We start from the raw sequence: 42,989 nt of genomic DNA, 5'->3' as shown, positions 1-42,989 counted from the left end.
AGAGCCGTATTTTCCTCACGCGAAGCCCGGTCTCCGATATCTCGCTGCCTCTCGTGGGCATGGAGGTGAAAATAGGAGACAGGTCTCCTCGGAGGGCGATGCGGAGTCGACGCCGGTCTCGGCGCCGGGGCGGGGATGGGGGACGAAGCGGACGCGGGCGCCCGGCGGCAGCTGGGCCGCCAGGCTGAGGTCCGCGCGGGCCACGACGCCGATCACCGGGTAGCCGCCGGTGACCGGATGGTCGGAGAGGAACAGGACGGGCTCACCCGAGGGCGGCACCTGCAGCGCGCCGCGCACGGCGCCCTCGGACTTCAGCTCGCCCTCGCGCACGCGCTCGAGCGGCGCGCCGCCGTCGGGGGCCGTGAGGCGCACGCCGATCCGGTCGGTCTGCTGGCTCACGTCCCAGTCCTGCGTGAAGAGGCGCTCCAGGCCCGCCTCCCCGAACCAGTCGTCGCGGGGGCCGGGGACCACGCGCAGCACGGCCACCTGGCCGGGCGCGGGCATGGGGCGCAGCGAGGTCTCCGGGTCCCCCACCATCACGACGCCGGCCTCCTCCGAGGCGGGGGCGCCGGCGGCGGTCGGGCTCGCGGCCGAGGCGCCGGCGGCGCCCCTCGCATCCGGGCCGACACGGCGGGCGAGGCGGTCCCCCGCCGTCAGCGGGGCGGGGCCGAGACCGGACAGGGTGTCGGTCGAGCGGCTGCCGAGCACGGGCGGCACGTCGAGCCCGCCCCGGAGGCCCACGTACACGCGCAGGCCGCCGACCGGCTCGTCCACCGTCAGCGTCTGGCCGTCCAGCACGACGAACGGGCTGCGGGCGGGCACCCGGCGCGCGGCGCCGTCGGCCGCGGTGATCGTCCCGCCGGCCTCGGCGCCGGCCAGGGCCATCACCTGGTGGCCGTGCGCGGTGAGGGTGAGGCCGCCCAGGACGGTCTCCAGCACCGCCTCACGTGAGCGGTTGCCCACGAGCCGGTTCGCCTGGCGTGCCGCGTCCCGGTCGGCCGCGCCGGACGCGACGACGCCGAGGTCGCCCAGGCCCGGGCGGCCCAGGTCCTGGACCAGGGTCAGGAGCCCCGGGTCCACGACGGTGACGCCGCGGCGGCCGGCCACGGACGGGAGGCCGGCCGCGGCGTCGGCGGGCGGGGTGGCGTCGACCGCCGCGTCCGTGCCGGAGGTGACGGACGCCGTCGGGCGCACGGGGACGTAGCGGACACGGTCGCCGGGCTGCAGCAGGGCGGGCTGCTCGCGGCCGAGGTCCCACAGGGCCGCGGTGGTGTGCCCGAGGAGCTGCCAGCCGCCGGGCGAGGTGCGCGGGTAGACGGCGGAGAAGGCCCCGGCGACGGCGACGGCGCCCGCGGGGACGGCCGTGCGGGGCGAGCTGCGACGGGGCGCCTCGAACGGGGCCGCCTCGGAGGCGCAGTACATGAACCCCGGCGCGAAGCCGCCGAACGCGGCGAACCAGTCGGCCTCGCTGTGGGCCCGGATGACGCCGTCGACGCCGAGCCCGGTGAGCCGGCCGACCTCGGCGAGGTCCTCACCGTCGTAGACCACGGGGATCTCGACGACGCGGCCCCCCGTCAGCTCACCGGCGTCCGGGGTGACGGTGCTGACCCGCGGTGCGGCGTGCTCGGCGGCGGCCTGCGAGGTGAGGGTCACCAGGACGGTCGCGGCGGCGGCCATGACCTGGCGCTGGCCGCGCTCCGGGTGGGCCGTGAGGTGGGCGTGGACGGCCATGACGTCCTCGAGCGAGGCGCACTCGACGAGGAAGCCCTGCGTGCCGACCCAGCGGATCGCGCGGGCCGGCGGTGTGGCGGCGGGGTGACGTGGGGCGCTCATGCGAAGGCCTTGATGGACACGCCCGCGCCCTCGAGCGCGCGGCGCACGGCCGCGGCCATGGCCACGGCGCCGGGCGTGTCGCCGTGCAGGCAGATGCTCTCGGCGTCGACGCGCACGTCCGTGCCGTCCACCGCCGCGACGACGCCCTCGGTGGCCAGGCGCACCATGCGGGCGGCGACGGCGTCCTCGTCGTGGAGGACCGCGCCGGGCTCGCGGCGGGAGACCAGCGTGCCGTCCGGGTTGTAGCCGCGGTCAGCGAAGGCCTCGGCGACGCCGCGCAGCCCCGCGGCGGCGGCCTTGTCCAGGGCGACGGAGCCGGGCAGGAGCAGCAGCGGGAGGTCGGAGCCGAACGCCTTGACGCCGTCGACGACGGCCTGGGCGTGCGCCTCGTGACGGACGATCGTGTTGTAGAGGGCACCGTGCGGCTTCACGTAGCGGACCCGGCCGCCGGCCGCGCGGGCGAGCGCGTCGAGGGCGCCGATCTGGTAGAGGACGTCGTCGGCCAGCTCGGTGGGCGTGCAGTCCAGGAAGCGGCGGCCGAAGCCGGCGAGGTCGCGGTAGCCCACGTGCGCGCCGATCGTGACGCCTGCGGCGACCGCGTCACGGCAGGTCTGGGCGATCCCCGAGGGATCGCCCGCGTGGAAGCCGCACGCGACGTTGGCGGAGGAGACGGAGGGCATGATGGCGGCGTCGTCCCCCATCGTCCACGAGCCGAAGGACTCGCCGACGTCGGAGTTCAGGTCGATCTGCGGCGCGTGAGACACAGTGCAGTCCTCTCGGATCGGGCCCGGCTGAGGTGCCGGTCACACAATCTTGAGGCATGAGGGGGGATTGTTCAACAATCCCCGGCGCGCCTCCCTGGCGCCCACCCGCACCGCATGCCAACGCGGGTTGAGTTGTCGCGGGTGTCCCAGCCCGGGACCCGCGACAACTCAACCCGCGTTGCGGACCGGGCCGAGCGGCCTCACCGCAGCGGCGTGTGCTCCGGGTCCACGCGCTCGCCCTCGCGCACGGGCCCGGGTGCGGTGCCGCCGCCCCACGGGTCCCCGCCGAACGCCTCACGCCCGTGCTCGCTCAGCCAGCTCGCCAGCTCCGGGCCGGCGGGCACGATGCCCGTCGGGTTGATGTCCTCGTGCACCACGTAGTAGTGCTCCTTGATCTGCACGAAGTCGATCGTGTCGCCGAAGCCCGGGGTCTGGAACAGGTCGCGCGCGTAGCCCCACAGCGCCGGCATCTCGGTCAGCTTGTTCCGGTTGCACTTGAAGTGCCCGTGGTACACGGGGTCGAACCGCACCAGCGTGGTGAACAGCCGTACGTCGGCCTCGGTGATCCGCTCCCCCATCAGGAAGCGGCGCGTCGTCAGGCGCTCCTCGAGCCAGTCCATCGCGGTCCACAGCCGCTCGTACGCGGCGTCGTACGCCTCCTGCGAGCCCGCGAAGCCGCACCGGTACACGCCGTTGTTCACTTCGGTGAACACGCGCTCGATCACCTCGAACATCTCGTCCCGCTCCGGCCCGGCGTCGGGGATCAGCTGCGGGGCGCCGTCGCGGTGGAACGCGGTCCACTCCGTCGAGAGGTCGAGGGTGATCTGCGGGTAGTCGTTGGTCACGACGCCGCCCGTCGGCACGTCCACGATCGCCGGCACCGTGATGCCCCGCGGGTAGTCGGGGAACCGCGTGAGGTAGTTCTCCTGGATCCGCTCGGTGCCGAGCACGGGGTCCTTCCCGCCGGCGTCGAGGTCGAAGGTCCAGGAGCGCTCGTCGTGGGTCGGCCCCGGGGTGCCCAGCGAGATCGCGTCCTCCAGGCCGAGCAGGCGCCGCACGATGATCGTCCGGTTCGCCCACGGGCATGCCCGCGCCGCCACGAGCCGGTAGCGGCCCGCCTCAACGGGCCACGCCTCGGCCCCCTCGGTGAGCCCGCCGCCCACGCGGCCGACCGTGGACGGCTCGGCCACGGGCAGGACCCGCACGGCCTCCGGGTCCGCCACGATCCGGTCCGCGATGTAGTTCGTGTCCCGCGTGAACTCCGCCCCGGACTGCACGTAGTTGCCCTTGAGGCCCGCGCGCGTGTCGATGGTGCCGCGGTCCGCGGCCTGGCCGGTCTGCTGGTTCTCCATACACTCGAGCCTATGACGACGACCACCGCCACGCCCGGCTCCACGCCCGCCCCGCTGGTGCGCTGCGTGACCGCCCAGAACCCCTCCCCGATGACCCTCGCCGGCACCAACACGTACGTGGTCGCCGCACCGGACTCGGACGCGGCCGTCGTGGTGGACCCGGGCCCGGAGGACGACGTCGCCGCCCACCTCGAGCGCGTCCGCGCGGCGGCCGAGGGGCGCCGGATCGCGCTCATCCTGGTGACGCACCGGCACGCCGACCACACCGGCGGGGTGGACGCGTTCCACGCGGCCACGGGCGCCCCCGTGCGCGCCGCGGACCCGGACTGGTGCCGCGGCGGGGCCGCCGTCCTGACGCCGGACGAGCGGATCGACGCCGCCGGCACCCCGATGCTGGCGTGGCACACCCCGGGCCACACCTCGGACTCCTACTCGTTCGCCGTCCCGGACGCGGGCGCGCACGGGGCGGTCATCACGGGCGACACCATCCTCGGCTCGGGCACCACCATGCTCGACCACCCGGATGGCACCCTCACCGACTACCTGGCCAGCCTGCGCCGCCTCGAGGCGGCGGGCCCGCTCACGGTGCTGCCCGCGCACGGGCCCGTGCCGGAGCCGCTCGACGTCGTCGCCCGCGACTACCGGCACCACCGCGAGGGCCGCCTGGAGCAGATCCGCGCCGCCCTGGCCGCGCTGCCCGAGACCGAGGCGGCGACGATCACGCCCGAGGACCTGGCCCCGCGCATCTACCCCGGCCTCACCGGCACCGTGGCCCGCGTGGCCGTCCAGACGGTGGCCGCGCACCTGCGCCACCTGCGCGAGGACTGAGCCCCTCCGCCGAGGGCCCGGCCCGCACTACGCTGACCTGAGACCCGTCCCTCGACCCAGCGGAGGCACCCCATGACCATCCTCGTCGGCTACGCCCCCTCGAAGGCCGCGGACGCCGCTCTGGACACCGCCCTGGACATCGCCCGCTCCACCGGCGAGCGCGTGGTGGTGGTCAACGCGGGCCCCGGCGGCGAGCACCGCACCAAGTCCCTGGTCACGGAGGAGCAGCAGCGCGGCGTGCAGGCCCGGTTGGACGCCTCCGGCGTGACGGCCGAGTTCCGCCAGTACGCACGCGGCCGGTCCACGGTGGAGGAGATGAAGGACGTGGCCGCGGAGCTGGACCCGTCCATCGTGGTCATCGGCGTGCGCCGCCGCGGCGGCTTCGGCCGGTTCGTCATGGGTTCGGTCTCGGACGAGCTGCTGCAGGAGATCGATCAGCCCGTGCTGTGCGTGAAGGAGTACCGGCAGTACGGGGACCATACGCCCGAGGCCGTGAGCCACGTGGCCGAGACGGACCCGGCCGCTCACGGCCTGCCCGCGTCCGAGCCGATGGCCGAGCGGCGCCGGCTCACGCCCGTCGATCCCGAGGGCTCGACGCTCGAGCGCTGAGCGCTCCCGCCGGGCCTCAGTCCTCGTCGTCCTGACGGCGGCGCGTGACGGCGTCGTCGAGGAGGCCGTCCGTGTGGGAGCCGGCGCCGCTGCGCCGCCCGGCCTCGTCCGCCGCCGCGGCCTCCGCCGCCTGCTTGGCCTGCTGCGCGCGCCGCTCGGCGAACGCCTCCTCGCCCGGGCCGGCGAGTTCGCGGTTGCGCTGCACCGCCGTCATCGAGCCGGTGTACAGGCCGGAGTGGTCACCCACGCGGGTCAGCGGTGTGGTGAGGGTGTCCGGGCGTGGATCGGCGCCGTCGACGCGCGGCAGCGGCGCGGTGCGCGGGCGCGGCTCGCGGGCCGCCACCCCGGAGTCGTCCCGGCCCGGCTCGCCCGTCCGGTCGCCACCGCGGGCCTCCGCGTCGGAACCGTCGGAGGCGGGCGCCGCGTCGTCGTGGGCGGGGTGCCGGTCCACCATGCGCTGCACCACGATGCCCTCGGGGTGCTCGTGGCGCAGGAAGGCCACGAGGTCCTCGCGCACGAGGCAGCGCAGGTCCCAGAGGTCGCCGGAGTTGCGGGCGGAGACCACGGCGCGGATGCGCACGACGCCGCCGGTCGCGTCGGTCACCTGCAGCGCGTGCTCGCGCCCGTCCCACAGGTCCGTGGACTCGAGCAGCTGGGTGAGTCGTGCGCGCAGCGCGTCCATGGGCACGCGCCAGTCCACGTCCAGCTCCACGACGCCGGAGACCTCGGCGCCCACCCGCGTCCAGTTCTCGAACGGCTGGGTGGTGAAGTGCGAGGACGGGTAGACCATGCGGCGGCCGTCCCAGAGCTTGAGCACCACGTTGGACAGGGTGATCTCCTCGACGGTGCCGAACACGCCCTCCGTGTCCACCACGTCGCCCACCCGGATCGCGTCCGTGAAGGCGAGCTGGAATCCGGCGAACACGTTGGTCAGCGTGGACTGCACGGCCAGGCCGGCGATCACCGAGATCACGCCGGCGGAGGCGAGCAGGCCGGCCCCGAGCGAGCGCACCTCGGGCACCCCCAGCAGGACCACGGCGACGGCCACCACCACGATCACCGCGTTGAGGATGCGCCGGATCAGGATGGTCTGCGTGCGGATGCGTCGCTCGCGGCGGTGCTCGACGCCGGTCTCCTGGTAGCGGCCGAGGATCCCCTCCTCGATCACGCCGACCAGGCGCCACGCAGCCCACGCGCCCGCCGCGGCCACGGCGATGAGCAAGAGGAACGACGCCGGCCGGTACCAGGTCTGCTCCTCGGCCATGACCCCGAGCCAGATCCGGGAGGCCAGCAGGCCGGCGGCGACGGCGGCCGGCAGGCTCAGCCGGGCGGCGCCGTGCTGGAACGCGGGGCGGCGCACGAGCACGACGCGCGCCACCTGCAGGGCCAGGTACACGACCGCCGCGCCGATCGCGAACGCCATCAGCACGGTCAGCAGCGTCCCCCATTCCACGCCGAAGGCCCGGGTGGTGGCGGCCGCCCCGTCCTGGATGTCCCCCTCCACCCCGGACGGCACGGTCTCGCCCGCCAGGAGGCGGTCCAGGGCGGTCAGCAGGGGCGGGGTCGCGAGGGCGGGCAGGACGGGGAGGACCATGACGACAGTCTGACACCCGCCCCCCGACGCACCCCGGAGAAGAGCACAATGGAGCCTGACCGTCCGCGCGGTCCGGGCCCGGCCGTCGTCGTGCCCCGTCCCGCCGGCCCGCCACCGCCCCTCTGGAGGAATCCGTGCTCTCCGTCACCGACCTGCGCCCGCTCGACACCGCCACCGCGGACCTGTCCCGCATCATCCCGCGAGCGAACGTGGACGTGTCCTCCGTGGTGCCGGTGGTCGCCCCGATCATCGAGCAGGTCCGCCACGGCGGCGAGCAGACCCTGCTGGAGCTGGCTGAGCGGTTCGACGGCGTCCGCCCGCCGGCCCTGCGCGTGCCCGCGGAGGCGCTCGAGGCCGCCCTGGCCGGGCTCGACCCGCGGGTGCGCGCCGCCCTGGAGGAGTCGATCCGCCGGGCCCGGCTCGTGCACGACGCCCAGCACCCCCAGGACTCCACGGTCGAGCTCGGCGAGGGCGCCGTCGTGGAGAACCACTGGATCCCCGTGGGCCGCGTGGGCCTGTACGTGCCCGGCGGCCGCGCCGTGTACCCCTCCTCGGTGGTGATGAACGTGGTGCCCGCGCAGGCCGCCGGCGTGGGGAGCCTCGCGGTGACCTCACCCCCGCAGCGGGACCACGGCGGCCTGCCCCACCCCACCGTGCTCGCCGCGTGTGCGCTGCTGGGCGTGGACGAGGTCTACGCGGCCGGCGGCGCCCAGGCCGTGGCCATGCTGGCGCACGGCGTCCAGGACGACGACGGCGGGTGGCTCTGCGCGCCCGTCGACCTGGTGACGGGGCCCGGCAACGTGTACGTGGCCGCCGCCAAGCGCGCGCTCCAGGGCGTGATCGGCGTGGACGCCGAGGCCGGGCCGAGCGAGATCGCCGTGATCGCGGACGGCACCGCCCGCGCCGACTGGGTGGCCGCGGACCTGATCAGCCAGTCCGAGCACGACCCGCTGGCCGCCTCCGTGCTCATCACCGATTCCGAGGACCTGCTCCGAGACGTGCAGGCGGCGATCGAGGCGCAGGTGCCCGGGGCGTTCCACGAGGATCAGATCCGCGAGGCCCTCACCGGCCCCCAGTCCGGCGTGCTGCTGGTGCGGGACATGGACCAGGCCGTGGAGGTCTCCGACCGCTACGCCACCGAGCACCTCGAGATCCAGACGCGCGACCCCGAGGCCCTCGTGGGGCGCATCCGCAACGCCGGCGCCGTGTTCGTGGGCCCGCACGCCCCCGTGCCGCTGGGCGACTACTCGGCCGGGTCCAACCACGTGCTCCCCACCTCGGGGACGGCCCGGCACTCCTCCGGTCTGAACACGGTGACGTTCCTGCGCCTGCAGCAGCGCATCCGCTACACGGAGACCGGGCTCAAGGAGGTCGCGGACGGGATCGGCGTGCTGGCCGAGGACGAGCGCCTGCCCGCGCACGGCGCCGCGATCCGCGCCCGCTTCGCGTGAGGGGGCGGGCGTGAGCGGCGTCCGCATCGACGCGTGGCTGTGGGCCGTGCGGCTGTACAAGACCCGGTCGGCGGCCACGGCGGCCGTACGCGCAGGCCACGTGCGCATCGACGGCGAGCCCGTGAAGGCGGCGACGCCCGTCGTCGTCGGGAACCGGGTGCGGGTGCGCCAGGACGGACGCGAGCGGATCCTCGAGGTCACGGGGCTGATCGCCAAGCGGGTGGGTGCCCCCGTGGCCCGGCAGCAGTATGTGGACCACTCCCCGCCGCCCGTGCCGCGTGAGCTGCTCGCGGTCCGTACCGCGAGCGCGGCGCGGGCCGGCCCACCAAGCGTGACCGCCGGCAGCTGGACGCGCTGCGCGGCCGCGACCGACGCTGAGCGACTCAGTCCTCCCCGCGCCGTCATCCGCCGTCGTGATGGCGGCCTCATGCGGAGGGTGCGGTCAGCACCATCCAGAACGGCTTGTCGTTGTCCACCGTGGCGGTGAACGTCATCGGCCCCGCCTCATCCACGGGGGGAGTCGCCGCCGACCAGCCGCCGCACAGCGCCTCCGACCCGGCCATCCAGGTCTTCGTTCCCCCGCCACCCCGTGAGGTCAGGATCTCCGTCTCACCGGTGGCATCCGAAGGACACAGCACGATGACCCGAAGGACCGCACCCTGTTGGGCGTCCACGGTGATCTGCTGTGTGCCCGTCCCGACCGCCTCCTCCAGGACGGACTCCTTCTCCGGGTCGAGATAGCCCGCATCCGGATGCCGGCGCGTGTACTCGACCAACGTCATCCCGTCCTCCTCGAACAGCGCGGCGGGGAGTGCTTCTTCACCGGCGGGTGACGACGCGGACGAACCGGTGGCGGAGGCCGACCGGGTTGCCGAGGGGGCCGCTGACGTCACGGTGACGGAGGACGCCGCAGCGGTGGATGCCTTCGCGGTGGAGGAGACGCTGCCCGGGGAAGCGGAGCATCCCGAGATGGCGATACCGAGGAGAGCCGCGACGACCACGGCGGCCGACAATGCCGCACGCTTCTTCTCGATGTCCATCCGCATGATCCGATCCCTCTCAGAGAACCGATTGCGGGGCCGCGGGCTGCGGTCTCGAGCCCCCCTCTCGAGTGGCTTGATCCTGGCTGGCGATGCACGGTGTGTCAAGCATCACATCGGGCAGCTCGGATGACGCCGCGCGACCGCCGCGCTTTGACCACCCCACGGACCCCTCCGTAGGCTGATCCCCAGAATCACGAGTTCCCGTCATTCACGGCCCTGGCCGGCGGGACGGCAACCCTCTCACGCAGTAGTGGGGTGCTCCAGGTGATGATTCGGCCCCTCGGACACCCCGACGGGCAAGTACCGCGCCTCCGCGGATCCGGGCGATCCGCGTTCCCGCCGTCTGCGGAGCCGCGCCAGTCATCGGAAGAGGACGCGCGCCATGACCCTGACCCACGAACCCCACACCGCCGCGTGGGACACCGACCTGTCCCTCGGCAACCTCCGCTCCGGCCTCTCGGCATTCCCCACCGGGGTCGTCGCGCTGGCGGGCCTCGCCGACGACGTCCCCGAGGTGATGGTCTCCTCCTCCTTCGGCGTGGGCATCTCCTGGGAGCCGGCCCTCGTGTCCTTCTCCGCGCAGAACAGCTCCCGCACCTGGCCGCGCCTGCGCCGGGCCGGGTCGATCGGCGTCTCCCTGCTCGCAGCGGACCAGACGCCGCTGTGCCGTCAGCTGGCCGCCCGCGAGGGCGACCGCTTCGCCGGTCTCGACGTGCACCGCAGCCCGCACGACGCCCTGCTGATCGGGGGCTCCTCGCTCTGGCTCGAGACGCGGGTGCACGCCGAGGTCCCGGCGGGCGACCACACGGTGGTGCTGCTGGAGGTGACGGCCTTGGCGGATCACACGGACGCCGCTCCCCCGGCCGCCCTGCACCGCAATCTCTTCCACGGCCTGCGCGCGCTCTGAGCGAACTCCAGGTGAACAATCGGGCCCCTGGTTCCCGGTCGGCGAGATCCGTGCAATGATGGAGCCTGAAGTTGATCAAGCTGTATCCCGCCATCTTCACTGCTCGTCAGCCCGGCATCGCCGGCGTCGATGAGTGTTGGGCAAGCGGTTCAGTCTCGCCGCTTCACCCGCGTCCCACCTCCGGGCCGCGGTCCAACACCGCCACCGCACCGCGGGGGCACATCGAAAGGACACCATCATGGCTGTCGGTACTGTCAAGTGGTTCAACGCTGAGAAGGGCTACGGCTTCATCGCCCCCGAGGACAACTCCGCGGACGTGTTCGTGCACTTCTCCGCCATCCAGGGCGGGGGCTTCAAGGAGCTCCAGGAGAACGACCGCGTCGAGTTCGAGACCCAGGACGGCCCCAAGGGCCTCCAGGCCGCCAACGTGACGAAGCTCTGATCTTCGCCTGACGCACGGCTTCCGACGCCCCCGGTCCGCACGGACCGGGGGCGTCGTCGTGTGCGCTTCCGTGCGTCCCGCACGCCCGCGCACTGCGCCGCACTCCGCCGTACGCCCGTTCGACCGCGGCGCTGCGACATCACCGCAGGGCTGCACTGCGGTGATGTCGCTGAGGCGCGGTCCTCCGCGGTGGGTCTCGTCCTGGCCCTGCGCGTCAGGCCGCGCCCCGCCGGCCCACGTGGCGACGCAGCAGCAGCACCACGCCCAGGGCCAGCAGATACCCGGCCGCGACGACCGCGAAGCCGGCCCGGTAGTCGCCCGTGACGTCGCGCAGCACGCCCATCAGCAGCGGGCCCAGGGCGAAGCCGGCGTACATGCCCATCGAGTTCGCCCCGGTCGCACGGCCGAGCCGCTCGGCCGGCACCTCGCTCAGCAGGCCCGCGTTGATCACCACGTTGGCGCCCAGCACCGTCAGGCCGTGCACCGCGGCGCCCACCCACAGCAGGGCCGGCAGGTCCAGCAGGTCCGCGGCGAGGAACACCACGACGCCGGCCACGGCACCCAGGCAGATCACGGCCAGCAGGGTGGTGCGCCGGTCTCCGGCACTCATCCGCCGGCTCCACCCGATCCGGGAGAGCACCCCGACCACCCCGGACACGGCCGCCGCGGCGCCGCCGGCCACGAGCGTCATCCCCAGCGTCTCGACCGCGAAAAGCGGCAGGTACGTGTTCGTGGCCTGCATGCCCAGGCCGGTGAGGAACGCGATCGCCGCGAAGAACCAGACCGTGGCCGGCAGGGGCGAGGTGTCCCGCCGTCGTCGCCCGCCGACGGGGCCGGTGGCCGGCGGCGGCGCCCCGGGCAGCGGCGGGGCGGCGACCAGCGCGAGCACCCAGAGCGCCCCGATGAGCACCGCGGCCCCCAGCGCGGCGCCCGTCCAGCCGAGGGCGAGGGACGCGGCCGGGAAGAACAGGCCGCCGACCAGCTGCGCCGCCTGCACGCCGGACTGCTTCACCCCGACCCACCCGATGCGCCTCTCCGGCGGCACCACGGTCCGGATGATCCGGTTCGTGGTGGGGTTGGAGATGGCCTGCGTGACGCCCGCGACGGCGGCCGCCGCGTACAGCACGGGCAGGGACGGGGCGACGGCGCCGAGCACGAGCGCCGCGGCGGTGCCACCGAAGATGATGCTCAGCTGTGCGCGGGCGGACAGGCGGTCGGCAGCCCAGCCGAGGCCGAGCGAGGTGACGGCGGCCGCCGCGAACACGACCGTCATCACGGTGCCGAGCTGGCCCGAGGTGACGTCGAGCCGCTCCATCACGACCGTGGAGGAGGCGGAGACGCCGTAGTTGAACAGGGGCCCGGCGCCCATGGCCGCCAGCAGCACCCACAGCAGGGCCGCGGACGGGCGGCGAGCGGCGGGGGCGGGCGGGGTCACGGCCCCAGGCTACGACCCCTCACGCGACGAGGCGGGAAATCTCTCTCATGGGCGCCCGGGGGCGTCGTGTGAGGTGGATTTCCCGCCTCGAAAGCGGTGGTGACTGCGGGGACGGGTCAGCCGACGCGGCCCTCGCCGCGGTGCTCGCCCTCCACGCGGCCGGTGGTCCCCCGCTGGGTGACCTCCTCGCCGTCCTGGCGCTCGGGCCGCTCGCCGGCCTCCGCCGGCAGGCCCTCGTTCTCGTCGGTGGGCGTCTCGCCGGCGGTGGCGGCGGGTGCCGGGTCCTGCGGGGCGCGACGACGGCCGCCGTGCGGGGACAGCGACTCGCCCTCACCCAGCGAGCTGACGCGCGGCATTGGCGACGTGGTCAGCGGCACGGACTCGGTCCGCCGGGCGTCGACCAGCGTGGAGCCCGTCCCGGAGATGGGCGAGCCCTGCACGGGGGCGCCGCCCGCCTCACGGCCCGGGATCAGCAGCTCGGAGCGCCACTCGGGGTCACGCTCGGTGAGGTAGTCCACGCGGGCGTGCTCGCCGAAGTGGTCCGCGTCCGCCTCCTCCCAGTCCATGGCCCAGCCGGCCGGCGGGTCGTTGAGGAGCTCGTCCGTGCGCAGCCAGTGGTAGATGGACGCGTACGAGCGGGTGCTCAGGTGGTCCACGCGGCGGCGCAGCATGCGGGTGTTCAGCTGGGACGGATGCGTCAGACCCATGGACGCCATGATCTGCACGGCCTCGCGCACGGTCAGGCGGTGGTAGTTGAAGACGCGGTTGCCCTTGTCCTCCACGTCGAGGGCGCGCATCAGACGCGGGTCCTGCGTGGCCACCCCCACGGGGCACTCGTTCGTGTGGCACTTCTGCGCCTGGATGCACCCGGTGGCCATCATCATCGCGCGGGCGGACATGGTGAAGTCCGCGCCCTGGATCAGACGCCTGACGATGTCCGAACCGGTGGCGACCTTGCCGGCCGCGCCGAGCTTGATCATGTGGCGCAGGCCGGTGCCCACGAGCGCGTTGTGCACGAGCATGAGGCCCTCGGTCAGCGGGGTGCCCACGCGGTCCGAGTACTCGAGCGGGGCGGCGCCGGTGCCGCCCTCGGAGCCGTCCACGATGATGAAGTCGGGGGCGATCCGCTCCTCCCAGATGGCCTTGGTCATGGCCAGCACGTCCACGCGGGAGCCCACGCAGAACTTGATGCCGATCGGCTTGCCGTCCGAGAGCTCGCGGAGCTGCTCGATGAACCTGACCATCTCGCGCGGGGTGCGGAACGCCGAGTGGGACGCCGGGGACAGGCAGTCCCTGTCCATCGGGATCTCACGGGCCTCGGCGATCTCGGGGGAGATCTTCTCCTTGGGCAGCATGCCGCCCAGGCCGGGCTTCGCGCCCTGGGAGATCTTGATGGTGATGCCCTTGACCTCCGGCAGCAGCGCCTTCTCGGCGAACTTCTCCGGACTGAAGGTGCCGTCCTCGTTGCGGCAGCCGAAGTAGCCGGAGCCGATCTCCCAGAACAGGTCCGCGCCGTTGCCGCGGTGGTACTTGGTGAGGCCGCCCTCGCCGGTCTCGTGGATGAACCCGCCCAGGCCGGCGCCCTTGTTCATGGCGATCACGGCGTTGGCGGAGAGGGAGCCGAAGGACATGGAGGAGATGTTCATCAGCGAGATGTCCACGGGCCGGCGGCAGTCCGGGCCGCCGATCCGCACCGTGGGGGGCTCCTCCGGCGGGTTGACCGGGGCGGTGGAGTGCAACAGGAACTCGTAGCCGATCTCCGAGGTGTCCCGCTCGGTGCCGAACGCCTTGTGGCTGTCCAGTCCCTTCGCACGGGCGTAGACGATCGAGCGGGTGTCCCGGTCGAACGGCTTGCCGTCGAAGTTGCGCTCGATGAAGTACTGCTGGATCTCGGGGCGGATCGACTCCAGCAGGTACCGCATGTGGCCGAGCACGGGATAGTTGCGGAGGATCGCGTGCCGCTTCTGGGTCATGTCCCACACGGCGAGCACGAGCAGCGCCACCAGGAGGACCGCCAGCACCCACCACGCGCCGCCGCCGATGGCGGCCACCAGCACGACGACGAGCGCGGCCAGCGAGAGGGTCGCGACGATCAGGAGTCTGTTGTTCACCCGACCATCGTGCCCTATATCACTCGAACGTTCATCCTCGCCGCACTGTGTCGAGGTCCCACGCGTGGGGCAGGGGCGTCCGTGACGACGGCAGGGCCACGCTGCGCCGCCACTCGTGCAGCCACTCCGGCAGCGTCGGCTCCCCCGCGAGGTCGTGGCCGGCCGCCGCCGCGATCGCCCGGACCTCGTCGTTCTCCACGGGGCGGCCGTCCTTCTTGCGCAGGCGCGTGCAGATGTACGCGCGCACCGCGACGTCGCCGTCGACCACCACGCGCTGCTCGAACCACACCGCGCGCTCGTCCAGGCCGATCAGCCGCGTCTCCACGTCGAACCGCTGCCCCAGGGTCACGGAGCGGCGGAACGCGATCTGCTCGGCCTGCACCACGGGCGTCCAGCCGCGACGGCGAATCTCGTCCCACAGGCCGGTGCGGACCATCGCGTCGAAGCGGCCGAGGTCGAACAGCCCGAAGTACTGGCCGTTGTTGACGTGCAGGGCGATGTCCACGTCCGTGGGCAGGGCGCGCATCGGCAGCGTCGTCGGCTCCCAGAGCCCGACGCGCGGGCGGCGGCGGGCGCGGGCGACGACCCAGAGCGTGCGGGGGATCAGGTGCATCGGAGGTTCCTCCTCGGGGTCACAGGACCCCCTCGGTCAGATGGTCCGGCGTGCCGAACCGGTGGGCGGTCACGGACACGGCCTGTTCGTGCAGGAACGGCAGCAGCTCCACCTCGCCGGCGCTCACCACGGGGCCAGCGTAGACCGCCACGTCGGGGGTGTCGCCGAGCGCCGCGTGGAGCGCGCTCCGCGCCGCCTCGGCCGCCTCCCGGTCGCCGGTCCAGTCGGCGACGAGCCGGATCCGTGCGTCGCCGCCGCCCTCCGCCGCGGGCGGGATGAGGGCCAGCCGCCGGGCGCGGTCGTGGAACGCGGCGTCGTCCTCGACGACGACGTCCACCGGCGCGGCCGTGCCGGCACCCTCCGTGCGGACGGACCGGACCAGCTCCTCCACCCGGCCGCGCACGGCCTCGGCCGAGAGTCCGTCCGCGTCGGGGCCCTCCGCGGTGGGGGTCGGGCCCAGGCTCACGGTCATGGGCGCCCCGGCGCGCAGACCGGCGGAGACGATGCGCAGCAGGTGGTCGGCGGGCCCCGAGTGCCGGCGCACGAGGACCGGGGTGGGGACGTGACGCAGCACGTTCCGCTCGGCCTCGAGCGCGGAGACGTCCGTGGCCACCCCGAACTCGGTGGTCCACGCGTGGGTGTCGAGGGCGCGGGCGGTCTCGAGCCAGGACGCGCCCGCACCGTCGGCCTCGGACCCGGGCCGTCCCTCTCCCCCGGCCCACGTGGGCGCGTCCTCCCAGTCCACGAGGCCGTGCAGGTAGTGCGGCCCGCCGGCCTTCGTGGTGGGGCCGACGACGGAACGCTTCCAGCCGCCGAAGGGCTGGCGGCGCACGATGGCCCCGGTGATGCCGCGGTTCACGTAGAGGTTGCCGGCGCGCACGCCGCGCAGCCACACGTCGATCTCCTCCCGGTCCAGCGAGTGCAGCCCGGAGGTGAGGCCGTAGTCCACGGCGTTCACGATCCCGATGGCCTCCTCGAGCGTCTCGGCCGTCATCACGGCCAGCACGGGGCCGAAGTACTCGGTGAGGTGGGCGTCGGCGCCGGGACGCACGCCGGAGCGGATGCCCGGGCTCCACAGGCGACCCGTCTCGTCCAGCTGCCGCGGACGCAGGGCCCACCGCTCCCCCGGGCCGAGCTCGGTGAGCCCGCGGCGCAGCTTCTCGCCGGGGGCCTCGATCACGGGGCCCATCTCGGCGCGCGGGTCCGCGGGGTGCGCCACGTGCAGGGACGAGGCGGCGTCCAGCAGCTGCCGGTGGAAGCGCTCGGAGGTGGCCACGGAGCCGACGAGCACCACGAGGGAGGACGCCGAGCACTTCTGGCCGGCGTGACCGAACGCGGACTGGACCACGTCCTTCGTGGCCAGGTCCAGATCCGCGGACGGGGTCACGATCACGGCGTTCTTGCCGGAGGTCTCGGCGAGCAGGTGCAGGTCGGGGCGCATCCCCTTGAACAGCCGTGCGGTGTCCCAGCTGCCGGTGAGGATGAGCCGCTCGACGGCCGGGTCGGTCACGAGCGCCGCGCCGACCTCCGCCTCGTCCTCGTCCGCCAGCGTCACCAGGCGCACGAGGTCCGCGGGGTCGTGCCCGGCCAGCGGGCCGCCGTCGTCGAACAGCCCCGAGTCCCGCAGCCCGGCCACGATCAGCTCCCACGCGACCGCGCCCGTCCGCTCGGACTGCGGGGCCGGCTTGAACACCACGGGCGAGCCGGCGCCGAGCGCGGCGAGGACGCCCCCGACCGGGATGGCCACGGGGAAGTTCCACGGCGGGATCACCAGGGTCAGGCGGACGGGCACGGCGCGAGCGCCCTCCACCGCGTCCAGACCGCGGGCCAGGCGCGCGTAGTAGTGCGCGAAGTCCACGGCCTCGGAGACCTCGGGGTCGCCCTGGTCCAGGGTCTTGCCGGTCTCGGCGGCGGCCACCTCCAGCAGGCGGGCCCGGCCGGCGTGCAGGGCCCGTCCGACGGCGTCCAGCGCGTCGGCGCGCTCGTGGCCGGTGAGCGCGCCCCAGCGGGCGCCGGGGTGGGCGGTGGCGGCGATGGCGGCGCGGGCGTCGTCGGCCGTGGTGGCGCGGTGGGCGCGGACGGTGTCCGTCCCGAGGTCCGAGCCCGGGACGGCCGCGAGGATCCGGCGGGCCCACTCCCGGTTGCCGGGCAGCGCGGGGTCCGTGTCCGGGGTGTTGGCGAAGCCGTCCACGGGGGCGGGGGTCGGCCCGTCCTCCCCGCGGGACCGGTCCTGGAGGCGGTTCGGACGGGGCACGGCCGCGTCCAGGTGGCGCAGCGAGGCGCGGAAGCGCTCCTCCTCGCGGGCGAACAGGTCCGCGTCCGCGTCCAGGTCGAACACGGCGGACATGAAGTTCTCCGGGGAGGCGCCCTCCTCGAGGCGGCGCACGAGGTAGGAGATCGCCACGTCGAACTCCTCGGGCCGCACCACGGGCGTGTAGAGCAGCAGGGCGCCGACGTCGGCCCGGACGGCGGCGGCCTGGCCGGTGGCCATGCCGAGCAGCATCTCGAACTCCACCGCGGCCGGGTCGAGCCCGCGGCGCTCGATCAGCCGGTGGGCCAGGGCGACGTCGAAGAGGTTGTGCCCGGCCACGCCGATGCGCACGTGGGCCAGATGCTCCGGGGTGAGCGCGTAGTTGAGCACGCGCTTGTAGTTGGTGTCCGCCTCCTGCTTCGAGCCCACCGTGGCCAGCGGCCAGCCCGTCAGGGAGGCCTGCATCCGCTCCATGGGCAGGTTGGCGCCCTTGACCACGCGCACCTTGACCGGGGCGCCGCCGGCGGCGACGCGGCGCGCGGCCCACTCCTGCAGGCGCACCATGGCCGCGAGCGCGTCCGGCAGGTAGGCCTGCAGCACGATGCCGGCCTCGTAGTCGCGCAGGCCCGGCTGCTCGAGCAGGGCGGTGAACACGTTGAGCGTGAGGTCGAGGTCGCGGTACTCCTCCATATCCAGGTTGATGAAGGTGTCCCGATCCCGGGCGAGCTCGAACAGCGGGGTGAGCCGCTCGGTGATGTCCGCGACGGCCTCGTCGAACGCGTAGGGCGCGTGCGGGGCGGTGGCGGCGGAGACCTTCACGGACACGTAGTCGACGTCGTCGCGGCGGATCAGCGCGGCGATGCCCTCGAGCCGGCGATCCGCCTCGCCCTGGCCGAGGATCGCCTCGCCCAGCAGGTTGATGTTCAGCCGGGTGCCCTCGTCGCGCAGGGCCGCGATGGCCTTGCCGAGCTGTCGGTCCCGCGCGTCGACGATCAGGTGGGAGACCATGTGCCGCAGCACGCCGCGGGCCGTGGGGACGGCGATGCGCGGCACGAGCGGGGCGGCGCGGCCGCCGACGCCGAGGACGGCGCGCAGTGCCGGGGGCAGGAAGCCGGGGGCGCGGCCGGCGAGCTCCCGCAGCGCCCGGGCGGCGATCGCGGGGTCCTCGGGGCGGACCACGTGGTCCACGAAGCGCACGATGAAGTCGAGGCCGCCCGGCTCCTTCAGGGCGCCCGCCAGCTGGCGGGCCGCGAAGTCGGCCTCATGGTCGCGGGACGCGGCGAGCCAGCGCCGCACCTGCGCGACGGCGTCATCGGCGAGGGCGTGCAGGTCGGCGGGGTCGGGGATCCCGCCGGTCGCGCCGAGGACCCGGTCGAGATCGTCATGGTCCTGGGCGGAGAACATCGCGGTCATGGCCGCACTCTGCACGTGTTCCGGGTCACAGGTCAAACCGCCGCGGTTTCCTGTCCGACGCCTATGCTCGATGGACATCCCCTCGACGCGCCCGCGCGTCGCCGCCGTCTTCCCAGGAGCCCGTCCGCCATGGCCGCCGCCGACCCCGCCCCCACCGACGCGCGGGAGCGCCGGGACGTCGTCGTGCCCGTGCCCGGACCCGAGGACCCGCCCGAGCGGGCCTGGCTCGTCCTGCCCCACCGCCACCCGGTGCCGACGCTGCTGGACGAGACGCGGGACGCCGTCGTGGGCCTGGCCGAGACGCTCGCCGCCGCCCTGCCGGTCACCGTGCTCGCCCACCCGCGCGACGCTGGGGCGGCGCGGCTGGTGCCGCCGGAGGTGGACCTGCTGCGCGCGCCCGTGGGCTCACCGCTGCTGGGCCGCACCGGGCCGAACTTCGTCCGGCGCCCCGAGGGCCTGGCCGCCGTCGCCTGGCGCGGCGCCGCGGGCCTGACCGGGACCGGGCCGCTCGACGGCGCGGCCGCGACGGCCGTGGCGGAGGCGGCGGGACTGCCGCTGCTTACCCCCCTGCTGTGCGCCCCGCGCGGGGCCTGGGTGACCGACGGCGAGGGGACGGCCGTGGTGGCCGCGGACCCCGTGCTGGACGGGCGGATCAACGGCGCGTGGACCCCCGGCCAGGTGGCCGCCGAGTTCGCCGCCCTGCTGGGGATCACCCGGGTGCTGTGGGTGCCGCCGGCACCGCGGCCGGACACCGGGCCGTGGGGCGGGCCCGGCCACCTGGCCTCGTGGGTGCGGCTGCGGGGCGACGGCGAGGCCGCCGTGCACTGGCGCGGCGACCGGTTCCACCCCGAGCACCCGTACGCCGCGGCGGCGCTGCGCTTCCTGCAGGGCGCCGACGACGCCGCCGGCCGGTCCCTGCGCGTGCGCACGGTGACCGGGGCGGCGCAGCCCGCCGAGTACGACCCGGCCGAGCGGGGCCCCCGCTCCCTCCTGGACACGCTGCCGCTGGACGCGGCGGTGCTGCGGCCGGCGTTCGAGGACGCCGCGGGTGAGGAGGCCGCGGCCGCCGCGTGCGCGGCGCTGCACCCGGGGCTGCCCCAGCTGTCGTTCCCCGCCCCGCCGCTGCTGCGGCTGGCCGGCGCGCTCAACGACCTGGTGCTGCTCCAGCCCCGCCCGTGACCTCGTCCGCCGCGGGGCCGTCGTCGTCGCCGCCGTCCGCCGGGGCGCGGTCCTCGTCCTTCCCGTGCGCGTCGGACCGCCAGGCCGCCGGGCGCAGCCGTTCCAGGAGCGAGGACTGACGGCGCTCCATGCCCTTCAGGTCGGAGGCGATGAGCGCGTTGATCCAGCGGGCGTTCGGGTCGGCGTCGATCAGCACGGCCTTGGCCAGCAGCGTGCAGGGCAGCGCGAGGATCGCGCCGAGCGGCCCGAGGACCCAGGCCCAGAAGAGCAGGGAGAGGAAGCTGACGGTGGGGATCACGCCGATCGCGTCGCCGGCCACCTTGGGCTGGATCACGGACTGCAGCACGAAGTTCAGCACCGAGTAGCTGACCACCACCCACAGGAAGTCGGACCAGCCGCCCGCCGCCAGGCCCAGGACGGCCGGCGGCAGCAGGCCGATGATGAAGCCGATGTTCGGGATGTAGTTGGTGAGGAAGCTGAGCACGCCCCACACGAGCGCGAGCGGGACGCCGATCAGCAGGAGGGCGATCACGTCCAGCACCGCCACGATCAGGCCGAACACCGTGGTGACCACCCAGTAGCGGCGCACGCCCTGGGCGAACTCGACCAGGGCGTGGCCGAACTCGTGGCGGGCGGTGCTGAGCAGGCGGACGCGGCGTTCGACGTCCATCGAGTCCATCGCGAGGAAGAACATGCCCATGATCACGGTGACGAGCAGGCCGAAGACGGCGTAGACGTTCGTGGCGATCTTCGTGATGGCGCTGACGGCCGTCCCGGTCACGGTGCTCATGTCGATCGAGGCCAGCTGCTGGGACACCATGTCCGGGGTCACGCCGCGCTCACTGAGCCAGTGCGAGACGTCCAGGACGATCTGCTGGAAGCGGTCCGCGTACTTCGGCAGCTCCGCCACCATCTCGAGGCCGGACCACACCATCATGCCCCCGAACACGCCCATCACCGCGACGATCAGCAGGACGGTGGTGGTGGCGCCGAGCACGGGGTGCAGGCCCCGGCGGATGAGCCAGGCCTGCAGGGGGTAGGCCACGATCACGAGGTTCAGCCCCAGGAACACGGGCGCCGCGATGGAGGCGATCCCCTGGAAGAACTGCACCACCAGCACCAGACCCGCGAGCGTCAGGACGATCACCAGCATGCGCGGCCACATGCGGTGGGGGCGGCGGATGTCCCAGTCGGAGGCGGGACTGGACCAGGCGGGCTGCGGGGTCACCCCCGGGGGCTGTGCGGCGCTCACGCGGGCAGTCTATGCGCGGGCCGGACGGGGTAGGGTCGGGACCAGTCCACATCGACAGGGGAGCGCCCGCGCGGCGCTGAGAGTGCGGTCCGCCGCAGACCCTCGAACCTGCTCCGGTCCGCACCGGCGAAGGAAGTCGAGTCTCCCGGTCGACGTCGTCCCGGGATTCCGGTGGCGACCTCGTCCCGGCCCCTCTGCCGTCCCAGACAGAGGAGAACCGCCATGTCCCGCATCCCGCACCGCGCCCTCGCCGCCCTCTCGGTGGCCGCCCTCGCCCTCACCGGCTGTTCGGTGTCCGGCTCGTCCGGCGACGGGGCGTCGTCGTCCGTCTCCGGGGCCGGCGGCGGCGAGTCGACGACCGTGACGATCATGACGCACGACTCGTTCAACCTGCCCGAGGAGCTCGTCCAGAAGTTCGAGCAGGAGTCCGGCTACACCCTGAAGACCACGGCCCCCGGCGACGCCGGCAGCGTGGTGAACCAGCTCCTGCTGGCCAAGGACGAGCCCACCGTGGACGGCGTCTATGGCGTGGAGGACCACTCGGCGCACCGTCTCGTCCGCGAGGGCGTCGTCGCCGCCTACACCCCGAAGGACCTGCCCGCCTCCGCGCAGGACCGGATGGTGGAGGACCGCATGACCCCGGTGGACCAGGGCCAGGTGTGCTTCAACACGGATCCGGCGTGGTTCACCGCCCACGACGTCGAGGCCCCCACCTCGATCGACCAGCTCGACGACCCCGAGTACGCGAAGCTGACGGTCGCCACCTCCCCCGTGGCCTCCTCCCCCGGCCTGGCGCTGCTCGCGGCCACCACGGAGAAGTACGGCGACGACGGCTGGCAGGACTGGTGGCAGGGCCTGATGGAGAACGGCGGCAAGGTCGCCGACAGCTGGTCCGACGCCTACAACTCGGACTTCTCCGGCGGCGAGGGCAAGGGTCGGTTCCCGGTGGTGCTCTCCTACTCCTCCTCCCCCGCGTTCGCCCCCGAGACCGAGGTGATCGAGGACTCCTGCACCCCGCAGGTCGAGTACGCCGGCGTGCTCGAGGGCGCGAAGAACCCCGAGGGCGCGCAGGCGTTCGTGGACTTCATGCTCACCGAGGACGTCCAGTCCGCCCTGCCCGAGTCGATGTACATGTACCCGATCGACGAGTCGGTGCAGCTGCCCGAGGAGTGGGCGCAGAACGCACCGCTCGTCGAGGACGCCATCACCCCGGACCCCGCCCGCATCGACGAGCGCCGCGAGGACCTGCTGAAGGAGTGGACCGCCCTGTCCGAGGCCTCCCGGCGCTGATGTCCGCACTCACCGAGGTCGCGGCCCCCGGCACGGACCTGCCGCGCCGGCGGGCCCGCGGCCGGGGGGACGGGCTCGGCCCGTGGTGGCTGGTGGCCGCCGTCCTGCCGGTCGCCTTCCTGCTCGTCTTCTTCGCGTGGCCCGTGGCGGCCATGCTCTGGCGCGGGATCGGCGGCGACGCCGACGCGTTCACCGGCGCCGTGGACCTCACCGCCTTCGGGGAGACCCTCGCCCGCGAGCGCACGTGGCGCATCCTCGGCCAGACGCTCGGCATGGCCGCAGCCGGCACGGTGGTCTCGGTGGCGCTCGGCCTGCCGACCGCGTTCGTGCTGCACCGGCGTCGCATCCCGGGGCGGGCCGTGCTCCGCGCCCTCGTGCTCGTGCCGTTCGTGCTGCCCACGGTGGTGGTCGGCGTCGCGTTCCGCGCCCTGCTCGCCCCCGGCGGACCGCTGGGCTTCACCGGGCTGGACCAGACGACCACCGCCGTCGTGCTGGCCATGGTCTTCTTCAACGTGTCCGTGGTGGTGCGCCAGGTGGGCGCGCTGTGGAACGCGCTGGACCCGCGCCAGACCGAGGCCGCCCGCACCCTGGGCGCCTCGCCGTGGCGGGCGTTCCGCACCGTGACGCTGCCCCAGCTCGCCCCGGCGATCGCCACGAGCGCGGCGCTGGTGTTCCTGTTCTGCGCGTCCGCGTTCGGCATCGTCCAGACGCTCGGCCGGCCCGGCTACGGCACGCTCGAGTCGGAGATCTGGGTGCAGACCTCCGTCTACCTGGACCTGCGGACCGCGGCGGTGTTCTCCGTGCTGCAGTTCGCGGTGGTGCTGGCCGCCGTCGTGGTCTCCGGCGTGACGGCGGCGCGCACCCAGCGGGCGCTGCGCCTGCGGGAGACGCCGCCGGCCCGGCTCACGCGCGCGGACGCGGTCCCGGTGGCCGTGATGCTCGCGGTGGTGGCGCTCGTGGTGGCGCCGATCCTGACGCTCGTGGTGCGCTCCTTCCACACCCGCCACGGCTGGGGGCTGGGCAACTACCGGCTGCTGTCCACGAGCGCGGGCAGCGGGTTCGTGGGCGGGTCGACGCCGGCCCAGGCGCTCGAACAGTCCCTGCGGGTGGCCGTGGACGCCACGCTCGTGACGCTCGTGGTGGCCGTGCCGCTGGCCCTGCTGCTGACCCGGTCCTTCCGCTCACGCGCCGCGCTGGCGGCCCAGCGGGCCCTCGACGGCGCCCTGCTCCTGCCGCTCGGGGTGTCCGCGGTGACCGTGGGCTTCGGCTTCGTCGTGTCCCTGCGGGCCGCGTTCCCGGAGCTGGCGGCCTCGGGCGTGCTCGTGCCGCTGGCCCAGGCGGTGGTGGCGCTGCCGCTCGCGGTGCGGGCGCTCGTGCCCGTGCTCGCGGCGGTGGACCCGCGGCTGCGGGAGGCCGCGCGCACCCTCGGGGCGGGCCCGTGGCGGGTGCTGGCCACGGTGGACGGCCCGTTCCTCGCGCGCGGCGTGGGTGTGGCCGCGGGCTTCGCGTTCGCGGTGTCCCTGGGCGAGTTCGGGGCCACGAGCTTCCTGGCGAGCCCGTCCGCGCCCACCCTGCCGGTGCTGATCGCCCGGCTGCTGGGCCGGCCGGGCGCGGACAACTACGGGATGGCGCTCGCGGCGGCCACGGTGCTGGCCGTGCTGAGCGCCGGGATCATGCTGGTGTGCGAGCGGCTGCGCCCCCGGGGCCCGGCCGGGGCGGGAGGTCTGTGATGACGCCGACGACGACGGGGGCCTCCCTCCGGCTCCGGGACGTGGCGATCCGCTATCCGGACGGCTCCACCCCCGTGCGGGGGACGGACCTGGACGTGGCCGCCGGGGAGATCGTGGCGCTCGTGGGCGCCTCCGGCTCGGGCAAGTCCACCATCCTGCGCGGGATCGCCGGGCTCGAGGACGTCGTGGCGGGCACGGTGGAGCTCGACGGGCGGGACGTGGCGGCGGTGCCGACGCACCGCCGGGGCGTGGGGATGGTGTTCCAGGACGGGCAGCTGTTCCCGCACCGGACCGTGGGCCGGAACGTGGCGTACGGCCTCGAGTCCGCCGGCTGGGACCGGGCCCGGCGGCGGGCGCGCGTGGCCGAGCTGCTGGACCTGGTGGGCCTGACCGAGCTCACGGACCGGCCCGTGCAGCGACTCTCCGGTGGGCAGGCCCAGCGCGTGGCGCTCGCCCGGTCGCTGGCCCCGGCCCCGCGGGTGCTCCTGCTGGACGAGCCGCTGTCCGCGCTCGACGCGGACCTGCGCCGGCGCCTGGCCGAGGACATCCGGGCGGTGCTGCGGGCGGCGGGGACGACCGGCGTCGTCGTCACCCACGACCTCGCGGAGGCCGCCGTGATGGCCGACCGCACCGTGCGCCTCGGCGCGGGGGGACGCATCGCGGCGGAGGAGGCCGGCCCGGCGGTAGCCTCTCAGGCATGACCCCGCCCGCACCCCGCCCCCGGCTGACCGCCCAGGACGTGGTGGACGCCGCCGTCGGGATCCTGCAGGACTTCGGCATGGGCGACCTGTCCATGCGGCGCGTGGCCGCGGTGCTGGGCGTGCAGGCCTCCGCGCTGTACTGGCACGTGCCGGACAAGCAGTCGCTGCTGGCGCGGGTGGCGGACCGGATCGTCGCCGAGGCGGAGGAGACCGTGCGCGCCCGCCGCATCACGGACCTGGCGGGCCGCGCCGAGGCCGCGGAGGCCGCCCTGCTGCGGCACCGGGACGGGGCGGACCTGGTGCTCTCCGCCCTCGCGCTCGGGCTGGGCGGTCTCGGCCTGCACCGTCTGCTCACCGAGGCGGCAGACACCCCGGAGGACGGGGAGCGGGCCCTGGCACTGCTGCTGGGCACCGTGTCCCTGCGGCAGCAGCGCGCGCAGGCGCAGGCGCTCGGCGTGCCGACCGGCCCGGACGTGCAGCGGCACCGCACGGACCCGCTCTGAGCCCCCGTCCGGCGCCGCCGCGCGGGAGGCCGAGGAGAGGAGACCTGCCTCCTCACAGGTGCGCTCGGTAAGGTCGGGAGGACAGGTCGGGACGGGTCGTCCCCTTCGTTCAGGGCGATCCCGCCCGACCGCCGCAGGACCAGCATGGCCCGCCGGACCCGGCTCACAGTTCCGGCGCGGCCCCCTTCGACACAGCCGGCGAAGCCATGGGAGCACGGATCAACCACCCGCGGACGGTCGTGGACCGGACGCTGCATCACGACGTCGAGGCCGCGCACCCCGCGGCGCTCGTCGACGTGGGCTGGGACTTCCGTGGCCCGGGCGCCAAGGCGGAGGAGCAGCACCGCCCGCTGCGCGTGGTCCGTGCCCGCCGACCTCGGGGCACCCCGCGGGACCGGAACGGCGTCGACCTCACGCGCACCGGCCCCGTCGTCCCCCGCCCCGCCCCGCCGCGCACCCGGATCCGCCGGGACGGCGTCCGCGTGGTGGCCAGCCCGCTGGCCATGCTGCCCGGCGTGGACCACGGCCCCGCCCTCCGCCTGGACCTGCACCCGACGACGGGGGGCATCGTCTACGTGGCCCGCGAGCTCGAGCTGCGCGAGCTCGGCGACGACGTCCGCGGCCACGTCTACACCGGGATGGTCGGCACGGCGCATCTGAGCGCCTTCTGGTCCACCGTCACCGTCGACCTGCCGCCGAAGCGCCCGGTGATCGTGCGGCTGCGCTCGGACCGGGACGCCGAGCTGCTCGCCCTGCTCGAGGTCCTCGCCCCCGTGGACACACGCGTGGTCTCCTACCGGCTCGACGAGTCCCCCGTGGGCACGCAGCGCTCCAGCTACCTGCTGCCGGACGTGGACCCGGAGACGGTCGCCCAGACGGGTGCGGCCCGGATCCCGCTCGAGGCCATCGAGGCCGCCCAGGAGGAGGAGGACGCGCTGCGCCGCTCCTCCGGCGTCTTCCTCTCCCGCCGCCGCACGGACCGCTTCCTGCGCCGCAACCTGCCCGGGGTGACCCACGGCCTCACGTTCGCGGACGAGGCGGACGTGACGGACGTGTACGTGGACGGCTCCGTGCTGCGCGGCTCCCGCATCGGCGGGGCGGCCGCCGTCGCCGGGCCGAGCATGTGGGCCGTGCAGGCCGTGGCCGGGGCCACGATGCCGCTCGAGGTGGAACTGGAGGCGCTCGTGCTGGGGCACGTGATCTGCGCGTGGGCGGGCACCCCCGGCGGCCGGGTCACCATCCACTCGGACTCGCGCGCCGCGCTGGCCCTGCTCAACGCCGCCCGCCGTGAGCGGCTCACCCTCGGTGGCGCCCGGGGCGAGCGCATCCGCCGCACTCTGCGGCGCCTGCTGGCCGCCGTCGACCTGGCGCAGGCCGCGGACGTCCAGGTGGACACCACGTGGGTCAAGGGCCACGTGGGGGTGCACGGCAACGAACTCGCCGACGACCTCGCCCGGGCCGCCGCCCGCCATGCCAGCGTCGGCACCCCCGAGGGGGACCTGCCCGAGCGGCTGGGGCAGCTGATCCAGCTCCGCGTCGAGGACGACGCCGCCGCCGGCTGACCCCGGCCCCGATTCCGCGTCCTCCGTCCCAGCCTCTAGGGTGGGGCTGTGGAAGCGACAGTGGAACAGATCACAGCGGCCGTCACCGCCTTCAACGACAAGTACTGGTACGTCGTGATGGCGCTGCTCTTCGTGGCCGGGGTGTGGTTCACCATCCGGACCGTGGGCGTGCAGGTGCGCATGCTCCCGGAGATGCTCCGGTCGGTGACGGCCAAGTCCCAGACCGGGTTCGAGAACGACGGCGTGAGCCCGTTCCGCGCCTTCACCATCTCGGCGGCCTCGCGCGTGGGCACCGGCAACGTGGCCGGCGTGGCGATCGCGATCGTGATCGGCGGCCCGGGCGCCGTGTTCTGGATGTGGCTGCTGGCGATCATCGGCGGCGCCACCGCCTTCGTCGAGTCCACGCTGGCCCAGCTGTACAAGCAGAAGGGCGCGGACGGCTACTTCGGGGGGCCCGCGTACTACATCCGCGACGGCCTGGGCGCGAAGTGGCTTGCGGCCATGTTCGCCGTCGCCATCACCGTGACCTACGGCTTCGTGTTCAACGCCGTGCAGTCCAACTCGATCTCCGAGTCCGTGCAGGCCAACTGGGGCGTGTCCTCCACCACCGCGTGGATCGTGGGGCTGGGCCTGGCCGCCCTCACCGGTCTCGTGATCTTCGGCGGCGTGCGCCGGCTCTCGGCCGTGACCAACGTGGTGGTCCCCGCGATGGCCACGTTCTACATCTTCCTGGCCCTGATCGTGATGGTCGTCAACATCACCGAGGTCCCGGGCATGATCGCGCTGATCGTGGGCCACGCCTTCGGCCTGCGCGAGGTCGCGGGCGCCGCCGTCGGCATGACGATGGTGATGCAGGGCGTGCGCCGCGGCATGTTCTCCAACGAGGCCGGCATGGGCTCCGCCCCGAACGCCGCCGCCACCGCGGCCGTCTCCCACCCGGCCAAGCAGGGCTTCGTGCAGTCCCTGGGCGTCTACTTCGACACCCTGGTCGTGTGCTCGGCCACCGCGTTCGTCATCCTGCTCTCCAACCCGGCCTACGGACGCGGGGAGGCGCTCGGCATGCAGGTGACCCAGGGTGCGCTCCAGCAGGCCGTGGGCGCGTGGGCCGGCCCGGCCCTGACGGTCATCATCTTCTTCCTGGCCTGGTCCTCCGTGCTGGGCAACACCTACTACGGAGAGGCCAACATCCGGTACCTGGCCGGCCGCCACGCGGGTCGGGCCATCACCGTGTTCCGCGTGCTCGTGCTGGTGTGCGTGGTCGGCGGCGCGCTCGGCTCCGTGGCGCTGGTGTGGAACCTCGCGGACACGTTCGCGGCCCTCATGGCGACCATCAACCTCGTGGCGATCATCCCGCTGGGCGGGCTGGCCGTGAAGCTGCTCCGGGACTACGAGCGCAAGCTCAAGGCGGGCATGGATCCGGGCTTCCACATCTCCGACCTGCCGGAGGCGCGGAACGTGGCCCTCTGGCGGGACGAGCCGAAGACCTCCCCGCTCCAGGACTGACGCCCCCGCCCTCCCGCGCGTTTCGAGGCGGGATATCGACCCCATCCGGCTGCCGCGGGCGGCCGTGGGGTGGATATCCCGCCTCGATGCGTGAGGAGGCCCGGTCTGGACACCGTGCGGGGGTCGGCGCCTAGGTTGAGGCGCACCCGACCGGCCACGCCCGAGCGGCCGGCACGACGTCCGAGGAGGACACATGGGCATCCTCTCCAGCATCACCCGCACTCTCGGCGGCGGCGGCCGCCGCTCCAGCCGGCCCACCATCGGTGCGCACGTCGGCCGGTCCCCCGGCTTCGGCCGGCAGGGCCGCGCTCAGGGACGCCGGTCCAGCGGCCTGGGCGGTGCCCTCCTGGGCACGCTCGGCGGTCTGGCGCTGCGTGAGCTCTCGCGCCGCGGCGCCGGGGGCACGACGCGCGGGCGCAGCTCCGGTGCGTACCGCGGCGGCTTCGGGCCCTCGGCCCGGTCCACGGGCGGCCTCGGCACCGGCCTGCTGGGCGGGCTGCTCGGCGGGGCCCTCGCCTCCCGCGGCCGGGGCGGCGCCGTCGGCCGACGCGCGGCGGGCGGCCGCCGGACCGTGGGCGGCGGCTTCTGACCGCTGCGCGGGCGCGGAGTCGCCGCTGAACGGCATCACCGCGGAGCGGACACGACCACGGGGCGGGCACCGACGGATCGGTGCCCGCCCCGTGGTCGTGGTGGGCCGGTGGCGTGCTCGAGGCGTCTGCGCCGCGGCTCAGCCGAGGCCGGCGACGCGGCCCAGGATGAACACCAGGACGCCGATGGCCACGAGGGCGATGATCAGCCCGAGCACGATCTTGCCGGCCGAGCGCTCGCCGGTCTGCTCCACGTCCATGCCCGGGTTGTCCGGGCCGACGCCTGCACCCTCGGCTGGGGGCGTGTCGCCGTCGAATGCGACGCCGGAGGTCTCGTCCGTCGCCTCGCGTGCGCGCCGGGCGTCCTGGGGGTCGGGGGTGTGCGGGGTGGCCATGGCCGGCTCCTCTCGTCTCGGCGGCACGGGTGCGCGCCGCTGGCCCTCACGGTAGGCCCGGGGCAGGGGGTCCTGACCAGGGTATGGCGACGCCCGCCCCCAGCGCTTTCGTGGCCGAAACGGCGCGCCCCGAGCCGCTTTCGTTGACGAAACGGCGCTCCTCCGCGCCGCCACGACGGATCCCGTCACACTCTTGATCGTTGGACGTCCAAGCAATAGCGTGATCGGCGTCACGTCCCCGCCGTCCGGAGGAGCCCCCATGCCCGAGGCCTACATCATCGACGCCGTCCGCACCCCCGTGGGTCGCCGAGGGAAGGGGCTCGCCGGCGTGCATCCCCTCGATCTGGCGGCCGCGCCGCTGCGCGAGCTCGTCGCCCGCCAGGACATCGACTCGGCCGAATACGACGAGGTCATCCTCGGCTGCATCGACCAGCTCGGCCCACAGGCCATGGACGTGGCGCGCAACGCCTGGCTCGCGGCCGGGCTCTCCGAGGACGTCCCCGGCACCACGGTCGAACGCCAGTGCGGCTCCGGCCAGCAGGCGGTCCACTACGCCGCACAGGCCGTCATGAGCGGGACGGCGGACCTCGTCGTCGCCGGTGGCGTCCAGTCCATGTCCGCGATCCCGCTCTCCCGGTCCAACAGCGCGGCCGCCGACTTCGGCTTCCCCGACCCGTTCACCGGCTCCGAGTCCTGGGCCGCCCGCTACGGGGACGAGGAGATCTCCCAATTCCGCGGGGCCGAGATGATGGCCCGGCACTGGAACCTGGACCGGGACACCCTGGAGGAGTTCGCGGTGCGCTCCCACAAGCGCGCGCTCGCCGCCCAGGCCGACGGTCGCTTCGACCGCGAGATCATCCCGCTCGCCGGCCTCACCGCGGACGAGGGCCCCCGCACCCCGGACGCCGCGAAGATCGCCTCGCTCGACCCGATCGTCCCCGGCGGGCTGCACACCGCCGCCACCGCCTCCCAGATGTCCGACGGCGCGGCCGCCCTCCTGCTCGCCTCCGAGGAGGCGGTGCGCCGCCACGGCCTCACCCCGCGAGCCCGCATCCACCACCTCTCCGCCCGCGGCGCCGACCCCGTCATGATGCTCTCCGCCCCGATCCCGGCGACGGCGTACGCGCTCGACCGCATGGGCCTGACCATCGACGACATGGACCTCGTGGAGATCAACGAGGCGTTCGCCGCCGTCGTGCTGGCCTGGCTGACCGAGACCGGCGCGGACCCGGCGAAGGTCAACGTCAACGGCGGGGCGATCGCCCTGGGCCACCCCATCGGCGCCACCGGCGCCCGCCTGATGACCTCCCTGCTGCACGAGCTCGAGCGCAGCGGCGGCCGCTACGGCCTGCAGACCATGTGCGAGGGCGGCGGCCAGGCCAACGTCACCGTGATCGAACGTCTCTGACCCATCCCCCGGAGGTTCCCATGCCAGACCAGATCACCCACCCCACCGACGCCGGCCACCTCTCCCCCGCCCCGGAGGACACGATCGGCCGCGTGTTCGCGCGCGCGGTCGCCCGCTCCCCGCAGGCCGTCGCCCTGCGCTTCGAGGACCGCGACTGGACCTACGCCCAGCTCCGGGACGGAGCGCACCGCGTGGCCCGCCGCCTCCAGGACACCGGCCTGCCGGCCGGCACCCGGGTGGCCGCCTACGCCACCAACTCGGACGCCTACGCGCTCCTCTTCCTGGCCTGCGTCACGGCCGGCTACGTGCACGTGCCCGTGAACTTCGCGCTCAAGGGCGGCGAGCTCGCCCACGCCCTCGAGGACTCCGGGGCGGAGCTGCTCGTGGCCGACGCCGGCATGCTCGAGCGTGTCGACCAGGTCCGGGCCGAGGGCCGCGCGTCGGCTCTGCGGCACGTGTGGACCATGCTCCCCGCCGGCCACGCCGAGCCCTCCGTGCTTCAGACCGCCCAGGACGAGACGCTGGACGCCGCCGCCCCGGAGGCGGAGGTGTCGGCCACCGACCTGGCCCAGCTGCTCTACACCTCCGGCACCACCTCCACCCCCAAGGGCGCCATGATGTCCCACCGGGCGCTCGTGGCGGAGTACCTCTCCTCGATCATCGCGTTGGACTTCACGGCCGAGGACCGCCCCCTCGTGGCCATGCCGCTGTACCACTCGGCCGCGATGCACGTGTTCCTGCTCCCGTACCTGAGCCTCGGCGCCACGGTGCGCCTGCTGGCCGCCCCGGACATCCCCCGGATGCTCGAGCTCGTGGAGACCGAGCACATCGGCTCCCTGTTCCTGGCGCCCACCGTCTGGGTGCCGCTGGCGAACCACCCGGACCTGGCCACGCGCGACCTCTCCTCGCTGCGCAAGGCCCAGTACGGGGCCTCGATCATGCCGGTGACCGTGCTGCAGCGCCTACGCCAGAGCCAGCCGGGCATCGGCTTCTACAACTGCTTCGGCCAGTCCGAGCTGGGCCCGCTGTGCACCGTGCTGCGCCCCGAGGAGCACGACGCGCGGCCGGCCTCGTGCGGCCGTCCCGTGTTCCACGTGGAGGCGCGGGTGATGACGGCCGACGGCGCCCCCGCCGCGCCCGGCGAGCCCGGCGAGATCCAGTACCGCTCGCCGCAGCTGCTCTCCGGCTACTGGAACCGCCCAGATGCCATCGCGGACGCGTTCACCGACGACGGCTGGTTCCGCTCCGGCGACCAGGTCACCCAGGACGCGGCCGGCTACATCCAGGTGGTGGACCGCATCAAGGACGTCATCAACACGGGCGGCGTCCTGGTCGCCCCGCGGGAGGTCGAGGACGCGATCTACGAGCTGGACGAGGTGGCCGAGGTCGCCGTCATCGGCCTGCCGGACGATCGCTGGATCGAGGCGGTGACCGCCGTCGTCGTGCTCAAGGAGGGCGCCGAGCTGACCGCGGAGACCGTGCGCACCCACGTGAAGGAGCGCCTGGCAGGCTTCAAGGTGCCCAAGCGCGTGGACTTCGTGGCGGAGCTGCCGCGGAACCAGTCGGGCAAGCTGCTCAAGCGCGCGCTGCGCGCCGAGCGGACGCAGGAGGCCCGGTGACGCGCACGCAGAAGCCGACCTACGACGTCGTCACGCCCCTGGACGTCGACTACCTGGACGCGTTCGGGGAGGCGACGGACGAGGACCGCGCGCACTGGGACCACGCCCGTGCCTACGGCCGGGAGGTGCTCGAGCGGATCGACGGGCACTGGGACCGGGCGGAGTACCCGTTGGACCTGGTGGCGCGGGCGGGCGAGCTGGACCTGCTCACCGATGGGCTGGAGGTGCCGGGGCATGCGGTGATGTCCCCGTTGGCGGCGGGCCTGGTGGCGATGGAGATCTCCCGGGCGGACGGGTCGATGGCGGCCGCGGCGGCGGTGCAGGGCGGGCTCGTGCTGCGCGCCCTGGTGCATTGCGCGAGCCCGGAGCAGAAGGAGCGGTACCTCGAGCCGGTGGCGCGCGGCACGCTGCCGGGCGGGTTCGCGCTCACGGAGCCGCTGCACGGTTCGGACTCGGTGTCCCTCGAGACGTCCGCGCGGCCCGACGGCGCCGGCGGCTGGGTGCTGAACGGCGCCAAGAAGTGGATCGGCAACGGGGCCGCCGGGGGCATCACGATCGTGTGGGCGCGCGACACCGAGGACGGCCAGGTCAAGGGGTTCGTGGTGGAGCAGTCCACGCCCGGCTACGAGGCCGAGGTGATCACGGGCAAGGGCGCGCTGCGGGCGATCCACCAGGCCGAGATCTCGCTGACCGACGTGCGGGTCGGCGACGACGCGCGGCTGCCGGGCGTGGCGAGGTTCAAGGACGCCGCGCGCGTGCTGGTGGCCACCCGCGTGAACGTGGGCTGGTCCGCGCTGGGCCACGCGACCGCCATGTTCGAGGCCGCGCTGGCGTACGCCCGGCAGCGCGAGCAGTTCGGCAAGCCGCTGGGAGCGCACCAGATGGTGCAGGAACGGCTCGCGCAGATGCTGGACGAGGTGACCGCGATGCAGACCCGCTGCGTGGCCGTGGCCCGTCTGCAGGCGGCCGGGCGGCTGCGCGACGAGCAGGCCTCCCTGCTGAAGTACGCCTGCACCCGGGGCGCTCGGCGGGTGGCGCAGATCGCCCGGGACATGCTCGGCGGCAACGGCATCCTCCTCGAGCACCGGGTGATGCGGCACTTCGCCGACGTCGAGGCCCTGCACACCTACGAGGGCACCGAGTCCGTGCAGGCGCTGATCCTCGGCCGGGACCTGACCGGGATGAGCGCGTTCGCGTGAGCCCCGGCCGGCCGCTCTCGTGCCCGGCACCCGCCCCCACCTTCCGACCCCAGGAGCTGACATGACCACCGCACCCACCCCTTCTTCCTCCGACGACGCCCCCGCCGTCCTCGTCGAGACGCGGCCCGGCGTCGTGCGGCTGACGCTGAACCGGCCCGCGAAGGGCAACGCGCTCGGACTGACGATGGCGCGCGAGGTGCTCGCGGCGATCGCCGCGGCCGAGACGGACGAGTCCGTGCACGTGCTCACGCTGACCGGCGCCGGGCGGATCTTCTGCGGCGGCGGGGACGTCCAGGCGATGGCCGCCGCGCCCGCCGGGCCGGAGCGGCGCGCGATGATCCAGGAACTCGGCGAGGCGGCGGGCGAGGTCGCGGTGGCGCTGACGGGCTCTCGCCTGCTGGTGCTGGGCGGCGTCAACGGGACGGCCGCCGGGGCGGGGCTCGGGCTCATGCTGGGCGCCGACGTCGTGCTGGTGCGCGAGGATGCGCAGCTGGTGACGGCGTTCTCCGCGCTCGGGATGACGCCGGACACGGGCGTGTCCTATTGGCTGCCGCGGGTGCTCGGGCCGGTGCGCGCGACGCAGCTGCTGCTCGGCGGTCGGCGCCTGACCGGGACCGAGGCCGTGGAGTGGGGCCTGGCGACCGAGGCGGTGGCCGGCGACGCATTCGCGGCACGTCTGGCGGAGCTCGAGGACGAGCTGGTGGCCGGTCCGGCGCACACCTACGGGCCGACGAAGGCGCTGGCGCGCGGGGCCGACGTCGAGGCGCTGCGCGCGCACGTGCGGCAGGAGGCGGCGTCGATCGCGGCGGCGTCCGAACACCCGGAGGCCGTGCGGCGGGTGGAGGCGTTCGCGGGCCGGTGAGGGGCGGGCCGCGGCCCGGGCCGTCAGTGGCCAGGCCGGCGGCGCGCCTCCACCGGGCCGACCCCGGTCAGGCGCGCGAGGGCGTGGAGGTCACTTGAACATCTTCAGGACGTCACCCAGGCCGACCGTGGTGCGCCGGTAGACGGCGTTGTAGGCGGCGCGCTTCGGATCGCGCAGCCAGCCCATCCCCTTGCGGCCGTAGCCGGGGATGACCTTGCGCCTGATCGCACGCTTGGCGCGGCCCGTGGTGCGGGCCTTGATGGACTTCTTCAGGCTGGGCTTGCGGAGACCGATCTTCATGGTCGGGAGGGTAGCGGGTGGGGTGGACGGGATTGGAACAGGTACGCCGTTTACGAGGTCATCGGCTAGGCCCAGGATCGTTTCTCATCGCCGACGAACCGCGGCCCGATGGCCGCAGATGATACTTATAGGTCTCGGAAATCCTCGTTCCCCGCCCATGGACATCTTTCTGATATGCCTCAGAGAATTCGCGCTTGGCCGATTTCAGCTTGAATCCGACCTCCTTATGCACCAGGCGCGACCTTTGATACAAGAACAGTGCGGCCAGTAGAAGCACGAGCCAGTTCAAAACATTATCGGGGAATTCATCCGACCGAACTGCCCACAGGGTTACCACCATAAGCGACAGGGTGCATGCTGCAAGGTAGTAGGTCAGGCAAATACTATCGAAGAAGATAATCCTTCTTTCGCCAGCAAGATCCTTTCGAGTCACCTCCAGACGCTCGCGGATAGAGAAGAGGTGCCGCTCCACCTTCAATATCCCTGAAACTTTCGCTCGTGCCGCGAAGGCTGCAAACGCCGCCATGAAGAGCAAGACCCCGGCACCCTTGATTGCGTACCACACCTGCGGAGGAACTGGACTAGACCAGCCCAAAGCGAGAACCAGGCAAGAAATTGTCGCGAGCAGCAGGAAGGCTCCGACAACCTCGTACTTCACAGCCACACGTCCTGGATAGGGGTATAGGATCTCGCGGGAATAGAGGAATGCTCGTCTTTGCATCTCTCGAGTGAATGACTTGCGCGCCTCTTCGCTGAGATACTCCATGCAGGCTTGGCCTGCCGCGACCTGCATCCCGAGTTCCGAGGGAGGGTCGGTCCGCATGGCCCAATATCGCCTGTACAGCCAAATAAGGAGCGGTACCAACAAAGGCGCGGGTCCAAATATGATCGTAATCCACACAGACGCATCTGCTGCATCAAACTCTCTCATTTCAAACCACCTAGAACACTTTCAGGAATCGGGCAGTCGGCAGTCGCATCTACGATCTGTAAGATCTGGCAAATCCCTGCCCGATTTTCCCATATTCATTTGACCGTTACCTGTCAATATTCCGCACTCTGCGGATAATATAGCTGCACGAGCTTCTGGATCATCCCAAGATGGGTCACCAAAGGCGTCCTTCTCGTACACGCACGTGCTTCAGGAGCCCCCCGTTTCATCAACCAAAACGCCTTCGGAGCCCCCCGTTTCATCAACGAAAGCGTCAGGGCGGTTCCCGGCGGCAGAGGCATCAGCGTCGACCGCCGTCTCAGCAGGGCTCTGCCCCACGTCCACCGGGCCGACCTCGCCCACCGCACCCTCAGGAACGCCTCCACCCCGCACCTTCCAGTACAGGTACTCCCCGATCGCGGCGACGATCATCTTCGACGGGTCCCCGCCCCTGCCCACGATGTCCGTCATCTTCGCGAAGGCGTCCTCGTTCGCGTACACGGCGCCCATCGCCGACCGTTCCAGGTTCGGGCTCGCGAGGAACTGCTCCAGCGAGTTCGCACCGGCCTGCCCCAGCAGCTTCTCGTCCTCCATGAGCGGCGCCACGAGGGCACTGACCCACGCCTCCTGCTGGGACGGGGAGGCATCCACGCCTTCACCAGCGAAGATCTCGTTGATCTTCTCGATCACTTCCTCCAACGGCCCGCGCTGTTTCTCACGCACCTGCCCGCCTCCCACAGCGGTCGTCCCCTTCAGCGCGGTCCCACCGGTCAACCCGATGTCGCCCGAGGACGTCTTCTTCTGCCGGATGCTCACCAGCTGCACATCGCTCAGGTCGATCAGCTCCTCACCGCCGGGCTGATCGCCCACGAGCTGCACCAGGTGCCGCAGGAACAGCGCCCGCTTGTAGTGCTCGGTGTCCCCGAACTCGTAGATCTGGGAGAGGAAGTCGTAGAGGCTGACGAAGGACCGCATGTCCTTGCGCACCAGCACGAGCTCGTTCACGCGCGTCTCATCCTGGTTCATCCGCGCATGCGCCAGCTCCTTGCGGAACCGGTATGCCACGGGCTCCAGCGCAGCCTGCAGGCCCTCCTGCCCGCTCCCCGGCTTCCACGCGACCCACACCTCGGCGAACGCGTCGACCTCGTCCCAGTCGTACACACCCGCGGCGTCGAGCTTCGTCCCCAGGTCATGGATCAGGTTCGGGTCCGTCACCGTCTCCAGCGTCGCGCCCGCGTAGTACGGCTCGAAGGCAGCCTGGATGTCGTCTTCGGAGTTCACGAAGTCCAGCACGTAGGTGGTGTCCTTGCCCGGCGCCGCGCGGTTCAGCCGCGACAGCGTCTGCACGGCCAGCACGCCGGAGAGCTTCTTGTCCACGTACAGGGCACAGAGCTTCGGCTGGTCGAAGCCGGTCTGGTACTTGTTGGCCACGATCATCACCTGGTAGCCGTCCCCGTCGAACGCCTTCGCCAGGTCGCCGGTCACGGACGGGTTCATGGACCGTTCGGTGACCTTCTCGAGCCCGAAGTCGTCGTCGGTGATCTCGCCGGAGAAGGCCACCAGGGTGCCCACGTCCGTGTACCCCATGTCTTGGATGTACTGGTCCATCTGGCGCTTGTACCGGACGGCGGCGGCGCGGGAGTCGGTGACCACCATGGCCTTGGCCTGCCCGTCCAGCAGTCCGGCCACGTTGGCGCGGAAGTGCTCCACGATGATCTTGACCTTCTGCGCGATGTTCGTCGGGTGCAGCTTGACCCACCGCATGAGCTTCTTGCTCGCCTCGGTCTGGTCCACTTCGGTGGTCGGATTCCCGACGGCGGCCCGGTCGCCTTCCGGACGGAACTCGCCCTTCTGTCCGGCCAGGGCCAGCTTGAAGGCGGTGTCGTAGTTGGTGAAGTTCTTCAGCACGTCGAGGATGAACTCCTCCTCGATGGCCTGCTGCATGGTGTACCGGTGGAAGGAGGCCGGGATCTCCCGGCCCTTCTCGTCGTACTCGCCGGAGGGGCGGCCGAACATCTGCAGGGTCTTGTCCTTCGGAGTGGCGGTGAAGGCGAAGAAACTGATGTTCTGCGGGCGTCCGGTGGCGGCGACCTCGGCGGCGAGGATGGACTCGGTGTCCGCCTCTCCGCCGTCTTCGAGGTCGGCCTGCTCTTCCGGGGTGAGCACACGCTTGAGTTTGGCTGCGGCGGAGCCGGTCTGGGAGGAGTGCGCCTCGTCCGCGATCACCGCGTAGGTGCGGCCGGCGAGCGTCGAGTCACCTTTGAGGAGCTCGAGCACGGCGGGGAAGGTCTGCAGCGTCACCACGATGATCCGGTTGCCCTGCAGCAGCGTCTGCTTCACCAGGGCGGACTTGCTGGTGGCCTCTCCCCCGAGGTTCTTGCGGTCCACGGCCACCACGGTGCCGGAGGTCCGCTCGATCTGCCGGACGGCCTCCTGAAGCTGGTCGTCCAGCACGGTGCGGTCGGTGACCACGATGACCGAGTCGAACACCCGCTGCTCGTCCGCCCCGTAGGTGGAGAGCAGCCGGTGGGCGGTCCAGGCGATGGTGTTGGTCTTGCCGGAGCCCGCGGAGTGCTCGATCAGGTAGGACTTCCCGGCGCCCTCCTCGCGGACGGCGGCGAGCATCGTGGTGACGGCCTCCCACTGGTGGAAGCGCGGGAAGATCAGCGTGGACTCCCGGCGCGAGCGGCCGTACTCGTCCTCCACGGTCTCCTTCTTAAGGAAGACGAACTTCTGGAGGATCTCGAGCCAGGTGTCCCGCTGGAGAATCCGTTCCCACAGATAGGAGGTGGAGGAACCGCCGTTCGGGTTGAGCGGGTTGCCGGCGTGGCCGTCGTCGCCTTGGTTGAAGGGCAGGAAGAAGGTGTCCTTCTCGGCCAGCTTGGTGGTCATCCAGACCTCGCGGTTGGAGACGGCGAAGTGGACCACGGCGCGGGTGCCGAACCGGAACAGTGGCGTGGCCTTGGGGTTGCGCTCGCGGTACTGCTTCTTCGCGTGGCCGATGGACTGGGTGGAGTCGGTCTTCAGCTCGATCGTCGCCACGGGCAGGCCGTTGACGAACAGCACCAGGTCCACGGACTGGTTGGTGGCCGGGTTGAAGTGCACCTGACGCATCACGCGGAGGCGCATGCGCTCGTAGGAGGCGACGGCGGCCGGGTTCAGGTTCGTGGCCGGCCGCGGCTCGGCCATGCGCAGGGTGGCGGAGGTGCCGACCTTGAAGCCCTTGCGAAGCACGTTGAGCGTGCCGCCGACGCCGGTGTCCTGCGGCTTGTTCAGCACGTCGATCAGACGGGTGGTGATCTGGTCCCGCTGCGCCTGCTGGGCGGAGGCCGGGGCATCGGCCTTCACGATGCGCCCGTAGTCCTCCAGTTGATTCTCGGCCAGCCAGGCGTGGACGTCCTCGGGGAAGATCGCGTTCTTGCGGTCGTAGCCGGCATCGTTGGGCGAGTAGAGCCAGCCGTGCTGCTCCAGGTACTCGCAGATGTAGGTCTCGAGCTCGCTCTCGTTGTGGATGGCCATGGCGGTCAGTCCTCCGTGGGGATCTCGATCTGGCCGGTGACGGCGGCGGTGATCAGCGCCGCGCGGCGCTCCTGCGCGAGCTCGATGAACCGCTCCGCCTTGGCGATGAGCGCGTCGATCTTCGCAGTCTCGCGGTCGAGGTGGTCGGCGATCTCGCGCTGTTCTTCGAGTGGCGGGAGCACAACCGGCATCTTCCTCAACTGGTCGTTGTCAATCTCGGCCTGGCCCGGGCGTACGCCACGCGACAGCATGGCGAAACCGTGGCGGTACTGCGGAGAGCGGAACAGCCAGTTCAGGAACTTATGGTTCTCACCGTGCAAGGGACGAAAGCAGAGATAGTGCCCGGAAGAGATCCCTCGGATAGAGCTCACGCCCACCGAACCCTGCCACGCCTTCATCCGGTTGACGACGAACCACCCCGGCTCAACCAGCTGATAGATCGACCGGTCCTCGGCTGTCTCATTCAGGTTCGCGCGATCGGCCTTGAACACCACACCAAAGTCACGGAAGACAGACACCATCGGTTCCTCGATGAAGCCCGTCCGCTTCTCGCGCCGGTACATGGCCCACAGGGGGAAGGTCCGCCATGTCGAGGGGATGGACCCCACCCACGAAGGACCCTCGACAAACGTCTCGTCCGCGGAGGTGGTGAATCCGCTGACGGCATGTTCGACAGCAGCGGAACGCCGCTCACGAAGCCCGCTGATCAAAGACCGCTGTTTCTCGATCAGGGCGTCGATCGTGGCGGTCTCGCGGTCGAGGTAGTCCGCGATACGCCCCTGATCGTCGCGGTCCGGCGCAGTGATTCGCAGCCCAGTGACCTGCCCGCTTGAGAGGTGTTTGACCGTCGTCGAGTAAGTCAGGTCATTGATCACTTTCAGGTGGTCCGGCAAGGCGTACGCCAGGAACCGAAGGTCGGAAACCCCGGTGTCACGGAGAGCGCAGACGCGCTGGTTCAGCGCCGCCGCTCCGCGGCGCCACCGAATGACGTTGAAGTCTCCGTCCATCCCGATGACGACATCCCCGTCCTTGAGCACCTTGTCCTGGGGCACCGTGTGTTGGGGTACATAGGTCTCGAAGTCTGCCGCCGTGATGTCTCGGATCCGGACCAGCGGGACATCACCGGTCGGAGTGAAGTCGTGCGAGTCGAACGGATGACCATTGATCAGACGCGCCATGTCGCCCACGCGACGAATTGTCCACGTGCTCATCGCTCGACCTCCTGCAACAGCTCGATGATCTCGGCGGTGAGCTGCTTGAGCTCGGCGTCGATCTCCTCGAGCGGGCGGGGCGGCACGTACGTGTAGAAGAGCCGGGTGAAGGGGATCTCGTAGCCGATCTTCGTCTTGGACTCGTCGATCCAGGCGCCGGGCACGTGCGGGGCCACCTCGGCCTCGAAGTACTCGTGGATGTCTCGGCCGAAGGGCACCAGTTCGGTGTCGCGCAGCGAGGTGTCCGGCTCCGGCTCACCCGTCTTGTTCGTCACCACCTCTGCCCCGGGATCGTGCACACCGATCGCCCCGGTCAGGGCCTTCACCAATGGAGCGCCGGCGGTCACGCCGTGCTCCTTCAGCGCCTTCTTCAGGTCCAGCTGGAACGTGGGCTGATGGTCCCAGACCCGGCCACGCAGGGAGGCGAGGGCGCTCTCGAGAGCCGAGCGGCCGTCGTCGGGAAGCTTGTCCGCCGGCTTGGTGGCGAGCGCCGCCGCGATGGTGGCGTCCTCCACCTCGAAGCGCAGCTGCAGCGGGCGCTCCACGGTGATCTCCCGGTAGCCGAAGTCCTGCGCGGTGAGGACCTTGGAGAACTCGGCGTTGTCCTCGGACTGGACGTCGAAGTCACGGTAGATGTCCAGCACGCGCTGGCGGTCCGCCTTGGACAGCTCCTTGTTCTTCGAGCCCACGTTGCGGCGCAGCTTGGTGAAGAACGTGCGGGCGTCGATCAGCTGCACCCTGCCGCGGCGGTCTGCCGGCTTGTTGTTGTCCAACACCCACACATAGGTGGCGATGCCGGTGTTGTAGAACATGTCCGTGGGCAGCGCGACGATCGCGTCCACCAGGTCCGACTCCAGCAGCCAGCGGCGGATCTCGGACGGGCCCGAGCCCGCCCCACCCGTGAACAGCGGGGAGCCGTTGAGGACGATGCCGGCCCGACCACCGCCCTCCGAGACCGGGCGGAGCTTCGAGGCCACGAGCTGGAGGAACAGCATCTGGCCGTCGCTGATGGCGGGGGTGCCGCCCGGGAAGCGGTTCGTGGCGCCGCCGGCGGCGATCTCCTTCTCCACCGCGGTGCGGGAGGCCTTCCAGTCGCCGCCGTAGGGCGGGTTGGAGAGGACGTAGTCGAAGCGCTCGGTCAGGTGGGCGTCGTTCTTGAGGGTGTCCCCGCGGGCGATGCCGTCCGCGGCCTGGCCCTTGCCGAGCAGCTCGGACTTGCAGATCGCATAGGACTGGTCGTTGAGCTCCTGCCCGAACAGGCGGACCTCCGCGTTCGGGTTCATGCGGCGCAGGCGCTCGTCCAACAGGGACAGCATGCCGCCGGTGCCGGCCGTGGGGTCATAGACGGTGCGGACCGGGTAGCCGGTGAGGACGTCGTCGTCGTTGGCGGTGAGCAGGTCCACCAGGAGCTTCACCGCGTCACGCGGGGTGAAGTGCTCACCGGCGGTCTCATTGGAGGCGGCGGCGAAGCGGCGGATCAGATCCTCGAAGAGGGTGCCCATGTCCGCGTTGGAGACGGTCTCCGGGGAGAGGTCGATGGAGGCAAACTGCTGCAGGACCAGGAAGAGGCGGTCGTGCTCGTCCAGCTTGGCGACCGTCTTGTCGAACTCGTAGTAGGTGAACAGGTCCGCCACGTTCTGGGAGAACCCGTCCACGTAGGCCAGCAGGTTCGTGCGGAGCAGGTCCGGCTCCTGCAGGATGCGGTCCAGGGTGAAGGGGCTGAGGTTGTAGAACGTCAGGCCCGTGCGGGACTCCACCAGGTTGTCGAGGACGAAGTCCGGATGGCCCTTGGCCGCCAGCTCCGCGAAGAACTCCCGGTGCGGGGCCATGACCGCCTCCATGCGGCGCAGGATGGTGAGCGGAAGGACGAGCGTACCGTACTGGTTCGGCTTGAACACGCCCCGGAGCTGATCCGCGATCCCCCACACGAAGTTCGAGAGGTTCTGGGGAGAGCGGTGGGGCGCCGAGGCAGCGCCGCGCGTGGCGGGGGTGGTCATGGGGTCCTTCGAATGGTGGGGGCGGGCCGCTGGACGGGACCCATTCCGACCCCGCAGCGACCCGACAGGGCGACGGATCATACACAACCACACTTGCCTATGCTCTGCGTGCGCGAGTACGCTCGCGTGTGGTAGCTAGGGCTGAGACAGTGCCCCGAGCACCAATTCGAGAGGCCCACGCTTGCGTGGGCCTCTGCGCTTGTCTGCAGTGTCCGCTGTGCCCTGCACAATGGTCAGATGCTGCTGGCGTACATCGACGAGATCGGCGAGCCGGGCGCCTACGTCGGCCCGGACCATCCTCGCTTCCGGACAAGTCCAGCCTTCGGTTATGCCGGATTCGTCATGCCGGAGTCTGCCGCACGAGGCTTTGGGGCGAAGTTCACCGCGCTGAAGCGTCAGCTGTTCGCCTCGGAGATCGACCGAGCGAAACACCCCGGACGGTGGGAGTTCAAGGGGGCCAATCTGTTCGGGCGTGTCAACTTGTCTGTGTAAGCGGGGTGGTCACAGGTAGGGGTTGATCCGGTCGGGGTAGGCCGCGGCGAGCTGGGCGAGGGCCTGCTTCCAGTTCGTGACGGCCTGGCCTTCGACGAGCCGG

General features: G+C 72.5%; 34 protein-coding genes, 1 pseudogene and 2 riboswitches. Of the genes and pseudogenes, 19 read left to right on the top strand and 16 right to left on the bottom strand.

What is annotated here, in order from left to right; genetic code table 11:
* Positions 1-15 precede the first annotated feature (15 nt).
* The 3 genes from FLM69_RS05205 to FLM69_RS05195 form a co-directional block, all read right to left on the bottom strand.
* The gene (locus FLM69_RS05205; protein ID WP_255502726.1) at positions 16-1,833 is read right to left on the bottom strand and encodes a carboxyltransferase domain-containing protein; all 1,818 of its coding nucleotides are present in this window, start codon (positions 1,831-1,833) and stop codon (positions 16-18) included.
* The gene (locus FLM69_RS05200) at positions 1,830-2,597 is read right to left on the bottom strand and encodes a LamB/YcsF family protein (protein WP_061867671.1); all 768 of its coding nucleotides are present in this window, start codon (positions 2,595-2,597) and stop codon (positions 1,830-1,832) included. Before FLM69_RS05200 ends, FLM69_RS05205 begins: the two co-directional genes overlap by 4 nt.
* Before the next feature lie 200 nt (positions 2,598-2,797).
* Positions 2,798-3,949: a glutathione S-transferase family protein gene (locus tag FLM69_RS05195; protein ID WP_141843347.1), complete on the bottom strand. Its 1,152-nt coding sequence runs from the start codon at positions 3,947-3,949 to the stop codon at positions 2,798-2,800.
* A 12-nt stretch (positions 3,950-3,961) separates the two neighbouring features.
* On the opposite strand from FLM69_RS05195, the gene FLM69_RS05190 reads away from it, so the two are divergent.
* Together FLM69_RS05190 and FLM69_RS05185 are read left to right on the top strand one after the other, a co-directional pair.
* Positions 3,962-4,777 carry an MBL fold metallo-hydrolase gene (locus FLM69_RS05190; protein ID WP_098094332.1) on the top strand — a complete coding sequence of 272 codons (816 nt, stop codon included), beginning with the start codon at positions 3,962-3,964 and terminating at the stop codon, positions 4,775-4,777.
* A gap of 72 nt (positions 4,778-4,849) precedes the next feature.
* Positions 4,850-5,386 (top strand): universal stress protein, encoded by a 537-nt coding sequence (locus FLM69_RS05185; RefSeq protein ID WP_141843345.1) that lies wholly within the window; start codon positions 4,850-4,852, stop codon positions 5,384-5,386.
* Between the two features lie 16 nt (positions 5,387-5,402).
* Here FLM69_RS05185 and FLM69_RS05180 read toward each other — a convergent pair whose 3' ends face one another.
* Positions 5,403-6,980, bottom strand: coding sequence for a mechanosensitive ion channel family protein (locus tag FLM69_RS05180; RefSeq protein ID WP_250161667.1), 1,578 nt, complete (start codon positions 6,978-6,980; stop codon positions 5,403-5,405).
* Between the two features lie 134 nt (positions 6,981-7,114).
* Here FLM69_RS05180 and hisD point away from each other — a divergent pair, with 134 nt between their 5' ends.
* Together hisD and FLM69_RS05170 are read left to right on the top strand one after the other, a co-directional pair.
* Positions 7,115-8,431, top strand: a complete 1,317-nt coding sequence (hisD, locus tag FLM69_RS05175; RefSeq protein ID WP_135040549.1) for a histidinol dehydrogenase — start codon at positions 7,115-7,117, stop codon at positions 8,429-8,431.
* A 10-nt stretch (positions 8,432-8,441) separates the two neighbouring features.
* Positions 8,442-8,809 (top strand): annotated as a pseudogene (locus FLM69_RS05170) (RNA-binding S4 domain-containing protein).
* 47 nt (positions 8,810-8,856) lie between these two features.
* Here FLM69_RS05170 and FLM69_RS11525 read toward each other — a convergent pair.
* Positions 8,857-9,471, bottom strand: a complete 615-nt coding sequence (locus tag FLM69_RS11525; protein WP_225941377.1) for a hypothetical protein — start codon at positions 9,469-9,471, stop codon at positions 8,857-8,859.
* Positions 9,472-9,663: 192 nt separating this feature from the next.
* Positions 9,664-9,783: riboswitch (SAM riboswitch) on the top strand.
* Between the two features lie 73 nt (positions 9,784-9,856).
* Between FLM69_RS11525 and FLM69_RS05155 the strand changes: the two genes are divergently transcribed.
* A complete protein-coding gene (locus tag FLM69_RS05155; RefSeq protein ID WP_061867666.1) occupies positions 9,857-10,381 on the top strand; it encodes a flavin reductase family protein in 525 nt (174 codons plus the stop codon).
* A 238-nt stretch (positions 10,382-10,619) separates the two neighbouring features.
* Entirely contained in the window at positions 10,620-10,823 is a 204-nt protein-coding gene (locus FLM69_RS05150; RefSeq protein WP_020628179.1) for a cold-shock protein, read from the top strand.
* A gap of 214 nt (positions 10,824-11,037) precedes the next feature.
* Here FLM69_RS05150 and FLM69_RS05145 read toward each other — a convergent pair whose 3' ends face one another.
* The 4 genes from FLM69_RS05145 to FLM69_RS05130 form a co-directional block, all read right to left on the bottom strand.
* Positions 11,038-12,258 (bottom strand): MFS transporter, encoded by a 1,221-nt coding sequence (locus tag FLM69_RS05145; protein ID WP_141843343.1) that lies wholly within the window; start codon positions 12,256-12,258, stop codon positions 11,038-11,040.
* 116 nt (positions 12,259-12,374) lie between these two features.
* Positions 12,375-14,369: an FMN-binding glutamate synthase family protein gene (locus FLM69_RS05140; RefSeq protein ID WP_181743486.1), complete on the bottom strand. Its 1,995-nt coding sequence runs from the start codon at positions 14,367-14,369 to the stop codon at positions 12,375-12,377.
* A gap of 31 nt (positions 14,370-14,400) precedes the next feature.
* The gene (locus FLM69_RS05135; protein WP_141843338.1) at positions 14,401-14,982 is read right to left on the bottom strand and encodes a thioesterase family protein; all 582 of its coding nucleotides are present in this window, start codon (positions 14,980-14,982) and stop codon (positions 14,401-14,403) included.
* 19 nt (positions 14,983-15,001) lie between these two features.
* A complete protein-coding gene (locus FLM69_RS05130; RefSeq protein WP_141843337.1) occupies positions 15,002-18,646 on the bottom strand; it encodes a bifunctional proline dehydrogenase/L-glutamate gamma-semialdehyde dehydrogenase in 3,645 nt (1,214 codons plus the stop codon).
* A gap of 129 nt (positions 18,647-18,775) precedes the next feature.
* Here FLM69_RS05130 and FLM69_RS05125 point away from each other — a divergent pair, with 129 nt between their 5' ends.
* Positions 18,776-19,825 carry an agmatine deiminase family protein gene (locus FLM69_RS05125; protein WP_141843335.1) on the top strand — a complete coding sequence of 350 codons (1,050 nt, stop codon included), beginning with the start codon at positions 18,776-18,778 and terminating at the stop codon, positions 19,823-19,825.
* On the opposite strand, the gene FLM69_RS05120 is transcribed toward FLM69_RS05125, so the two are convergent.
* The gene (locus FLM69_RS05120; protein ID WP_036383828.1) at positions 19,791-21,077 is read right to left on the bottom strand and encodes an AI-2E family transporter; all 1,287 of its coding nucleotides are present in this window, start codon (positions 21,075-21,077) and stop codon (positions 19,791-19,793) included. The two genes, FLM69_RS05125 and FLM69_RS05120, sit on opposite strands and share 35 nt — an antisense overlap.
* Before the next feature lie 46 nt (positions 21,078-21,123).
* Positions 21,124-21,229: riboswitch (TPP riboswitch) on the top strand.
* 70 nt (positions 21,230-21,299) lie between these two features.
* Between FLM69_RS05120 and FLM69_RS05115 the strand changes: the two genes are divergently transcribed.
* The 7 genes from FLM69_RS05115 to FLM69_RS05085 all read left to right on the top strand — a co-directional run bounded on the left by FLM69_RS05115 (position 21,300) and on the right by FLM69_RS05085 (position 28,955).
* Positions 21,300-22,367, top strand: coding sequence for a thiamine ABC transporter substrate binding subunit (locus FLM69_RS05115; RefSeq protein WP_036383830.1), 1,068 nt, complete (start codon positions 21,300-21,302; stop codon positions 22,365-22,367).
* Positions 22,367-24,097: an iron ABC transporter permease gene (locus FLM69_RS05110; RefSeq protein ID WP_141843332.1), complete on the top strand. Its 1,731-nt coding sequence runs from the start codon at positions 22,367-22,369 to the stop codon at positions 24,095-24,097. The genes FLM69_RS05115 and FLM69_RS05110 overlap by 1 nt, the downstream gene beginning before the upstream one ends.
* Positions 24,097-24,798: an ABC transporter ATP-binding protein gene (locus FLM69_RS05105; RefSeq protein ID WP_135019405.1), complete on the top strand. Its 702-nt coding sequence runs from the start codon at positions 24,097-24,099 to the stop codon at positions 24,796-24,798. The genes FLM69_RS05110 and FLM69_RS05105 overlap by 1 nt, the downstream gene beginning before the upstream one ends.
* On the top strand, positions 24,795-25,301 hold the full coding sequence (locus FLM69_RS05100; protein ID WP_041102654.1) for a TetR family transcriptional regulator: 507 nt from the start codon (positions 24,795-24,797) through the stop codon (positions 25,299-25,301). Before FLM69_RS05105 ends, FLM69_RS05100 begins: the two co-directional genes overlap by 4 nt.
* A gap of 206 nt (positions 25,302-25,507) precedes the next feature.
* Entirely contained in the window at positions 25,508-26,863 is a 1,356-nt protein-coding gene (locus FLM69_RS05095; protein WP_061867662.1) for an RNase H family protein, read from the top strand.
* A gap of 60 nt (positions 26,864-26,923) precedes the next feature.
* On the top strand, positions 26,924-28,366 hold the full coding sequence (locus FLM69_RS05090) for a sodium:alanine symporter family protein (RefSeq protein WP_036384908.1): 1,443 nt from the start codon (positions 26,924-26,926) through the stop codon (positions 28,364-28,366).
* Between the two features lie 193 nt (positions 28,367-28,559).
* Positions 28,560-28,955 (top strand): hypothetical protein, encoded by a 396-nt coding sequence (locus FLM69_RS05085; protein ID WP_036384909.1) that lies wholly within the window; start codon positions 28,560-28,562, stop codon positions 28,953-28,955.
* A gap of 138 nt (positions 28,956-29,093) precedes the next feature.
* On the opposite strand, the gene FLM69_RS05080 is transcribed toward FLM69_RS05085, so the two are convergent.
* Complete coding sequence (locus FLM69_RS05080; protein WP_036384910.1) at positions 29,094-29,348, bottom strand: DUF6480 family protein; 255 nt, start codon at positions 29,346-29,348, stop codon at positions 29,094-29,096.
* A 259-nt stretch (positions 29,349-29,607) separates the two neighbouring features.
* Here FLM69_RS05080 and FLM69_RS05075 point away from each other — a divergent pair, with 259 nt between their 5' ends.
* From FLM69_RS05075 to FLM69_RS05060, 4 genes are all read left to right on the top strand, one after another.
* Positions 29,608-30,756 (top strand): acetyl-CoA C-acetyltransferase, encoded by a 1,149-nt coding sequence (locus FLM69_RS05075; RefSeq protein WP_141843330.1) that lies wholly within the window; start codon positions 29,608-29,610, stop codon positions 30,754-30,756.
* A gap of 20 nt (positions 30,757-30,776) precedes the next feature.
* Positions 30,777-32,375 carry a fatty acyl-CoA synthetase gene (locus tag FLM69_RS05070; protein WP_141843328.1) on the top strand — a complete coding sequence of 533 codons (1,599 nt, stop codon included), beginning with the start codon at positions 30,777-30,779 and terminating at the stop codon, positions 32,373-32,375.
* On the top strand, positions 32,372-33,574 hold the full coding sequence (locus FLM69_RS05065) for an acyl-CoA dehydrogenase family protein (RefSeq protein WP_141843326.1): 1,203 nt from the start codon (positions 32,372-32,374) through the stop codon (positions 33,572-33,574). The genes FLM69_RS05070 and FLM69_RS05065 overlap by 4 nt, the downstream gene beginning before the upstream one ends.
* A gap of 61 nt (positions 33,575-33,635) precedes the next feature.
* Positions 33,636-34,436 carry an enoyl-CoA hydratase/isomerase family protein gene (locus tag FLM69_RS05060; RefSeq protein ID WP_141843324.1) on the top strand — a complete coding sequence of 267 codons (801 nt, stop codon included), beginning with the start codon at positions 33,636-33,638 and terminating at the stop codon, positions 34,434-34,436.
* 90 nt (positions 34,437-34,526) lie between these two features.
* Here FLM69_RS05060 and FLM69_RS05055 read toward each other — a convergent pair whose 3' ends face one another.
* From FLM69_RS05055 to FLM69_RS05035, 5 genes are all read right to left on the bottom strand, one after another.
* On the bottom strand, positions 34,527-34,736 hold the full coding sequence (locus tag FLM69_RS05055) for a hypothetical protein (RefSeq protein ID WP_123244034.1): 210 nt from the start codon (positions 34,734-34,736) through the stop codon (positions 34,527-34,529).
* Positions 34,737-34,794: 58 nt separating this feature from the next.
* On the bottom strand, positions 34,795-35,502 hold the full coding sequence (locus FLM69_RS05050) for a hypothetical protein (RefSeq protein WP_141843322.1): 708 nt from the start codon (positions 35,500-35,502) through the stop codon (positions 34,795-34,797).
* Between the two features lie 375 nt (positions 35,503-35,877).
* A complete protein-coding gene (locus FLM69_RS05045) occupies positions 35,878-39,186 on the bottom strand; it encodes a type I restriction endonuclease subunit R (protein WP_080696012.1) in 3,309 nt (1,102 codons plus the stop codon).
* A 5-nt stretch (positions 39,187-39,191) separates the two neighbouring features.
* Positions 39,192-40,397: a restriction endonuclease subunit S gene (locus FLM69_RS05040; RefSeq protein WP_052007076.1), complete on the bottom strand. Its 1,206-nt coding sequence runs from the start codon at positions 40,395-40,397 to the stop codon at positions 39,192-39,194.
* The gene (locus FLM69_RS05035; protein ID WP_052007075.1) at positions 40,394-42,394 is read right to left on the bottom strand and encodes a class I SAM-dependent DNA methyltransferase; all 2,001 of its coding nucleotides are present in this window, start codon (positions 42,392-42,394) and stop codon (positions 40,394-40,396) included. The genes FLM69_RS05040 and FLM69_RS05035 overlap by 4 nt, the downstream gene beginning before the upstream one ends.
* A gap of 237 nt (positions 42,395-42,631) precedes the next feature.
* On the opposite strand from FLM69_RS05035, the gene FLM69_RS05030 reads away from it, so the two are divergent.
* Positions 42,632-42,886 (top strand): DUF3800 domain-containing protein, encoded by a 255-nt coding sequence (locus FLM69_RS05030; RefSeq protein WP_036384150.1) that lies wholly within the window; start codon positions 42,632-42,634, stop codon positions 42,884-42,886.
* Positions 42,887-42,989 lie beyond the last annotated feature (103 nt).

The sequence above is a fragment of the Micrococcus sp. R8502A1 genome, from assembly GCF_006704135.1.
GTDB classification, from domain to species: Bacteria; Actinomycetota; Actinomycetes; order Actinomycetales; family Micrococcaceae; genus Micrococcus; species Micrococcus luteus.
The sequence above is the reverse complement of the archived record's forward strand: the minus strand, read 5'-3'. Positions and strand labels throughout refer to the sequence as shown.

Excerpts from the sequence above, each read along its gene's own strand:
- FLM69_RS05030 (WP_036384150.1), top strand. The coding sequence starts at position 42,632 with ATGCTGCTGGCGTACATCGACGAGATCGGCGAGCCGGGCGCCTACGTC.
- FLM69_RS05110 (WP_141843332.1), top strand. The coding sequence starts at position 22,367 with ATGTCCGCACTCACCGAGGTCGCGGCCCCCGGCACGGACCTGCCGCGC.
- FLM69_RS05105 (WP_135019405.1), top strand. The coding sequence starts at position 24,097 with ATGACGCCGACGACGACGGGGGCCTCCCTCCGGCTCCGGGACGTGGCG.
- FLM69_RS05115 (WP_036383830.1), top strand. The coding sequence starts at position 21,300 with ATGTCCCGCATCCCGCACCGCGCCCTCGCCGCCCTCTCGGTGGCCGCC.
- FLM69_RS05060 (WP_141843324.1), top strand. The coding sequence starts at position 33,636 with ATGACCACCGCACCCACCCCTTCTTCCTCCGACGACGCCCCCGCCGTC.
- FLM69_RS11525 (WP_225941377.1), bottom strand. The coding sequence starts at position 9,471 with ATGGACATCGAGAAGAAGCGTGCGGCATTGTCGGCCGCCGTGGTCGTC.
- FLM69_RS05135 (WP_141843338.1), bottom strand. The coding sequence starts at position 14,982 with ATGCACCTGATCCCCCGCACGCTCTGGGTCGTCGCCCGCGCCCGCCGC.
- FLM69_RS05195 (WP_141843347.1), bottom strand. The coding sequence starts at position 3,949 with ATGGAGAACCAGCAGACCGGCCAGGCCGCGGACCGCGGCACCATCGAC.
- FLM69_RS05070 (WP_141843328.1), top strand. The coding sequence starts at position 30,777 with ATGCCAGACCAGATCACCCACCCCACCGACGCCGGCCACCTCTCCCCC.
- FLM69_RS05085 (WP_036384909.1), top strand. The coding sequence starts at position 28,560 with ATGGGCATCCTCTCCAGCATCACCCGCACTCTCGGCGGCGGCGGCCGC.
- FLM69_RS05055 (WP_123244034.1), bottom strand. The coding sequence starts at position 34,736 with ATGAAGATCGGTCTCCGCAAGCCCAGCCTGAAGAAGTCCATCAAGGCC.
- FLM69_RS05185 (WP_141843345.1), top strand. The coding sequence starts at position 4,850 with ATGACCATCCTCGTCGGCTACGCCCCCTCGAAGGCCGCGGACGCCGCT.
- FLM69_RS05080 (WP_036384910.1), bottom strand. The coding sequence starts at position 29,348 with ATGGCCACCCCGCACACCCCCGACCCCCAGGACGCCCGGCGCGCACGC.
- FLM69_RS05095 (WP_061867662.1), top strand. The coding sequence starts at position 25,508 with ATGGGAGCACGGATCAACCACCCGCGGACGGTCGTGGACCGGACGCTG.
- FLM69_RS05180 (WP_250161667.1), bottom strand. The coding sequence starts at position 6,980 with ATGGTCCTCCCCGTCCTGCCCGCCCTCGCGACCCCGCCCCTGCTGACC.
- FLM69_RS05075 (WP_141843330.1), top strand. The coding sequence starts at position 29,608 with ATGCCCGAGGCCTACATCATCGACGCCGTCCGCACCCCCGTGGGTCGC.
- FLM69_RS05155 (WP_061867666.1), top strand. The coding sequence starts at position 9,857 with ATGACCCTGACCCACGAACCCCACACCGCCGCGTGGGACACCGACCTG.
- FLM69_RS05150 (WP_020628179.1), top strand. The coding sequence starts at position 10,620 with ATGGCTGTCGGTACTGTCAAGTGGTTCAACGCTGAGAAGGGCTACGGC.
- FLM69_RS05205 (WP_255502726.1), bottom strand. The coding sequence starts at position 1,833 with ATGAGCGCCCCACGTCACCCCGCCGCCACACCGCCGGCCCGCGCGATC.
- FLM69_RS05100 (WP_041102654.1), top strand. The coding sequence starts at position 24,795 with ATGACCCCGCCCGCACCCCGCCCCCGGCTGACCGCCCAGGACGTGGTG.
- FLM69_RS05130 (WP_141843337.1), bottom strand. The coding sequence starts at position 18,646 with ATGACCGCGATGTTCTCCGCCCAGGACCATGACGATCTCGACCGGGTC.
- FLM69_RS05040 (WP_052007076.1), bottom strand. The coding sequence starts at position 40,397 with ATGAGCACGTGGACAATTCGTCGCGTGGGCGACATGGCGCGTCTGATC.
- FLM69_RS05045 (WP_080696012.1), bottom strand. The coding sequence starts at position 39,186 with ATGGCCATCCACAACGAGAGCGAGCTCGAGACCTACATCTGCGAGTAC.
- FLM69_RS05050 (WP_141843322.1), bottom strand. The coding sequence starts at position 35,502 with ATGGAGTATCTCAGCGAAGAGGCGCGCAAGTCATTCACTCGAGAGATG.
- FLM69_RS05125 (WP_141843335.1), top strand. The coding sequence starts at position 18,776 with ATGGCCGCCGCCGACCCCGCCCCCACCGACGCGCGGGAGCGCCGGGAC.
- FLM69_RS05035 (WP_052007075.1), bottom strand. The coding sequence starts at position 42,394 with ATGACCACCCCCGCCACGCGCGGCGCTGCCTCGGCGCCCCACCGCTCT.
- FLM69_RS05190 (WP_098094332.1), top strand. The coding sequence starts at position 3,962 with ATGACGACGACCACCGCCACGCCCGGCTCCACGCCCGCCCCGCTGGTG.